The organism is Arthrobacter sp. ISL-48 (assembly GCF_018613805.1).
In the GTDB taxonomy this organism is placed as follows: domain Bacteria; phylum Actinomycetota; class Actinomycetes; order Actinomycetales; family Micrococcaceae; genus Arthrobacter.
In genome coordinates, this window is the sequence record NZ_JAGGPL010000011.1 from 1 (window position 1) to 57184 (window position 57184).

The 57184-nt window shown below is 64.3% G+C and carries 54 protein-coding genes and 1 pseudogene (1 of these 55 cut by a window edge); 18 read left to right on the forward strand and 37 right to left on the reverse strand.

Features of this window, described 5'->3' with window-relative positions; all coding sequences use genetic code 11:
- The 3 genes and pseudogenes from J7E83_RS21175 to J7E83_RS11870 form a co-directional block, all read left to right on the forward strand.
- Positions 1–103: pseudogene (locus tag J7E83_RS21175) on the forward strand (lipoyl synthase); the annotation flags it as partial.
- Between the two features lie 85 nt (positions 104–188).
- A complete protein-coding gene (locus J7E83_RS11865) occupies positions 189–941 on the forward strand; it encodes a DUF4191 domain-containing protein (protein WP_214962303.1) in 753 nt (250 codons plus the stop codon).
- Between the two features lie 104 nt (positions 942–1045).
- Positions 1046–1396: a DUF3817 domain-containing protein gene (locus J7E83_RS11870; protein WP_214962305.1), complete on the forward strand. Its 351-nt coding sequence runs from the start codon at positions 1046–1048 to the stop codon at positions 1394–1396.
- A gap of 51 nt (positions 1397–1447) precedes the next feature.
- Here J7E83_RS11870 and J7E83_RS11875 read toward each other — a convergent pair whose 3' ends face one another.
- Positions 1448–1885: an RDD family protein gene (locus J7E83_RS11875; RefSeq protein ID WP_214962307.1), complete on the reverse strand. Its 438-nt coding sequence runs from the start codon at positions 1883–1885 to the stop codon at positions 1448–1450.
- 260 nt (positions 1886–2145) lie between these two features.
- Here J7E83_RS11875 and glnA (J7E83_RS11880) point away from each other — a divergent pair, with 260 nt between their 5' ends.
- Positions 2146–3570, forward strand: coding sequence for a type I glutamate--ammonia ligase (gene glnA, locus J7E83_RS11880; RefSeq protein ID WP_214962309.1), 1425 nt, complete (start codon positions 2146–2148; stop codon positions 3568–3570).
- Positions 3571–3815: 245 nt separating this feature from the next.
- Entirely contained in the window at positions 3816–4397 is a 582-nt protein-coding gene (locus tag J7E83_RS11885; protein WP_311379653.1) for a MepB family protein, read from the forward strand.
- Between the two features lie 293 nt (positions 4398–4690).
- Here J7E83_RS11885 and J7E83_RS11890 read toward each other — a convergent pair whose 3' ends face one another.
- The 4 genes from J7E83_RS11890 to glnA (J7E83_RS11905) are packed head-to-tail and all read right to left on the reverse strand — an operon-like array spanning position 4691 to position 10079.
- Positions 4691–5212, reverse strand: coding sequence for a GNAT family N-acetyltransferase (locus tag J7E83_RS11890; protein ID WP_214962311.1), 522 nt, complete (start codon positions 5210–5212; stop codon positions 4691–4693).
- Between the two features lie 5 nt (positions 5213–5217).
- A complete protein-coding gene (locus J7E83_RS11895; protein WP_214962313.1) occupies positions 5218–5661 on the reverse strand; it encodes a VOC family protein in 444 nt (147 codons plus the stop codon).
- Positions 5662–5717: 56 nt separating this feature from the next.
- Positions 5718–8729 (reverse strand): bifunctional [glutamine synthetase] adenylyltransferase/[glutamine synthetase]-adenylyl-L-tyrosine phosphorylase, encoded by a 3012-nt coding sequence (locus tag J7E83_RS11900; RefSeq protein ID WP_214962321.1) that lies wholly within the window; start codon positions 8727–8729, stop codon positions 5718–5720.
- Between the two features lie 9 nt (positions 8730–8738).
- The gene (gene glnA, locus J7E83_RS11905) at positions 8739–10079 is read right to left on the reverse strand and encodes a type I glutamate--ammonia ligase (RefSeq protein WP_214962323.1); all 1341 of its coding nucleotides are present in this window, start codon (positions 10077–10079) and stop codon (positions 8739–8741) included.
- A 273-nt stretch (positions 10080–10352) separates the two neighbouring features.
- On the opposite strand from glnA (J7E83_RS11905), the gene panB reads away from it, so the two are divergent.
- A complete protein-coding gene (gene panB / locus J7E83_RS11910; protein WP_214962325.1) occupies positions 10353–11258 on the forward strand; it encodes a 3-methyl-2-oxobutanoate hydroxymethyltransferase in 906 nt (301 codons plus the stop codon).
- A 19-nt stretch (positions 11259–11277) separates the two neighbouring features.
- Here the strand turns inward: panB and J7E83_RS11915 are convergent, their stop codons facing one another.
- The gene (locus J7E83_RS11915) at positions 11278–11442 is read right to left on the reverse strand and encodes an SPOR domain-containing protein (protein WP_214962327.1); all 165 of its coding nucleotides are present in this window, start codon (positions 11440–11442) and stop codon (positions 11278–11280) included.
- A 133-nt stretch (positions 11443–11575) separates the two neighbouring features.
- On the opposite strand from J7E83_RS11915, the gene map reads away from it, so the two are divergent.
- From map to J7E83_RS11930, 3 genes are all read left to right on the forward strand, one after another.
- A complete protein-coding gene (gene map / locus J7E83_RS11920; RefSeq protein WP_214962328.1) occupies positions 11576–12454 on the forward strand; it encodes a type I methionyl aminopeptidase in 879 nt (292 codons plus the stop codon).
- Positions 12455–12519: 65 nt separating this feature from the next.
- Positions 12520–13323 carry a polyphosphate--glucose phosphotransferase gene (gene ppgK / locus J7E83_RS11925; protein WP_214962330.1) on the forward strand — a complete coding sequence of 268 codons (804 nt, stop codon included), beginning with the start codon at positions 12520–12522 and terminating at the stop codon, positions 13321–13323.
- A gap of 36 nt (positions 13324–13359) precedes the next feature.
- Positions 13360–14094, forward strand: coding sequence for an SDR family oxidoreductase (locus J7E83_RS11930; protein WP_214962463.1), 735 nt, complete (start codon positions 13360–13362; stop codon positions 14092–14094).
- A 70-nt stretch (positions 14095–14164) separates the two neighbouring features.
- On the opposite strand, the gene nrdR is transcribed toward J7E83_RS11930, so the two are convergent.
- From nrdR to J7E83_RS11945, 3 genes are all read right to left on the reverse strand, one after another.
- The gene (gene nrdR, locus J7E83_RS11935; protein WP_214962332.1) at positions 14165–14689 is read right to left on the reverse strand and encodes a transcriptional regulator NrdR; all 525 of its coding nucleotides are present in this window, start codon (positions 14687–14689) and stop codon (positions 14165–14167) included.
- 117 nt (positions 14690–14806) lie between these two features.
- On the reverse strand, positions 14807–16198 hold the full coding sequence (gene hisD, locus J7E83_RS11940; RefSeq protein ID WP_214962334.1) for a histidinol dehydrogenase: 1392 nt from the start codon (positions 16196–16198) through the stop codon (positions 14807–14809).
- Entirely contained in the window at positions 16195–16755 is a 561-nt protein-coding gene (locus J7E83_RS11945) for a hypothetical protein (protein ID WP_214962336.1), read from the reverse strand. Before J7E83_RS11945 ends, hisD begins: the two co-directional genes overlap by 4 nt.
- A 177-nt stretch (positions 16756–16932) precedes the next feature.
- On the opposite strand from J7E83_RS11945, the gene J7E83_RS11950 reads away from it, so the two are divergent.
- On the forward strand, positions 16933–17391 hold the full coding sequence (locus J7E83_RS11950) for a flavin reductase family protein (protein ID WP_251043808.1): 459 nt from the start codon (positions 16933–16935) through the stop codon (positions 17389–17391).
- Between the two features lie 19 nt (positions 17392–17410).
- Here J7E83_RS11950 and dnaE read toward each other — a convergent pair whose 3' ends face one another.
- The 23 genes from dnaE to dinB all read right to left on the reverse strand — a co-directional run bounded on the left by dnaE (position 17411) and on the right by dinB (position 44384).
- Entirely contained in the window at positions 17411–20941 is a 3531-nt protein-coding gene (gene dnaE / locus J7E83_RS11955; RefSeq protein WP_214962338.1) for a DNA polymerase III subunit alpha, read from the reverse strand.
- Between the two features lie 50 nt (positions 20942–20991).
- Positions 20992–21918 carry an RluA family pseudouridine synthase gene (locus tag J7E83_RS11960; protein ID WP_214962340.1) on the reverse strand — a complete coding sequence of 309 codons (927 nt, stop codon included), beginning with the start codon at positions 21916–21918 and terminating at the stop codon, positions 20992–20994.
- A complete protein-coding gene (gene lspA / locus J7E83_RS11965) occupies positions 21911–22483 on the reverse strand; it encodes a signal peptidase II (RefSeq protein ID WP_214962342.1) in 573 nt (190 codons plus the stop codon). The genes J7E83_RS11960 and lspA overlap by 8 nt, the downstream gene beginning before the upstream one ends.
- 90 nt (positions 22484–22573) lie before the next feature.
- On the reverse strand, positions 22574–23269 hold the full coding sequence (locus J7E83_RS11970) for a DivIVA domain-containing protein (protein WP_214962344.1): 696 nt from the start codon (positions 23267–23269) through the stop codon (positions 22574–22576).
- Between the two features lie 177 nt (positions 23270–23446).
- A complete protein-coding gene (locus J7E83_RS11975; protein ID WP_214962346.1) occupies positions 23447–23734 on the reverse strand; it encodes a YggT family protein in 288 nt (95 codons plus the stop codon).
- Positions 23735–23855: 121 nt separating this feature from the next.
- Complete coding sequence (locus J7E83_RS11980; RefSeq protein ID WP_214962347.1) at positions 23856–24386, reverse strand: cell division protein SepF; 531 nt, start codon at positions 24384–24386, stop codon at positions 23856–23858.
- Between the two features lie 88 nt (positions 24387–24474).
- Complete coding sequence (locus J7E83_RS11985; protein ID WP_214962348.1) at positions 24475–25215, reverse strand: YggS family pyridoxal phosphate-dependent enzyme; 741 nt, start codon at positions 25213–25215, stop codon at positions 24475–24477.
- Positions 25184–25897, reverse strand: a complete 714-nt coding sequence (locus J7E83_RS11990) for a polyphenol oxidase family protein (RefSeq protein WP_214962349.1) — start codon at positions 25895–25897, stop codon at positions 25184–25186. The genes J7E83_RS11985 and J7E83_RS11990 overlap by 32 nt, the downstream gene beginning before the upstream one ends.
- An 8-nt stretch (positions 25898–25905) precedes the next feature.
- Positions 25906–27141, reverse strand: coding sequence for a cell division protein FtsZ (gene ftsZ / locus J7E83_RS11995; protein ID WP_214962351.1), 1236 nt, complete (start codon positions 27139–27141; stop codon positions 25906–25908).
- A 188-nt stretch (positions 27142–27329) separates the two neighbouring features.
- Positions 27330–28277 carry a cell division protein FtsQ/DivIB gene (locus J7E83_RS12000; RefSeq protein WP_214962353.1) on the reverse strand — a complete coding sequence of 316 codons (948 nt, stop codon included), beginning with the start codon at positions 28275–28277 and terminating at the stop codon, positions 27330–27332.
- Entirely contained in the window at positions 28270–29646 is a 1377-nt protein-coding gene (gene murC / locus J7E83_RS12005) for a UDP-N-acetylmuramate--L-alanine ligase (RefSeq protein WP_214962355.1), read from the reverse strand. Before murC ends, J7E83_RS12000 begins: the two co-directional genes overlap by 8 nt.
- Positions 29643–30743 carry an undecaprenyldiphospho-muramoylpentapeptide beta-N-acetylglucosaminyltransferase gene (gene murG / locus J7E83_RS12010; RefSeq protein ID WP_214962357.1) on the reverse strand — a complete coding sequence of 367 codons (1101 nt, stop codon included), beginning with the start codon at positions 30741–30743 and terminating at the stop codon, positions 29643–29645. Before murG ends, murC begins: the two co-directional genes overlap by 4 nt.
- Positions 30744–30749: 6 nt before the next feature.
- Positions 30750–32093 carry a putative lipid II flippase FtsW gene (ftsW, locus tag J7E83_RS12015; RefSeq protein WP_214962359.1) on the reverse strand — a complete coding sequence of 448 codons (1344 nt, stop codon included), beginning with the start codon at positions 32091–32093 and terminating at the stop codon, positions 30750–30752.
- 2 nt (positions 32094–32095) lie between these two features.
- Complete coding sequence (gene murD, locus J7E83_RS12020) at positions 32096–33673, reverse strand: UDP-N-acetylmuramoyl-L-alanine--D-glutamate ligase (RefSeq protein ID WP_214962361.1); 1578 nt, start codon at positions 33671–33673, stop codon at positions 32096–32098.
- Positions 33655–34764, reverse strand: coding sequence for a phospho-N-acetylmuramoyl-pentapeptide-transferase (mraY, locus tag J7E83_RS12025; RefSeq protein WP_214962363.1), 1110 nt, complete (start codon positions 34762–34764; stop codon positions 33655–33657). The genes murD and mraY overlap by 19 nt, the downstream gene beginning before the upstream one ends.
- Positions 34761–36224: a UDP-N-acetylmuramoyl-tripeptide--D-alanyl-D-alanine ligase gene (murF, locus tag J7E83_RS12030; RefSeq protein WP_214962365.1), complete on the reverse strand. Its 1464-nt coding sequence runs from the start codon at positions 36222–36224 to the stop codon at positions 34761–34763. Before murF ends, mraY begins: the two co-directional genes overlap by 4 nt.
- Positions 36225–36230: 6 nt before the next feature.
- The gene (locus J7E83_RS12035) at positions 36231–37871 is read right to left on the reverse strand and encodes a UDP-N-acetylmuramoyl-L-alanyl-D-glutamate--2,6-diaminopimelate ligase (RefSeq protein ID WP_214962367.1); all 1641 of its coding nucleotides are present in this window, start codon (positions 37869–37871) and stop codon (positions 36231–36233) included.
- Between the two features lie 73 nt (positions 37872–37944).
- A complete protein-coding gene (locus J7E83_RS12040; protein ID WP_251043813.1) occupies positions 37945–39663 on the reverse strand; it encodes a penicillin-binding protein 2 in 1719 nt (572 codons plus the stop codon).
- A gap of 183 nt (positions 39664–39846) precedes the next feature.
- Positions 39847–40563 (reverse strand): hypothetical protein, encoded by a 717-nt coding sequence (locus J7E83_RS12045; protein WP_214962371.1) that lies wholly within the window; start codon positions 40561–40563, stop codon positions 39847–39849.
- On the reverse strand, positions 40560–41552 hold the full coding sequence (gene rsmH / locus J7E83_RS12050) for a 16S rRNA (cytosine(1402)-N(4))-methyltransferase RsmH (RefSeq protein ID WP_214962373.1): 993 nt from the start codon (positions 41550–41552) through the stop codon (positions 40560–40562). The genes J7E83_RS12045 and rsmH overlap by 4 nt, the downstream gene beginning before the upstream one ends.
- A 170-nt stretch (positions 41553–41722) precedes the next feature.
- Positions 41723–42151: a division/cell wall cluster transcriptional repressor MraZ gene (mraZ, locus tag J7E83_RS12055; protein ID WP_214962375.1), complete on the reverse strand. Its 429-nt coding sequence runs from the start codon at positions 42149–42151 to the stop codon at positions 41723–41725.
- Between the two features lie 435 nt (positions 42152–42586).
- Positions 42587–42961: a DUF3040 domain-containing protein gene (locus J7E83_RS12060; RefSeq protein WP_214962376.1), complete on the reverse strand. Its 375-nt coding sequence runs from the start codon at positions 42959–42961 to the stop codon at positions 42587–42589.
- A 262-nt stretch (positions 42962–43223) separates the two neighbouring features.
- On the reverse strand, positions 43224–44384 hold the full coding sequence (gene dinB / locus J7E83_RS12065) for a DNA polymerase IV (protein WP_214962467.1): 1161 nt from the start codon (positions 44382–44384) through the stop codon (positions 43224–43226).
- 140 nt (positions 44385–44524) lie between these two features.
- On the opposite strand from dinB, the gene J7E83_RS12070 reads away from it, so the two are divergent.
- Both J7E83_RS12070 and J7E83_RS12075 read left to right on the forward strand, forming a co-directional pair.
- Positions 44525–45052 carry a hypothetical protein gene (locus J7E83_RS12070; RefSeq protein WP_214962377.1) on the forward strand — a complete coding sequence of 176 codons (528 nt, stop codon included), beginning with the start codon at positions 44525–44527 and terminating at the stop codon, positions 45050–45052.
- A complete protein-coding gene (locus tag J7E83_RS12075; RefSeq protein WP_214962378.1) occupies positions 45049–46143 on the forward strand; it encodes a polyprenyl synthetase family protein in 1095 nt (364 codons plus the stop codon). The genes J7E83_RS12070 and J7E83_RS12075 overlap by 4 nt, the downstream gene beginning before the upstream one ends.
- A gap of 19 nt (positions 46144–46162) precedes the next feature.
- Here the strand turns inward: J7E83_RS12075 and J7E83_RS12080 are convergent, their stop codons facing one another.
- Together J7E83_RS12080 and J7E83_RS12085 are read right to left on the reverse strand one after the other, a co-directional pair.
- Positions 46163–46516 (reverse strand): Rv2175c family DNA-binding protein, encoded by a 354-nt coding sequence (locus J7E83_RS12080; protein WP_214962380.1) that lies wholly within the window; start codon positions 46514–46516, stop codon positions 46163–46165.
- A 151-nt stretch (positions 46517–46667) separates the two neighbouring features.
- Positions 46668–46850, reverse strand: a complete 183-nt coding sequence (locus J7E83_RS12085; RefSeq protein WP_214962477.1) for a hypothetical protein — start codon at positions 46848–46850, stop codon at positions 46668–46670.
- On the opposite strand from J7E83_RS12085, the gene J7E83_RS12090 reads away from it, so the two are divergent.
- Positions 46792–48171, forward strand: a complete 1380-nt coding sequence (locus J7E83_RS12090; protein WP_214962382.1) for a lytic transglycosylase domain-containing protein — start codon at positions 46792–46794, stop codon at positions 48169–48171. The genes J7E83_RS12085 and J7E83_RS12090 overlap by 59 nt on opposite strands.
- A 126-nt stretch (positions 48172–48297) precedes the next feature.
- On the forward strand, positions 48298–50367 hold the full coding sequence (pknB, locus tag J7E83_RS12095; protein WP_214962384.1) for a Stk1 family PASTA domain-containing Ser/Thr kinase: 2070 nt from the start codon (positions 48298–48300) through the stop codon (positions 50365–50367).
- 80 nt (positions 50368–50447) lie between these two features.
- Here pknB and J7E83_RS12100 read toward each other — a convergent pair whose 3' ends face one another.
- A complete protein-coding gene (locus J7E83_RS12100) occupies positions 50448–51839 on the reverse strand; it encodes a class II 3-deoxy-7-phosphoheptulonate synthase (RefSeq protein ID WP_214962385.1) in 1392 nt (463 codons plus the stop codon).
- 71 nt (positions 51840–51910) lie between these two features.
- A complete protein-coding gene (locus J7E83_RS12105) occupies positions 51911–52678 on the reverse strand; it encodes a lysophospholipid acyltransferase family protein (RefSeq protein WP_311379658.1) in 768 nt (255 codons plus the stop codon).
- Between the two features lie 112 nt (positions 52679–52790).
- On the opposite strand from J7E83_RS12105, the gene J7E83_RS12110 reads away from it, so the two are divergent.
- From J7E83_RS12110 to J7E83_RS12120, 3 genes are read left to right on the forward strand one after another with little or no spacing between them, the layout of a single operon-like run.
- A complete protein-coding gene (locus J7E83_RS12110; RefSeq protein ID WP_214962388.1) occupies positions 52791–53594 on the forward strand; it encodes a carboxylesterase in 804 nt (267 codons plus the stop codon).
- Positions 53591–54424, forward strand: a complete 834-nt coding sequence (locus J7E83_RS12115; RefSeq protein WP_214962389.1) for a carboxylesterase — start codon at positions 53591–53593, stop codon at positions 54422–54424. The genes J7E83_RS12110 and J7E83_RS12115 overlap by 4 nt, the downstream gene beginning before the upstream one ends.
- Complete coding sequence (locus J7E83_RS12120; protein WP_214962391.1) at positions 54417–55034, forward strand: hypothetical protein; 618 nt, start codon at positions 54417–54419, stop codon at positions 55032–55034. Before J7E83_RS12115 ends, J7E83_RS12120 begins: the two co-directional genes overlap by 8 nt.
- A gap of 46 nt (positions 55035–55080) precedes the next feature.
- Here J7E83_RS12120 and J7E83_RS12125 read toward each other — a convergent pair whose 3' ends face one another.
- Positions 55081–56172 carry an ROK family glucokinase gene (locus J7E83_RS12125; protein WP_214962399.1) on the reverse strand — a complete coding sequence of 364 codons (1092 nt, stop codon included), beginning with the start codon at positions 56170–56172 and terminating at the stop codon, positions 55081–55083.
- 175 nt (positions 56173–56347) lie between these two features.
- Between J7E83_RS12125 and J7E83_RS12130 the strand changes: the two genes are divergently transcribed.
- Positions 56348–57184, forward strand: the start of a protein-coding gene (locus tag J7E83_RS12130; RefSeq protein WP_214962401.1) for a long-chain fatty acid--CoA ligase. The gene runs 981 nt beyond the window's last position; the window shows 837 of its 1818 coding nt (coding positions 1–837); its start codon is at positions 56348–56350; its stop codon lies off the right edge, out of view.

Below are 57184 nucleotides of genomic sequence, written 5' to 3' on the forward strand. Positions count from 1 at the left end.
CATGCGCAAGAAAGGCTGGGAAATCCCCGCCCACCTCGCCCACATCGAGTCCTCCGGCAGCACCCGCCAGGAAGCCAGCTCACTCCTCGCGGCGCATTCCTGACCCCACATTTTCTATGCCTGAGGGCCGGCGCCGGAGTATCTCCGGCGTCCGGCCCTCGGCATTAGTCACGTAGAATTAAGGCACTATGGCGAATTCCCCTGATTCCAGCAACAACGCTTCCGCGGCCACTGACGCCCCGAAGCGCGGCTTCTTCTCGCGCAAGCCGAAAGAAGCAAAGGACAAGAAGCCCAACCGGCTCAAGCAGATCGGCGAGGTTTTCAACATGACCCGCCGGCACGATCCCATGGTCCCGTGGCTGATGCTGCTGGTATTCCTGGGCGTCGTGGCCGTCAGCTTCCTGGTGGGGTACTGGCTGGAGAACTGGATCACAGGTCTGATCATTGGCATCCCGCTGGGACTGCTCGGCGCCACCCTGATCCTTTCCCGTCGGGCTGAACGTGCCGCCTTCGCCCAAATCGAGAACCAGCCCGGCGCCTCGGGTGCAGCCCTGGGCACGCTCAAGCGCGGATGGATCACCGAGGACCAGCCCGTGGCGGTGAACCCGCGTACCCAGGACGCCGTGTTCCGCGCCATCGGCCGCCCCGGCGTCGTCCTGGTCAGCGAAGGCCCCACACATCGGGTCAAGCCCCTGGTTGACGCCGAGCGCAAGCGCCTCGCCAGGATCCTCCCCAACGTCACGGTCCACGTGATCGAAAGCGGCCGGGGCGAGGGCCAGGTCCCCATCAGCCAGGTGGCGAAGAAGATGGGGAAGCTGAAGAATGAACTCACCAAGATGGAGGTCAGCGCTGTGTCCAAGCGGATCTCCTCGCTCGGCACCCGCCTCCCCATCCCCAAGGGCATCGACCCGTACAAGGCCCGTCCCAACCGCGGACGCTAAGAATAATTTGAACCGCCCCGGTTCCGGCTCCAGCCGGGCACCGGGGCGTTTTCGTCTGGGCAGCACTTGCCAGCAGACTTTGAGATCGGAGAACACACATGAAAATGCCCGTGAAAACAGCTGTGATCCGCGCGTTCCGCGTTCTGGCCGTGGGCGAGGCGTTCAGCTGGGCCGCGCTCCTGGCAGGCATGTATTTCAAGTGGATCGCCGGAACGGGTGAGCTCGGAGTGCAGGTCGCCGGTCCCATCCATGGCGCCCTCTCCATCGGCTATGGGACCGCAGCCCTGGCCCTGTGGCGGCTCCAGCGCTGGCCCTTTGCCGTGGCACTGTTCGCGGGCCTGTCAGCGGTGTTCCCGTTTGCGACCATAGCTTTTGAACGCTGGGCCGGGAACCGCGGACATCTCAACGACGAACAGGTACTTCCGGCCCGGGCCCGCGCAACCGCCGGCGTGTAGCACCCCGCCGGTGGCGTTCTGCCGCCGCCGGGAGCGTTGCTGAGGGTTTGGCTACATCCGGATGAGGACGGTGTTCATCGCCTTGTCATGCAGGCCACGCTGGTCCGGATCGAAAATCACTGCAGGAATCACGAGGCACAGCAGCAGCGCCCTCACCAGGCCTGCCACCGGCCCCGGCGTACCGCCGCCGAGCCGCACCACGTGGATGCCCGCCACGCGGTGTCCGATGCTGTAACCCAGGGTTCCCACCAACAGGACCTGCTCCGCAGCGAAGATGCCCAACGTGGCCCAGGAATCACCGGCGAACGCGAAGTTGCTGATCAGCAGGGCGATGCCCCAGTCGATAATGATGGCAACGAGGCGCCGTCCAGCCCTGGCGATCGAGCCCGGGCCCGACTCGGGCAGCCCCAAACGCTCCCCCGGGTATTTGGAGATGCCGGAGGTGTCCGGTCCGCTGAGCCAGGAGCCAATGTCTTTGCGATCTACCACTGTCCAAGCTTAGCGACTCACCACGTTCACAGTGTGGAACCTGTTAGACCACAGTATGGACACCGGATAGCGTTGCCATATCAGGGCATCCTGTAACCTGCCCGAAACAATACGGACACGGACGGGAAATGCCGCGTCCATAGGCTGGTAGCAGTTTCAAGCAATACCTCCAAGCAGGGGAACGCTGTTTCCCTGCCCTTCGGATTGCGCTGGATCAGACGGCTTGCCAGCCAGATATTACATATGCGTAAGGAGCATAGATGTTCAAGACTGCGGACGAAGTCCTCAAGTTCATCAAGGACGAAGATATTAAATTCGTCGATATCCGCTTCACCGACCTTCCCGGCGTTCAGCAGCACTTCAACGTGCCCGCCAAAAGTGTTGACGCGGACTTCTTCGTCAACGGCCAGCTCTTCGACGGATCTTCCATCCGCGGCTTCCAGGGCATCGCCGAATCGGACATGCAGCTGATCCCGGACGTCACCACCGCATTCCTGGACACCTTCCGCATGGAGAAGACCCTTGCGCTGAACTTCTCCATCGTGAACCCCCGCACGGGTGACCCTTACCACCGCGACCCCCGTGGCGTCGCCGAAAAGGCTGAGGCATACCTGGCCTCCACCGGCATTGCGGACACCGCGTTCTTCGCTCCCGAAGCCGAGTTCTTCGTCTTCGACAACGTCCAGTACCAGTCCTCCCCGCAGGGCAGCTTCTACAAGATCGATTCCGAAGAAGCACACTGGAACACCGGCCGCGAAGAAGAAGGTGGAAACCTCGGCTACAAGACCCCCGTCAAGGGCGGTTACTTCCCGGTTTCCCCCACCGACAAGCAGGCCGACCTCCGCGACGCCATGTGTGTCGCCCTGGACGAGGCCGGCCTTGAGGTCGAGCGCAGCCACCACGAGGTCGGTTCCGCCGGCCAGGCTGAAATCAACTACAAGTTCACCACGCTGACCCACGCGGCTGATGACCTGCAGAAGTTCAAGTACGTCGTCAAGAACACCGCAGACGCATGGGGCAAGTCCGTGACCTTCATGCCGAAGCCGATCTTCGCTGACAACGGCTCGGGCATGCACTGCCACCAGTCGCTGTGGAACGGTGGAGAGCCGCTGTTCTACGACGAAAAGGGTTACGCCGGCTTGTCCGACACCGCCCGCTGGTACATCGGCGGCCTGCTCAAGCACGCCTCCGCGGTGCTGGCCTTCACCAACCCGACGGTGAACTCCTACCGCCGCCTGGTCAAGGGCTTCGAAGCCCCGGTCAACATGGTTTACTCGCAGGGCAACCGCTCGGCCGGTATCCGTATCCCCATCACGGGCACCAACCCGAAGGCCAAGCGCATCGAGTTCCGCGCTCCGGACCCCTCCTCCAACCCGTACCTGGCGTTCGCTGCCCAGCTGATGGCCGGCATCGACGGCATCCGCAACCGCATCGAACCCCCCGCTCCGATCGACAAGGACCTCTACGAGCTCCCGGCCGAAGAAGCGAAGGACATCCCCAAGGCTCCGGGCAGCCTGGAGGAAGCGCTGACCGCACTGGAAGAGGACAACGAGTTCCTGCAGGCCGGCGGCGTCTTCACGCAGGACCTGATCGACACCTGGATCGAGTACAAGTACGAGAACGAGATCCGTCCGCTCTCCCTGCGTCCGAACCCGTACGAGTTCGAGCTCTACTACGGCGTCTAGCCGGATCACGCGGCTAGAACGGGCATAGTCCGCACACAGTCCGCAAGAATCCAGATACAGCAAAGGCCGGTCCCAGGTTTCACCACCCGGGACCGGCCTTTTGCTGTGCCGGGCTTCTCTTAGCCGTGCTGCTTAGTCCGCGAGCTCAGCCGCTCTGCTTTGTGCCATGTAATCCAATCCCCTGATGTTAAGACGACTTCCCGCACGCCTGTGAATAATGCACGAAGTCCACTTCGCACGAGTGGGTGTTGTTTGATCAACAATCTAGGCTGAAACCACTGTGGGGAGATGACTTCCCCAGGGTCGTGCTGATCGGAGTTGTTGTGGTGTCTGTTGTTCTTCATCCGGATGTGGCTGTTGCGATTGAGGTGTGTGATCGACTCCGCGCGGGGGGTCTGGCCGTGGTGCCGGAGCCCGACAACGCCGAGTACGGCGCTGTGGTCTCAGCCACCGGTGAGACGCGGTTTCGGGCGGGCAAGCTGACACCGACGAAAGTGGGATTGTTCGTCACGGTGTGGCGGCGGGCCAACGACGGGTCAACCGAACCATTGCCGGCCGAAGACAGTTCGCAGTCGTTGGTGATCGCCGTTCGAGAGGCCGACAATTTGGGGCTCTTTGTTTTCCCGAAGAGCGCACTCGTTGAGCGCGGGATCGTTTCTATTGGTGGCGTTGGCGGCAAGCGTGGGTTTCGGGTGTATCCACCGTGGTCTGCGACGGAAAACCCCCAGGCGAAGCGGTCCCAGAAGTGGCAATGCAGATTCTTCCTTGATCTGGGCAATGGGGACGTCGACTCGCAACGGGCGCGCCGTCTCTTTGACGCGACCTAGGCGTTGCTCAGAAATTGCGCATTAAGGGGTCGGAAAACGATCACCGACACCCCGGCACCGAAGTCCGCCCGGGCCGTTTGCAACCGCAGACGGCCCGGGCGGACTTTTTGGTTCCGGGGAACGTACAAAGGTGGAGGCTGGCTCCAGACGTGCTGAAACCGGGAGCCAGCCCCCTGACAGGTGCTCCCCGAGACGAAGACTGTTCAAGCCTTCCCCCCAACAAGGTTTGAAGAACACTGCCAATCCACATAATCGGGCAATGTGGAGCGCTAGGCAATGCCTCGGCCAGGACATTAGGGCAAAAAGCTCCGGAACATGGTCCGCTGCGGGCCGGAACTGCCGCCCAGGTATGCTCCGTAGTCCGCAAAACCGGCACGGCGGTAGGCGGACAGTCCCGCGGGATTACGCTCGTTGACCGAAAGTACGACGCCGGCCTCGCCGCCCGCGTGCCTCGCGGTCAGTTTTGCGGCGGCGTCCACTGCTGCTGCTGCAGCAAGGGGCCCGAGCCCCTTGCCCTGCTGCCGCCGGTCGATCAGGAATCCTCGCAGCAGCCATGCCGACTCGTCGTCCGGCCACCCCGCCAGCCGCGCCGCACCGGATTGGAGTGTCAGCACGCCCACCGCTTCCCCACCAGCCTCGATGACATACGGACGCCTTGCCTGCTCGGCAAGACCCACCAAGGCCATGCGCAGCGGGTCGCCCACAAAGTCGTCCTGGCCGGGGGCGAGTTCCAGAGCGGCAACAGCACCAAGCTGGATGGCGCAGGCATCTGGATCGAGGTCATCCAGGGGAATCAGCCAGACGGAGGTCTCCATGCCGTTCAGCTGGTGGACGTTCCGGAGTCCGCCGGAGCTGCCCCGTCCGCAGGCGGGCCTGCCGGATCCATCCACATGACCTCCCATAGATGGCCGTCCGGGTCCTGGAAGCTGTGGTTGTACATGAAGCCGTAGTCCTGGACTTCCTGGGAGGGCGTCCCCCCGGCGGCCAGGGCCTTCCGGACCGTTTCGTCCACGGCTTCCCTGCTGTCAGCCGAGAACGCCATGATGGCCTCCGTGGAGCCGGTGGCATCTGCAACGTTCTTGGAAGTGAAGGTTTTGAAGAAACCCTCCACGAGGAGCATGACAAAAGCGTTGTCATTGATGATCATGCAGGTGGCGTTTTCGTCCGTGAAGTCCGGGTTGAAGGAGAAGCCAAGGGCGGTAAAAAAGTCCACGGACCGCTTAAGGTCCTTGACGGGCAGGTTCAGGTAGATTTGCGTAGCCATGGGCTCAACGTAGCATCGGCCCGCAGCCGCTGTCAGCCGCACATCCCTGCCAGGCGCTAGTGACCGTAGAAGACCTTTTCAAATACGGCGCGGGCACGCCGGCTGATTCGGAGGTAGTCCTCTTCCAGTGCAGCCGCGTGGCCCGGCTCGTAGCCGCACCAGCGGGCCACGGCCTCCAGGTCCCGCCGGGAGGAAGGAAGCAGGTCCGAAGCCCTGCCGCTCCAGATGACGTTGGCTGACCTGATCCTGCTGGCAAGCCGCCACGCGTCTGCCAACAGCTGCGCGTCGTCCCTGGTTAGCAGGTTCAGGGAGGCGGCCGCCTCAAGCGCCTCCACGGTCGATGTGGTCCGCAGTTCAGCGTGCTTGCCTGCATGCTGCAGCTGGAAGAGCTGCACCAGCCACTCGACGTCGCTGAGGCCCCCGCGTCCCAACTTTAGGTGGCGGGCGGGATCGGCTCCACGGGGCAGGCGTTCCGCTTCAACCCGGGCCTTCACGCGCCGGATCTCACGCACGTCCTGGTCCGAAATCGACTCGGGGTACCTGATGGGGTTGATGAGTTCGAGGAAGTCGTGGGCAAGCTGGTCGTCTCCGGCCATGGGGCGGGCCCGCAAGAGTGCCTGCGCCTCCCAGATGAGGGACCACCGCCGGTAGTATTCCGCGAACGAATCAAGCGAGCGGACCATCGCGCCGCTCTTTCCTTCCGGGCGGAGGTCTGCATCCACTTGGAGGACACGTTCGGCCTTGATCGCCGGCTTCAGCGGCTGGGTAAGCAGGCTGGAGACCTTGGCAACAATCCGGGCGGCCTGTTCCTGTGCTTCTTCTTCCGCATATCCAGGCAGCGCACGGTGAACGTACATCACGTCAGCGTCCGAGCCGTAGCCGATCTCCCGGCCGCCCTGGCGGCCCATGGCCACCACCAGCACGGCAGTTTTGAGAGGGCCCCTGGCCGAGACAATGCCCTCAGCCACGCGCAGGGCGCCCAGCACGGCCGCCCTGTCGTTGTCAGCCAGTGCGGCGCCCACCTGGTCCTGGCCCAGGAGTCCCGCCGAATCGGCGACGGCGATCCTGAGGATCTCCCGCCGGCGGATGAGCCGGATCAGCCGCATGGCGCTCTCCGGATCGGCGTGGCGGGACATCTTGGAGGTGATCTCCTGCCACTGGGCCTCGAAGCTCAGCGGCAAGAGATCCCTGTCCTGTCCAAGCCACGCCACCGACTCGGGCGAGACTTCCAGCAGGTCCGAGATGAGCCGCGAGTTGGAGAGGACATGGCACAGCCGCTCGGCCGCGGCCTTGGAATCCCTGAGCATGCCGAGGTACCAGTGAGTAGTCCCCAGAGTCTCGCTGACGCGGCGGAAGGCGAGCAGGCCGGCGTCGGGATCGACGCCTTCGGCGAGCCAGTCCAGCAGGATGGGCAACAGCTGGCGCTGCAGGGCCGCGCGCCGGCTGACACCTGCGGTGAGCGCCTCGATATGGCGCATGGCGCCCTGCGGATCGCCGTAACCGAGCGCCGCGAGGCGGCCTTGGGCGGCCTCGGGCGTGAGCCTGGCGTCCTCGCTGCTGAGCTTGGCGGCAGTGTTGAGCAGGGGCCTGTAAAAGATGCGCTCATGCAGCTCGCGCACGGAACGCTTGGTCTTGTGCCAGGCGGCCAGCAAGGCGTCAGGGTGCGGACGTTCATTGGAAAACGGCCCCAGCACTGCCTTGGCCAGGGCACGGAGCGCCGGTTCGCCAACCGGCATCAGGTGGGTCCGGCGGAGCTGGAACAACTGGATCCGGTGCTCCAGAAGCCGCAGGTACCGGTAGGCATGGTCGAATCCGGCGGCGTCGGCCCGGCCGATGTAGCCACCTGCCGATAAAGCCGCAATGGCCGAGGTGGTGTCGCGGTGCCGGAGTGATTCGTCGGATTTACCGTGGACCAGCTGCAGCAGTTGGACGGTGAACTCAACATCCCGGAGGCCGCCGCGGCCAAGTTTGATCTGCCGCTGTTCCTCCGCGGCCGGGATGTGTTCCGTCACTCGCCGCCGCATGGCCTGGACCGATTCGACAAACCCGTCCCTGCCGGCGGAGCTCCAGATCAGCGGTGCCACCGCATTCTCGTAGCGTTGGCCCAGTCCGGTGTCCCCGGCGATGGTCCGCGCCTTCAGGAGCGCCTGGAACTCCCAGCTCTCGGCCCAGCGTGCATAGTACGTTTCATGGGAGGCCAGGGTGCGGACCAGCGGGCCGGATTTACCCTCAGGCCGCAGGTTGGCGTCGACTTCCCAGAGGCCGGGCTCCCTCGCGATGGATGAAATTGCCCGCGAGATCCCGGTGGCCAGCGCGTTTCCTATGGTGCTGGCCCGGGCATCGTCCAGTTCGCCGGACTCGATGACGTAGATGACGTCGACGTCGGAAATATAGTTAAGCTCCCGCGCGCCGCATTTGCCCATGCCGATGACGGCAAGACCTACATCTGCCACGTCCGCCGCACCGAACTGATCGGCGGCCTCGGCGCGTGAAACTGCCAGCGCGGCCTCGATGGCCGCGCCGGCAAGGTCTGCGAGTTCGGCCCCGACGGCCGGCATGAAGTCCAGCGGGTCGGCGGCACACAGGTCCTTGACGGCGAGGTCCACTACTCCTCGCCGGTATGCCGTCCGCAGCGCCGCGTACGCCTCGGTTCCGGAGATTCCGGCAACAGGCCTGGCGGACCGTGGATCGGCCCGGACGGACTTCAGAAGGGCGGTGCGGAGCTGTTCCGGTTCTGCTTGCAGGGGTTCAGGGCTTGCGGTGACCTCGAAGGCGTCAAGGTGCTCCGGATGCCGGATGAGGAACTCCCCCAAGGCCTCCGAGGCCCCCAGTACCCGGTACAGCGGCTCGCTGGTTTCCGGGTCCGCCGCCGCGAGCTTCCGCAGGTCCGGGTGTTTTTCAATCAGCCTGACAAGCGACTGGAGGGCGGTGTCGGGGCTGGCCGCCATCTGGAGGCCCGCGAAGAGCCTGTCCTGGTCCAGGCCGTCCAGTTCGGGGGCGGCAAGGAAGCGCTCGCCCTTTTCCAGGTCACTGAAACCGGCCGAGATGAGGCGGCGGGCAAGGCTCATCGCCGCACGCTACAGAATGCCCAGGTTGCGCTGCAGTTCGTAGGGCGTCACCTGGAGCCTGTAGTCCTGCCACTCCGCGCGCTTATTGCGCAAGAAGTGCTCGAAGACCTGCTCGCCAAGGATCTGGGGCAGGAGTTCCGATTCCTCCATGGACCGGATGGCGTCGTGGAGGCTGGCCGGCAGGGGGTCGTGGCCCATGGCGCGGCGCTCAGCAGAGCTCAACGACCAGACGTCGTCCTCTGCGGCGGCTGGCAATTCATAGCCCTCCTCGATTCCCTTCAGGCCAGCGCCCAGGAGGACTGCGAAGGCGAGGTACGGGTTGGCAGCTGAATCAATGCCGCGGTATTCGATGCGCGCGGACTGTCCCTTGCCGGGCTTATACAGCGGCACCCGGACCAGCGCGGAGCGGTTGTTGTGTCCCCAGCTGAGGTAGCTGGGGGCCTCCCCGCCGCCCCACAGCCGCTTGTAGGAGTTGACGAACTGGTTGGTCACCGCTGTGAACTCAGGCGCATGCTTGAGGATGCCGGCGATGAACTGCCGGGCCGTCTTTGACAGCTGGAACTCCGCGCCAGCCTCGTAGAAAGCATTCGTGTCGCCCTCGAACAGGGAGAAATGCGTATGCATCCCTGAGCCGGGGTGGGCCGTGAAGGGCTTGGGCATGAACGTCGCGTACGTGCCCTGCTGCAGGGCAACTTCCTTGATGACCGTACGGAACGTCATAATGTTGTCCGCAGTCTGCAGGGCGTCCGCGTAACGGAGGTCGATCTCGTTCTGGCCCGGGCCTGCCTCGTGGTGGCTGAACTCGACCGATATACCCACGGATTCCAGCATGGTCACGGCCGTGCGGCGGAAGTCCTGGGCCACGCCCCCGGGCACATGGTCAAAGTAGCCGCCCTCGTCCACCGGGACGGGCGAACCGTCAGGGCCGGGTTCCTGGGACTTGAGGAGGTAGAACTCGATTTCAGGATGCGTGTAGCACGTGAATCCCATGTCCGCGGCCTTCGCCAGCGTGCGCTTGAGGACATTGCGGGGGTCTGCGGCGGACGGCTCGCCGTCCGGTGTCAGGATGTCGCAGAACATCCGCGACGTCTGCTCGGTCTCGCCACGCCACGGCAGGATCTGGAAGGTGGAGGGATCCGGCTGGGCGAGCATGTCGGATTCAAAGACCCGGGCCAGGCCTTCAATGGCGGAGCCGTCAAAGCCGAGGCCCTCCTCAAAAGCACCCTCAACCTCGGCCGGGGCAAGCGCCACGGACTTGAGGGACCCTACGACGTCGGTGAACCACAGGCGTACAAACCGTACGTCGCGCTCTTCGATTGTGCGCAGGACAAACTCTTGCTGGCGGTCCATGAAGCCTCTTCTCCGGTCAACGTCCATGCTCCGGTCCGCAAGGGAGGAAGCCGGCAGCAGTTCACAAACACTTTACTAAGCAATTGCCGCCAATGCGGGAGCCGGCCTCCCACGTAACACAGCGTTTACACGGCAATGACGCCAAGAAGCCTCCCGCAACCCCGGACTGACTGCGTGATGGCGCCTGCACAGCCTCGGAATATGACGCGAATCACCCACGTCGGCGTCTGCAGGCTGTAGCTCGGACCCCGGGTACCGCATTACGCTCTAGCCATGGCCTCAAGCAACAGTTCTGACTCACGCGCGTCCGCTGAAGTACCCGCACCCTACGGCAACGGACCGGGGCAGGCACAGTCGCCGTCGTCGGAACCGGCCCCCAAGCCGGCGCCCAAGGTCCGTATCCACCACCTCCAGCAGGCCAAGAACGACGGCACGCATTTCGCGATGCTCACCGCCTACGAGCAGTACACCGCGGAGATCTTCGACCAGGCCGGCATCGAGGTGCTGCTGATCGGCGATTCAGCGTCCAACAACGTCTTCGGCAACGAAACCAGCCTGCCGGTCACGGTGGACGAGCTGCTTCCGCTGTGCCGGGCCGTGGCCCGGTCCGCCAAGCGCTCCCTGGTGGTGGCCGACCTGCCATTCGGCAGCTACGAAGTATCGGCCCAACAGGGCGTTGCCACCGGCGTCCGTTTCCTCAAAGAGGGGCTGGTCCACGCCGTCAAGATCGAGGGCGGCAAGTTCTACGCGGAGACAGTCCGTGCCATGGTCCAGGCCGGCATCCCCGTGATGGCGCACATCGGCTTCACTCCGCAGAGCGAACACGCGCTGGGGGGCTACCGTGTGCAGGGCCGCGGCGACGACGCGCAGCGCCTGATTGACGACGCTGTCGCGCTTGCAGAGGCCGGCGCGTTCTGCGTGCTGATGGAAATGGTTCCGGCGGACACCGCCGCCGCCGTTGACGCTGCGGTCAGCGTTCCGACCATCGGCATCGGTGCGGGCAACTCCACCACCGGGCAGGTGCTGGTCTGGCAGGACATGGCTGGCCTGCGGGGCGGCCGGATGGCGAAGTTTGTCAAGCAATACGCCGACCTCCGCACCACGCTCAGCGATGCAGCGAAAGCCTACGGCGACGACGTCCGGTCAGGCCAGTTCCCCGGTCCCGAGCACTCCTTCTAGAGCAGGAGCGGGGAGCGTCCTAGTCGTCGTCGCCCTTGTCCCAGGCTTCGTTGCGGGCCCGGACCTTCTCCAGAGCGTGCTCAGCCTCTTCCCGGGTCTTGTACGGGCCAATGAGCTGACTCCAGTCCGAAAGGGCATCCTCTTCTACCTCGTGGGTGTTCACGTTGTACCAGTACTCAGTCATCGTTGTTCCTCGTTCCGCTGGTAGGTGCCGGCTGCGGAGTGCCACGGCGTGATCCACGTAACGTAAACCCCTACGCGGACCAGTTGCGCCCTCCGGTTACTTGGCGATCTGCGGTGCCTTATATGATCAATCTATGCCTTCCCACGCCTCGACTGCACCCACCGGCACCCTCACGCCGGGAACCGTCAGCCCGCAGCTCCCAGTTCCGGCGTCCATACCGCGACCCGAATATGTTGGCAAGCCCGGCCCTGCCAAATTCACCGGCTCCGAGGTCAAACCGGCCGAGACCATCGAGAAGATCAGGATCGCCAGCAGGATCGCCGCCCAGGCCATCGTTGAGGTGGGCAATCACATCAGGCCGGGCGTCACCACCGACCAGCTGGACAAGGTAGGCCACGAATTCCTCCTCGACCACAAGGCCTACCCGTCCACGCTCGGCTACCGTGGATTTCCCAAGTCCCTGTGTTCTTCCCTGAATGAAGTCATCTGCCACGGCATCCCGGACAGCACGCTGGTCCAGGAGGGCGACATCATCAATATCGACATCACTGCCTTCATTGACGGAGTGCATGGCGACACCAACTACACCTTCCTGGTGGGCGACGTCGACGAAGAATCCCGTCTGCTCGTCGAACGCACTCAGGAATCGCTCAACAGGGCCATCAAAGCAGTGGCGCCCGGCCGCGAAATCAACGTGATCGGCCGCGCCATCCAGTCCTATGCCAAGCGTTTCGGCTACGGTGTGGTGCGGGACTTCACCGGCCACGGGGTGGGCGAAGCCTTCCACACCGGGCTCATCATCCCGCACTACGATGCGGCCCCGGCCTACAACACCGTGATCGAAGCAGGAATGGTTTTCACGATCGAGCCCATGCTGACGCTTGGCACCGTGGAATGGGACATGTGGCCCGACGACTGGACCGTGGTCACCCGCGACCGCAAGCGGACCGCCCAGTTCGAACACACACTGCTGGTGACCGAAGCCGGCGCCGAAATCCTGACCCTGCCCTGATCATTGCCTGAAATCGGTCAGCCGTCCGGCTGCCCTGCCCGCCCACTGCCACGAACGGAACCACATTGGCCAAGAAGGACGAGAAGTCGCACAAGCACGCTCCGCTGATCGGCATCGACATCGGCGGCACGGGAATCAAGGGCGGCATTGTCGACCTGAAGAAGGGCAAGCTCGTGGGCGAACGGTTCCGTGTGCCCACCCCGCAGCCTGCCACTCCGGCCGCTGTGGCGGAAGTCGTGGCGCAGGTCGTGGCGGAGCTTTCCGCCCGCCCGGAGGCTCCGGAAGCAGGCTCGCCGATTGGCGTCACCTTTCCCGGCATCATCCAGCACGGGGTGGTCCACTCGGCGGCCAACGTGGACAAGAGCTGGCTGGACACCGACATCGATGGCCTGCTCACCGCGCGGCTGGGACGGCCGGTTGAGGTCATCAATGACGCCGACGCTGCCGGTCTTGCCGAAGCCCGCTACGGTGCCGGCGAGGGCGTCGATGGCACGGTCCTGGTGATCACGCTGGGCACCGGAATCGGGTCCGCATTCATCTTCAACGGCCACCTGGTCCCCAACGCGGAACTGGGCCACCTGGAGATCGACGGCTTTGACGCCGAAACCAAGGCCTCGGCCGTGGCACGCGAGCGTGACGGCCTGAGCTGGGAGGAGTACAGCGTGCTGCTGCAGCGCTACTTCTCCCACGTCGAATTCCTGTTCTCCCCCGAACTCTTTATCGTGGGCGGCGGCATCTCAAAGCGCGCCGACGAGTACCTGCCCAACCTCAAGCTCCGCACGCCCATCGTGCCGGCCGAGCTGAAGAACGAGGCCGGGATCGTGGGCGCAGCCCTTGAAATCGCCGTGAAGCACAAGCTGCACAAATAAGCGGTGACTTCTTCGAAGGGGGCTTCGTCCGGGGTCATGATCGTCACCGGGGCCAGCCGTGGCATCGGCGCTGCCATCGCACTTCGCGCCACACGGGCCGGGTACGCCGTCGTCGTGAATTATTCAGCGGATGCCGACGGCGCCAGGTCAGTGGTGCAGGAGATTACGGCCGACGGCGGCACCGCCGCCGCTGTCCAGGCTGACGTCAGCGATCCCGCCGCAGTCAAGGGGATGTTCGACGCCGCGGCCCGGTTGGGGAGGCTCTCCGCGGTGGTCAACAACGCCGGAATCACCGGAAACCTGATCGGCAAACTCGCCGATGTCCCTGCTGACACGGTGCGACGGGTCATGGAAGTCAACGTGTCCGGCCTGATCTATGTCTGCCAAGAAGCCGTCCGCAGGCTCGGCGAAGACGGGCACGGCGCTGGCGGCTCCATCGTCAATATCTCCTCCACGGCCACCAAGGCCGGTTCACCCGGTACCTGGGCGCATTACGCGGCGTCCAAGGGCGCCGTCGATGTCCTCACTGTGGGGCTGGCGGCTGAGGTGGCTGCCCAGGGCATCCGGGTCAACTGCGTGGCTCCGGGCAGCACCAATACGGGGCTGCATGCAGCGGCGGGAATGCCCGATCGCGTGCAGCGGCTGAATCCAACCATTCCGATGGGGCGCGGTGCGGAGCCGGACGAGGTCGCGGCAGCGGTGATGTGGCTCATGTCCGCTGAGGCCGGGTACATTACCGGCGCCGTGTTGCCTGTCTCGGGTGGCCGGTAGGCGGACCCATCGTCTAAACGTGGTGGTGCCGGTGGTGGCTGCGGCTTCCCCTCCGCTGCCACCACCGGAGTTACAGGGGGCTCTTTTCGGAGCCCTTTAGGCTCTTTGATGCCCCTTCGCCCAGAGCCGTGAGTTCCTTGGCTTCCTCTTCGGACTCGTGGCGGAGGAGCGAAATTGCCGTCTCGAAGTCCTCAAGGGATTCGAAGGCCTGGTACACACTGGCGAAGCGCAGGTAGGCCACTTTGTCCAGCTTCTGCAATGGCCCCAGGATCGCCAGGCCCACTTCGTGGGCGTCGATTTCGGCGGCACCCGACGCCCGGATCTGTTCCTCGACCTCCTGGGCGAGGAGCGCGAGATCGTCCTCGCTGACGGGACGGCCCTGGCATGCCTTGCGTACGCCGTTAATGACCTTGCTGCGACTGAAGGGCTCTCCCACTCCGGAGCGCTTGATCACCGATAGGCTGGTGGTTTCCACGGTGGTGAAGCGACGGCCACATTCGGGGCACTGCCTGCGGCGCCTGATGGCTGAGCCGTCGTCGGCCATGCGGCTGTCCACGACGCGGGAGTCGGGATTGCGGCAGAACGGACAGTACATGGAATCCCCTCTCCCAAGCCGATGGCGCCCTGCGGGCCGGTCTTCGGCTACCAGTCTACGACTAGATGTAGCAGAATAACAATCCTGTAATTACTACATGTAGTGGTTGCGGCCAGATCACTTCCTACGGCTGGCGGCCTCTGCGAAGCGTGCAGTGACGGCCTCGCCGTGGGCCGGAAGGTCCTCCGCGCCGGATAGGCTCACGATGTGTCCGCTGACCTCCTGGAGCGCGGCCCTGCTGTAGTTGATTACCTGGATGGCACGCAGAAAGGTGGTCACATTCAGCCCTGAGGAGAACGCCGCCGTTCCGCTGGTCGGCAGTACGTGATTCGACCCCGCGCAGTAGTCCCCCAGGCTGACCGGGCTGTAATCCCCCACGAAGATGGCGCCGGCGTTTCGTATCCGGCTCGCCACGCCGGCCGCGTCCTCTGTCATGATCTCCAAGTGCTCGGCGGCGTAGGCATCGCAGGCCGCGATGCCCTGCTCGAGGTCCTCCACCAGGACCACCCCGGACTGCGGGCCGGAGAGCGCCTCAACAACGCGCTGGGAGTGCTTGGTCGCGGCGGCCTGGACGTCCAGCTCTGCCCTAACAGCGGCGGCGAGCTCCTCGGAGTCCGTGACGAGCACGGAGGCCGCCTGGGGGTCGTGCTCGGCCTGGCTGATCAGATCCGCGGCAACCAGGGCCGGCTTCGCCGAGGAGTCGGCCAGGATGGCGATCTCCGTGGTGCCCGCCTCGGAATCGATTCCCACGACGCCTTTGACCAGGCGCTTCGCTGTTGCCACGAAGATGTTTCCCGGCCCCGTGACAACGTCAACGGGCTCCAGGGCCGGTCCGGCGTCGGTGGCGTCCGCTCCGTAGGCAAAGGCGGCGATGGCCTGGGCGCCACCAATTGCGTACACCTCATCGATGCCCAGGAGGGCAGCGGCCGCGAGGATGGTGGGGTGGGGCAATCCCCCGAAATCCTTCTGCGGCGGCGAGGCCAGGGCGATGGACTCCACTCCTGCCGCGAGTGCAGGAACAACATTCATGATCACCGATGACGGGTAAACGGCCAGGCCGCCGGGGACATACAGTCCCACCCGGGCAACAGGGACCCAGTTCTGGCTCACGAAGGCGCCATCGCCGAGTTCGACGTCGATGTTCCGGGGGCGCTGCCCGTCCGCGAAGCGCCGGGCACGGCTGATGGACTCTTCGAGGGCACCGCGCACTGCCGGGTCGAGTTCATCCAGTGCCCGGGCCAGGGCTTCAGCCGGGACCCGCGGGTGCTCCTGATCAACGCCGTCGAAGCGGACGGCAAGGTCGCTGAGGGCGGCGAAGCCGCGCTGGCGGACGTCGGCAATGATGTCCAGGACCCGCTGCTCAGCATCTGCCACAGTCTGGTGCCGCGCGCGGGGAACAGCCGCACGCAGCCCGGCAAGAGCCAGGCCCTTGCCCCGGAGATCGACCGTACGGAAACTGACGGCATCGGCAGGAGGGGTAGTAGCAGGGAACTCAGGAGATATGGTCACCGGTCCATTTTACGCATCGGCGCTGTGCTTCCCGTGAAGGGGGCACTGCCGGTGTGACCGTCTGTCCGGTCCTGCCCCTGCTTTGACAGGTTAAGCAGGCTGATGATGAAGACGGCAGCGGCCGTGGCTCCCGGCCACAGAAGCACCACGGCAACCGATCGGAGCGAAAAGGCGACGCTGGCGTTGGCCGAGGTATCTGCGGGGGCACCAAACCAGCGGGCCGCAAGGATGCCTGTCTGCCACGCCAGCAGGGCACCCACCAGGGCGCCGGCAAGACCAAGCATCAGGTCCCGTTGCGGAAACCCGCGGGTTTTGTCCGTCAGAAACACCGCCAGCAGGCAGCCGGAAAAAATGAACAGGCCCGCGAGGGTGAGGTCGCGGGGCAGCCAGACCTGCGGATTCGTTCCGACCGCCAGCGAGGGATCCCTGGTGAGGAGGTTCAAGCCGCCAGGAGCGAGCAGCCACCAGAGCAGCCCCACCGGAAGTCCCGCCGCCGCAGCGGTAACAAACACTGTCCGTGGCATGGGAAAGGAACGACGGCGGGTGCGTAGTGTCATGAAACAAACCTTAACAAATGTTCAGGCACCTCAATCAAAGGACGTGGCGGGTAAACGGACTCCCCTGCACGGCCAGCGACCCATACCCTTGAAGTAAGTCCAGTGTCATCCAATTACATCAGGGAGTCCGTGCCAGTGACCGCCGACCAGGCGCCGTATGAACTGACGTTCAAGGAAATGTTCCGCCGCCATGCGGCAGGCGTCGCCATCATCACCGTGAACTACCAAGGCGAGCCCTATGGCTTTACAGCGACATCCGTGGCGTCCCTGTCGGCGCAGCCGCCCCGCTTCACTTTCAACATGGCACGCAGCTCCAGCTCCTGGCCCGCGGTGGCCAACACGACCCATATCGGAGTACACATGCTGGGACTGGAAAACCAGGAGCTTGCAGAGCGTTTCGCCCGGACCAAGAACCGCTTCGGCGGGGACCACTGGGAGCTCGGCCCGCACGATGTGCCAATCCTCAAGGATGTGGCCGGCTGGCTGATTGGCAAGATCCAGATGCGTCTGTCGTTCGAGAACAACGCCGTGGTGGTCGTTGAGGTGGTGGACGGACAGGTGGGCGAGGACGGTTCGCCGCTCCTCTACCACGCGGGGGGCTATGGCAGGCCCGTACCGCTGGACTACGAAATCTAGCTCCCGGAGATCTCAGCCCTTAGCTGTCCAGGCACGTGGGGCCCAGGAGCACCTTGAGGTCGCCGAACAGCGACGGGCTTGGGTTGACCCTGAGGTGGACGGGGAGGCCCATGACCTCCATCCGGGTGTCGCCCTGGAGCTGCAGCCGGACCTCGGAGGTGCCGCGGTGGGTCCGCAGCACGTCGCCCAGCTCGGTCACCACCGCTTCGGTGGCTTTATGCGTCTGCATGGTGATCACGACTGGACCGTTGAGGCTGTCGCTGAGGTCGGGGACGGAAAGCTCCATGCAGTTCAGGGTGATGGCGCCGTCGTCGCGCTTTTGCAGGCGGCCCTTGACCACAACGATCAGGTCCTCCGCCAGCACCGAGGCGATCGGTCCGTAGACCTGGCCGAAGAACATCACCTCCATGGAGCCACCCAGGTCCTCCACTTCGGCCCGGGCATAGGCGTTTCCGCTTGCCTTGGCGATGCGGCGGCTCAGCGAGGTGATCATGCCGGCGATGGTGATGATGGCACCATCGTTCGGGCCGTCCTCACCGATCACGGAGGTGATGGTCTGGTCGGCATGTTGGCTGAGCAGCCCCTCCAGGCCCTGGAGGGGATGGTCGGAGACATACAGGCCCAGCATGTCCCGCTCGAAGGACAGTTTGTCCTTTTTCTCCCATTCCGGCAGGTCCGGGATCTCCGTGGTCAGCGACGCTTCCGGCTCCTGGTCCTCGAAGCCCGCGAAGAGGTCGAACTGCCCGATGGCCTCGTTGCGCTTGAGCGTGATGACCGAATCGATGGCCTCTTCATGGATCATGGCCAGTGCACGCCGCGGATGTCCCAGCGAATCAAAGGCGCCGGCCTTGATAAGGGATTCGATGGTCCGCTTGTTGCAAACCACCGCCGGCACTTTCAGGAGGTAGTCCTTGAAAGAGGTGAAGGCGCCCTGGCTTTCCCTCGCGCTGACCATGGCCTCCACCACGTTCACGCCCACATTGCGGATGGCGGCCATGCCGAAGCGGATATCCGTGCCCACAGGGGTGAAGTTGACACTGGATTCGTTGACGTCCGGCGGAAGCACAGTGATGCCCATCTTGCGGCATTCGTTGAGGTAGAGGGCCAGCTTGTCCTTGTCATCGCCGACACTGGTGAGGAGCGCCGCCATGTACTCGGCGGGATAGTGAGCCTTGAGGTAGGCGGTCCAGTACGACACGAGCCCGTAGGCCGCAGAATGCGCCTTGTTGAAAGCGTAGTCGGAGAACGGCAGCAGAATGTCCCAGAGCATTTTGATGGCCGCGGCGGAATAGCCGTTGTCCATCATGCCCTTTTCAAAACCGGCGTACTGCTTGTCCAGCTCGGACTTCTTTTTCTTGCCCATGGCCCGACGCAGAATGTCGGCCTGGCCGAGCGTGAACCCGGCGACCTTCTGCGCGATGGCCATCACCTGCTCCTGGTACACGATCAGGCCGTATGTTCCGCCCAGGATCTCGGCGAGCGGTTCCTCGAGCTCGGCGTGGATCGGGACAATCTCCTGCAGCCCAGTCTTGCGCAGCGCGTAGTTCGTGTGCGAGTTTGCGCCCATGGGGCCCGGCCGGTACAGCGCGATCACGGCCGAAATGTCTTCGAAGTTGTCGGGGCGCATCTGCTTGAGCAGAGAGCGCATCGGCCCTCCGTCGAGCTGGAACACGCCCAAGGTGTCGCCACGGGCGAGGAGTTCGTAGGCGCCGACGTCGTCCAGGCCCAGATCCTCAAGGACCAGGTCGATGCCCTTGTTGAGCTTGATGTTCTCCACGGCGTCGGTGATGATCGTCAGGTTCCGCAGCCCCAGGAAGTCCATCTTGATCAGGCCCAGGCCTTCACACGTGGGGTAGTCGAACTGGGTGATCACCTGGCCGTCCTGCTCGCGGCGCATGATCGGAATGATGTCGATCAGCGGGTCCGAGGACATGATGACGCCGGCGGCGTGCACGCCCCACTGGCGCTTGAGGCCTTCCAGCCCCAGCGCCATCTCGAAGACCTTCTGGGAATCGGCGTCTGATTTGAGCAGCTCGCGGAGCTCGTCGGCCTCCGAGTACCGTTTGGCCTCCGGATTGTGGACATCGGCCAGCGCGATGCCCTTGCCCATCACGTCCGGCGGCATGGCCTTGGTCAGCCGCTCACCCGTGGAGAACGGGTAGCCCAGGACGCGCGAGGAGTCCTTAAGCGCCTGCTTGGCCTTGATGGTGCCATACGTGACAATCATGGCCACGCGCTCGTCGCCGTACTTCTCGGTCACGTATCTAATGACTTCCGAGCGGCGCCGGTCATCGAAGTCGACGTCGAAGTCGGGCATGGACACGCGTTCCGGGTTGAGGAACCGCTCGAAGATCAGCCCGTGGACCAGCGGATCCAGGTCCGTAATGCGCATAGCGTAGGCCACCATGGAACCGGCACCGGAGCCACGGCCGGGGCCCACCCGGATGCCGTTGTTCTTGGCCCAGTTGATGAAGTCGGCCACCACCAGGAAGTAGCCGGGGAAGCCCATCTGGACGATGACGCCGACCTCGAAGTCCGCCTGCTTGCGGACGTCATCGGGGATGCCCTTCGGATAGCGGTAGTGGAGGCCCTTTTCTACTTCCTTGACGAACCAGGACTGCTCGTCTTCGCCGTCCGGCACCGGGAAGCGCGGCATGTAGCTGGCGCTCTCGTTGAACTCCACGTCGCAACGTTCGGCGATGAGCAACGTGTTGTCGCAGGCTTCCGGGTGGTCGCTGAAGATGGCCCTCATCTCGGCCGGGGACTTGAGGTAGAACTCGTCGGCGTCGAACTTGAAGCGCTTGGGGTCGGCCATCGTGGAGCCGGACTGGACGCACAGGAGGGCAGCGTGGCTCGCGGAGTCCTCGGCGTGGGTGTAGTGGAGGTCGTTGGTGGCCACCATGGGCAGCCCGAGTTCCTTGGCGAGCTTGATGAGGTCGCCCTGGATGTTCCGCTCGATGTCCAGGCCGTGGTCCATCAGCTCGCAGAAGAAGTTCTCCGCTCCGAAGATGTCCCGGAAATCGGAGGCCGCCTGCTTGGCCTCCTGGTAGAGGCCCAGCCGGAGTTTGGTCTGAACCTCTCCGGAGGGGCAGCCCGTGGTGGCAATGAGCCCTTTGCCGTAGGTCTGCAGCAGGTCACGGTCCATGCGTGGCTTGTAGAGATAACCCTCGAGGGAAGCAAGCGAGGACATCCGGAAGAGGTTGTGCATGCCGGCGGTCGTCTCCGCCCACATGGTCATGTGCGTATAGGACCCGGCGCCCGAGACGTCGTTTCGGCCGCCATCGCCCCAGCGGACACGGGTCTTGTCCTGGCGGGCTGTACCGGGAGTCAGGTAGGCCTCGACACCGACAATCGGTTTGACCCCTGCGTTGCGCGCCTTGTTCCAGAAATCAAAGGCCCCAAAGACGAAACCGTGGTCCGTGGTGGCCAGCGAGGCCATGCCCAGTTCCTTGGTGTGGCTGAAGAGGTCGCCCAGCCTCGCGGCACCGTCCAGCATGGAGTATTCGGTGTGGTTGTGAAGGTGGACGAACGAATCATTGCTGGAAGTCACCGCACTATTCTATGCTCTGGCTCCCTGCCGCAGGCTCTGCGACGCAGTGGCTATGCCTGCCCCGACTCGAGGACTTCCAGGGCAAAGGCCAGATCCTGCGGGTAGTCGCTGGTGACGGTCACTCGCTCCCCCGTGACCGGGTGGTCGAAGCCCAACTGCCGGGCATGCAGCCACTGGCGCGTCAGGCCCAGGGTTGCCGCAAGCCGCGGGTCCGCCCCGTAAGTCAGGTCGCCGGCACAAGGGTGCCGCAGTGCGGAGAAGTGCACGCGGATCTGGTGCGTGCGTCCAGTCTCAAGGTGGACTTCAACGAGGGTCGCCTTGCCGAAGGCTTCCAGGACCTCATAGTGCGTGATGGAGGGCCGGCCGTCCTCGATGACTGCAAAGCGCCAGTCATGCCCCGGATGCCGTCCGATGGGCGCGTCGATGGTGCCTTCCAGCGGGTCGGGCAGCCCCTGGACCACGGCATGGTAGACCTTGTCCACGCTGCGCTCCTTGAAGGCCCGCTTCAAGGCTGTGTAGGCCCGCTCGGTTTTGGCCACCACCATCACACCTGACGTGCCGACGTCGAGCCTGTGCACAATTCCTGCCCGCTCAGGCGAGCCGGAGGTCGAAATACGGTACCCGGCTCCAGCGAGGCCGCCTACTACGGTGGGTCCCACCCAGCCTGGTGACGGATGCGCGGCGACCCCCACAGGTTTGTCCACGACTACAAAGTCGTCATCGTCCAGCAGGATCTTCAGGCCTTCCACAACTTCCTCCACCACTTCGAGCGGGTCCCGCCGCTCAGGCACCGTGACGTGCAGGACGTCACCAGCTACCAGGCGCGCGGACTTGCCCACTTTCTTTCCCCGGTTTACGACGTTGCCTTCGGCGATGAGCGTCGCCGCGAGCGAACGGGAGATCCCCATTAGTGCGGCCAGCCCGGCGTCCGCCCGCACGCCGCCGAGATCGTCCGCGACCACAACCCGCTCAGGCATCGCCGGGCTTCTCCGTCTGGGCGCCCCCGTGCCGGGATCCGTCGAGGGAAACACCACGCAGCGTCAGGATGCAGATGATGGCTACCGCCGAAACCACGGCGGAATCGGCGATATTGAAGATGGCGAAGTTGGGCAACTGGATGAAATCCACTACGTGGCCCATGCCGAACGACGGCTCGCGGAACAACCGGTCTGTCAGGTTTCCCAAGGCTCCTCCCAGCAGCAGGCCAAGTGCCAGCGACCACCAGGCGGAACCCAGCTTGCGCACCTGGAACAGGATGGCAAGGGAGACGCCGGCCATGATGATGGAGAACACCCACGTCACGTTCTCCCCGATCGAGAATGCGGCGCCGGAGTTGCGGATGAAGTACCAGTGCAGGAGGGGCGGCAGGACGGGGATACGTTCGCCTTCCACCATGCTGGAGGTGACCCAGAGCTTGGTGAGCTGGTCCAAGGCATAGGCGAACATCGCAAAACCTGCGAAAAGGGACAACAGCACGGCCCGTCGGGGTCGCGGCGATGATGGAACAGGGAGTGCAGCGTCAGCGGCAAGTTCGTCAGTCATGGTGCTTTCATTCGGAAACCAATGTCAATCACAAAAGCCGGCGGCTGAGGAATCCTCAGCCACCGGCTTTCAGAATACTTGCTTGACGGACTAGTTGGCTTCACTGACTTCCGGCGCAGCCACTGAACCGCGGGCATCGAGGTCACGCAGCTGGCCCTCGATGTAGGCCTTCAGGCGTGAACGGTAGTCGCGCTCGAAGCCGCGCAGCTGCTCCACCTTGCGTTCCAGGACGGATCGCTGCTGCTCGAGGGCACCCAGGATCTTGCGGGACTTCTCCTGGGCATCGTTGACCAGGCTGCTGGCTTCAATCTGGGCCTCGGCGATGATCTTGTCCTTCTGCGCCTGGCCCTCGGCAACGTGGCGGTCATGCATCTGCTGCGCCATGGCCAGCAGGCCGGCGGCGGACTCAGCGGAAACACTGCCTCCGGCAGCCTGGGCAGGGGCAGCAGGAATGGTTGCGACAGGCGCTGCCTGCTCTGCTTCCTGCTTCTTGCTTGCTTCGGCTGCCTTGGCATCGGCCTCGGCCTTGGCGCGGGCATCGTCCTTCTCCGCCTTGGCCGGCGCGGGAACCTTCTCGACCACTGGGGCAGATGCGGCGGAGCTGGCGGGCACGGCCGAACCGGCTTCCGCGAGCTTCTTGCGGAGCTCGTCGTTCTCCTGGTTCAGGCGCCGGAGTTCAACGACGATTTCGTCCAGGAAGTCATCTACTTCATCCTGGTCGTAGCCTTCGCGGAACTTGGTCGGCTGAAAGCGCTTGTTGACAACGTCTTCTGGCGTCAAAGCCATCTGGTCACCTCACTGGTCTAGTTAGTCAGTAGGCCTTCCGGCCGTCCAAACTACCGTACCTAAATATGGACTGGTTCCTCTAATTCAACACTGTGGTGTCAACCAGAGATTTCTTCGCCTTGCAGGCTGCCAGTTCCGTCCGGATCTGCGGCCTGCGCTGCTAGGTCTAATCGAAAATTACGCGAAACTCCTGGTAAACGCCATCGCCACGCTGACGGCGATGAACAAAATCAGGAAACCCAGGTCCAGCGAGATGCCGCCAAGCCTCAACGGCGGGATCAGCCTCCGCAGGACCTTGAGCGGTGGATCGGTGATGGAGTACACGGTGTGGGCCGTCACCAAGGCAGCGCCGCGTGGACGCCATTCCCTGGCAAACATCTGGACCCAGTCAAAGACGAGGCGGACGATCAGCGACACGAAGAACAGTAAGAGGGCGAGATAGACAAGTCCGAAAACAATTCCCATGACTTAACTCATATCTCCATGCTCATTCCGGATACCGCAGTGTCCTGCCAACGTTTCTTATCTATTTCAGCACAGATGCCAGACAGGTGTACCTGCCTGGCATCCGCGGTAAGCCTTGTGACTAGCTTTGGTTGAAGAAGCTGGCCTGTGTCTCGCTGACCTTCTTGTCATCGCCGATGACTTCAATGTACGACGGTGACAGGAGGAAAACCTTGTTCGTGACGCGCTCGATGCTTCCCCGGAGCCCGAACACAAGCCCGGCTGAGAAATCCACCAGGCGCTTGGCGTCGCCTTCACCCATGTCGGTGACGTTCATGATCACGGGGATGCCATCGCGGAAGCTTTCACCGATAAGTTTTGCGTCGTTGTAGGACCGCGGATGGATCGTGGTGATCTGCCGGAGCCCGCTGGTTTCTTCGCGGCTTGATGCCGCACGCTTGATGGGGGTCACTGGTGCGCGGTATTCCTCTTCAGGGGCGTACGAGGTGTCGCGGCCGACATCGCGGACGGGTGCTGGTGCACGGCGTTCGTCGCGGTCAACTTCCATTGAATCGTCCTCGTCCTTACGTGTGGTGTGATGCTCGGACTCGTAGTGTTCATCGCCATCGGCGAGCCCAAGATAGATCATTGTCTTGCGCAGAGCGCCGGCCATGGTCGACTCCTAATCGTGTCCATAGGCGGGCCACGCTGTGACTTGACAGCACTGGAAGTCCCCGCCATTCACTTCCAATAGTTCGACGCTACCCCACCGCAGGACGCGATCCGAGAATATCCGAACCGATTCGCAGGTGTGTCGCCCCAAACCGGATGGCCGCTTCGAGGTCCTGGCTCATGCCCGCCGAAATGGCCGTGGCGGAAGGATGCTCGGCGGCGAGCCGGGCGGAGATGGCCGCCAGTCTTTCGAAGGATTCCTCAGGCCCGGCCCCAAGCGGAGCGACGGCCATCACGCCCGCCAGCACCAGCCCCTCGGCGTCAGCCAGCCGCTCGGCCAGGACAGGCACCTCTGACGGTGATGCGCCGCCCCGGTGGGCCCCGGCGTCGTCGTCGAGACTGACCTGGATGAAGCAGTCCAGCGGGGTGCGGCCGGAAGCATCCTGCTCTGTGGCTACCGCACGGGCCAGACTGTCAACAAGTTGCAGGCGGTCCACCGAATGGACCGCGTGGGCGTAGCGCGCCACGGACTTGGCCTTCTTGGTTTGGAGCTGGCCTACGAAATGCCAGTGCAGCCCGAGCTCCGCCAGCTCCGCCGACTTCGCCGAGGCCTCCTGATCCCGGTTCTCGCCGACATCCCGGACCCCCAGCGCCGCCAGGCGACGGATGTCCTCAGCCGGATGGAACTTCGTGACCACGATCAGCGTGGGTAGATCCCCGCCCCGGCCGGAAGCATCCGCGGCGGATTCGATCCTGCTCCGGACCGCAGCGAGGCGCTCTGACAGCTCGGCAAACCGCTCAGCGTCCTTCACCACACGGCTTCCCTTCATGCTGCCATACGACCCCGGCGAACCGGCCGGTACGGCTGTTCCGGCGGTAGGAATAAAGTGCATCGTTCTCAAGGGTGCACGCTCCCGCATACTCGACGACGACGTCCGCGGCCTCCAGCTGGCTCCGCGCCCCCGCCGGAAGATCGAGCGCCGGAGTCCCCCACGACGTCGTCGACCAGGTGGCCGGAACCGCGCTGGCGACTGCGGCTTGCAGGGCTGCCGGGACTTCGTAGCAGGCGCCGCAGATCGATGGTCCGAGCCACGCCCTGATTCCGGACGCACCGAGCGACCGCATCCGGTCCACCGCTGACGGAATGATGCCATTGGCTATCCCCGGGCGGCCGGCATGCACGGCGGCCAGGACCGGACCAGACGGAGCTTTGCCCACCAGCAGTACCGGAATGCAGTCCGCGACCATGACGGCCAGCGGCAATCCCTGCGAAACCATGGCGTCCGCCTCGGGTGCAGGTGTGCCGGCCTCCATCAGGGCTACGGAGGTGCCGTGCACCTGGTCCATGAACCGGAGGGAGCCGGGAGACGCACCCATGGCCCGCTCCAACCCCTCCCGGCGCCGGATCACATCAGCAGGGTTGTCCCCCACGTGCAACGCCAGGTTCCCGGCGCTGGTGTCGGTGAATGCCACAGACACCCCGGGGAGGACTTCCGACCGCGAGAAAAACAATCCGTGCCCTACTTCAGGAAGTCGGGGACATCCAGGTCATCGGCTTGGTGACCGGTGAGATCGGGCTCCACAACTGACGGCAGGTCGACGTCGAATCCTGAGTCTGCGGGGACGGCGGAAGAACGCTGCTGCCCCCAGTTGCTGAGTCCGGACGCGCCGACCCCGGCGTGGACGGGCTGGACATTCATCTGGTGGCTGCCGCCTGACGACGGGGCCTGGGCAGGGGCAGCCGACGGGGCGGCTGGCCTCTGCGGCGCCACCTGGGGCTGTGACTGGTCCATGGACGGCGAGGTGGCCTTGACGTCGTCGAAGCCTGCGGCGATGACCGTTACGCGGGCCTCATCTCCGAGCGCGTCGTCAATAACGGCGCCGAAGATGATGTTGGCCTCGGGGTGGGCAACTTCCTGCACCAGGCGGGCGGCCTCGTTGATCTCGAACAGGCCGAGGTCGGACCCGCCCTGGATGGACAGCAGCACGCCGTGGGCGCCGTCGATGGAGGCTTCCAGCAGTGGGGACGCGATGGCCAGCTCCGCAGCCTTGACCGCCCGGTCTTCTCCACGCGCCGAACCGATACCCATCAGCGCCGAGCCTGCGCCCTGCATGACGGATTTCACGTCGGCGAAGTCAAGGTTGATCAGGCCGGGAGTGGTGATGAGGTCTGTGATGCCCTGGACACCGGACAGCAGGACCTGGTCAGCGGAACGGAAAGCGTCCAGGACGGAGACGTTGCGGTCGCTGATGGAAAGGAGCCTGTCGTTGGGGATGACGATCAGGGTGTCAACTTCGTCGCGGAGGGCGTCAATGCCCGCCTCGGCGGAGCCGGCACGGCGGCGGCCTTCAAAGGTGAAGGGCCGGGTGACCACACCGATTGTCAGCGCACCCAGGGAGCGGGCGATGCGCGCCACCACGGGAGCGCCGCCGGTGCCAGTGCCGCCGCCTTCGCCGGCCGTCACGAACACCATGTCTGCACCGCGGATGACCTCTTCGATCTCGTCGGCGTGGTCCTCTGCAGCCTGCTTGCCCACCTCGGGGTTGGCTCCGGCACCAAGTCCGCGGGTCAGCTCGCGGCCGACGTCGAGCTTGACGTCGGCATCACTCATCAGCAGGGCCTGGGCGTCGGTATTGATGGCGATAAATTCAACACCTCGGAGGCCGACCTCGATCATGCGGTTGACTGCGTTCACGCCACCGCCGCCGATGCCGACGACCTTGATGACGGCCAAGTAATTCTGCGGAGCTGCCACGTTACGTGTCCCTTGTTCGTGTCTTATTGCGAAAACTGATGGAGTCGGGCTTGAAGCTTCGAACCTTAACCTTCGAGTTGAAGGTTATAGTTATGTCAAGTAACTCATGTTGTGACGCTATTTCCTCTGCTTCGGACATTCAATAACCGCCGCCGCGTGTCGTGGGAATACCGGGCAAATAAAGCATTTCAGCGCGTTACGGGGTGCCGGGGCGCGCTGACGTCGTAAACCCGCACGGGGTTCTTCGGGTCGGCAGGAACCTTCAGGAGCGCTTCAAGCACCTTCGCCTTCAGTTCCTTCTCCCCTGCGTTGCCCCAAACGACGGTTTGGCCGTCAGTGAGTTTGAGTTCGACGGCGTCAACCGACTGGGCGGAAGCGTTGGACAGCTTCGCAAGGACTTCCGGCGGAAGAGCGCCGAGGACCGCTGCGGTGGCCTGGAACAGGTCCTTGCCGATTGCTCCGGCTCCGCCGTCGATCACGGGCAGCGCTACAGACCTCGGATCCGCCGTGGTGGCCAGTTGTACGCCGTCCACGTCCACCAGCTGGTACTGCGCGCCCTGCTTGACCAGGGCGACCGGAACCCGTTCCCGGATCTTGACCGCCAGCTCAGATGGCGGCCGCGCTTCGATGGATACCGATTTGATCTGGACCAGCGGCCCCAGGAGCCGGGACACGTCGCCGTCGCTGACCTGGGGCAGGGGTTTGCCCCGCAGCGGCTCCAGCGCGGTCTGCACCTGCTCGGGGGTGAGGAGCTTCGTACCCGAGACGGAAATGGTGGCAACAGCCAGAAGGGGCGAAAAAACAGCGGCGGCCAGGAGCCCCGCGATCACCACCACGGTTAAACCCGCGGCGATGAGGATGTTCCTTTTGACTCGGCGGCCCTTCGGCTCAGGAAAGGCCAGCACATTGTCATCCGCCGCCAAATCCCGGTCTCCGGAATGCGTGCCGAAGCCCTTCGCCTTTATCCGCGCCTCTTTTCCTGTCTTTTTCCCCGTCTTCTTCCCGTTGGAAGATGGTGCCGGAGCGGCGTCAGGTGCGCTCTTGGAGGCGGAGATGACCTCAGGCTCCTTCACGGGGACGCCGCCGCGTCCCGACCCGCCGCGCGAGGCGTACGTGGGGCGCCGCGGGCTAGCCACCCAGTGCCTCCACGATCAGCGGACCGAAGTCGGTCACGTCGCCGGCGCCAACGGTCAGGACGACGTCGCCGACGCCGGCGGCCGCCGCCAGTTCAGCCACAGCCTCCCCACTTGTGACCAGACGGCCACCCGCGTTGAGGTGCTCTGCGATCAGCTGGCTCGTGACGCCCGGAATGGGATCTTCACGGGCAGGATAGATGTCCAGCACAAGGGCCGTATCGGCCAGGTTCAGCGCCTCGGCGAACTGCCGGGAAAACTCCCTGGTGCGTGAGAAGAGGTGCGGCTGGAACAGGACGTGGACCTTGTGCTCCCCCGCAACGGAGCGCGCCGCCGCCAGGGCGGCGCGGACCTCGGTGGGATGGTGGGCGTAGTCGTCAAAGACCCGCACGCCGCGCGCTGCGCCCTTCAGTTCGAATCGCCTCGACGCCCCGGAGAAGTGCGCCAGAGACCGCGCGGCGGTGTCCGCATCGACCCCCAGCTCAAGGGCGACGGCGAACGCGGCCGTGGCGTTCAGGGCATTGTGCCGGCCCGGCACCTGAAGCTCCAGGCCGAACCGTCCCGCCGGTGACCTGACGGACACATCTCCTGGTCCGCCGTCGTGCAGCACCAGGTCCGACCGGGCAGAGGTGCCATACAGGACCACCCTGGTGTTGCCGCGGGCACGAGTGCGTTCGGCGAGGGCGAGGGCGCCGGCGTCGTCCGCGCAGGCGATCAGTACACCGTCTGACGGAAGCAGTCCGGTGAACCGGTCAAAGGATTCGTAAACGGCTTCGGCTGTGCCGTAATAGTCCAGGTGGTCAGGTTCCACGTTCGTGACCACGGCCATTTTGGGCCGGTAGTTCAGGAACGACCCGTCCGATTCATCCGCCTCGGCAATAAACACCCCGGAAGTGCCGTTGGCCGCGTTGACGCCGAGGGCCGGTACGTTGGCCCCGATGGCAAAGGAGGGGTCCAGTCCGGCGCCCTGGAGCAGGACGGTAATCATGGACGTGGTGGTGGACTTGCCATGTGTACCTGCCACCGTCACCACCAGGTCCCCGCCCATCGTGGCAGCCAGGGCCTCCGAACGGTGCAGCACGGGGAGCCCGGCAACGCGTGCGGCCGCGAGCTCGGGGTTGTCAGCCCGGATGGCCGAGCCCGCCACGACCGTCTGCGCGTCGCCAAGGTTCCCGGCGCTGTACCCGACGGCGATCCTGGCGCCCGCGTCCGCCAGGTCCGCCATGACCGGCAAGTCCTTTGCGTCTGACCCGCTGACGGGAATCCCCCGCGCCACCATGATCCGGGCCACGGCGGACATGCCCACCCCGCCGATTCCGATGAAGTGGACGCGGCCAAGGGATTCCTGGCTGGGGACGGGGGCGGGGGTCATGCGGATACCGCTTCCAAGACAAGACCAGCCATGCGCTGATCGGCGTTTCTGATTCCAAGGCGGTGTGAGCTGGCTCCCATTGCGGCCAGTCGGCGGTGGTCGGTGACCAGCGGGATGAGTTCGCTGCGAACCCAACCGGGAGTGAAATCGCGGTCTTGGACGAGGAGCGCCCCGCCCGCATCCACGAGCCCCGCAGCGTTGAGCGCCTGTTCGCCGTTGCCAACTGGCAGCGGGACAAACACCGCCGGAACGCCCACGGCGGCGACTTCACAGACGGTGGCGGCACCCGACCGTGCGAGCAGCACGTCCGCGGCGGCGTAGACCAGCTCCATGCCGTCGACATATTCAAGCTGCCGGTATCCAGGCACCGCCAGTGTGCCGCCGTCGGGGGCCAGCACCGCCTTTCCGCGGCCGGTGATATGGAGCGTCTGGATCCCTGCGGCGGCGAGGTCCTCCACAACGGCGGCCACCGTGCGGTTGATGCTCTGCGCGCCGGAGGATCCGCCGGTGACGATCAGTGTTGGCTTGCCGGCATCCAGGCCCAGCGCTTCGCGGGCAGCGGCGCGGGCGGCGGTTCTGTCCAGGCCGGAAATTTCCGTGCGCATGGGCATTCCCACGTGGCGGGCATGACGGAGCTTGGTGGTCTCGAAGGCCACCGCGACGTGCCGGGTCAGCAGTGACCCCACCCTGTTGGCCAGGCCGGGCCGGGTGTTGGCTTCATGGATCACGATGGGAATGCGGCGGCGCCGGGCAGCCAGGTACATGGGCGTACATACGTAGCCGCCTACCCCGACCAGAACATCGGCGTCGGCGTCATCCAGGATTTTGCCGGCCTGGCTTACTGCCCCGGCGAGCCGGGAAGGCAGCCGCAACAGGTCCACGGAGGGCTTCCGGGGAAACGGGACGCGGTCGATCGTGGCAAGTTCCACTCCGGCAGCGGGAACCAGCCTGGTCTCCATGCCCGACGGAGTACCCACCGCAAGGAGGTTGGCCTCCGGCGCGGACACGCGCAGCGCGGCCGCGATGGCCAGGAGCGGGCTGATGTGGCCGGCGGTTCCGCCGCCCGCCAGGACAATGGAGAGCTTTTTCGAAGTCATGTGGTGCTAGGTACGCTTTCTGGCAGTCTTGGTGCGGCCGGTGGTTCCCCGGCCCTTGCCGGCGCCGAATTTCAACATCCGCTTGGGCCTGATGGCAGGGGCCATCTGCTCCCGGGCGAGCGATAAGACCACGCCGATGGCGCACAGGGACATGAGGAGTGCGGACCCGCCGTAGGAAATGAAGGGCAAAGGCACGCCGATGACGGGCATCAGGCCCGTCACCACGGACATGTTGACGGTGGCCTGTCCGAGCAGCCATACCATGATGGTGCCGGCCAGGACCCGGTGGAACATGGCCTCCTGGGCCACTACCACACGGTAGATGGCCGCACCCAGGATGGCGAAGAGGATGAGGACGACGACGGTGCCCACCAGACCCAGTTCCTCGCCGATGATGGCGAAAATGAAGTCGTTGTGGGCTTCCGGGATCCAGCTGTACTTCTGCCGGCTCTGGCCAAGGCCCACACCGAACCAACCGCCGGAAGCGAGTCCGTAGAGCCCGTTAGTTGCCTGGTAGTTGGCGTCGACGCCGTCGGCGCAAGACTGTCCGGTCCACCATGACGTGATACGGCACACCCGGTTTGAGCTGGTAACGGCCATGACGGCCGTTCCCGCCGCGGCCACCAAACCGGCGAAAGCGAACAGGTAGAGCCGCACGCCGGCAAAGAAGAGTGCTGCGGCAGTGATCATCATGATGATCATGGCAGTGCCGAGGTCGTTTCCGAGCAGCACCAATCCGATCACGGCCCCGGCCAGGGGCACAGCGGGGATCAGTACGTGCTGCCATCGCCGGAGCAGCTTCCCCTTCATTGCCAGGACGGTGGCCATCCACAGCGCCAGTGCCAGCTTGGATGCCTCTGACGGCTGGAAGGTGATGCCGCCGAGGTCGATCCAGTTCTTATTGCCGTTGACTTCGGTGCCGACCACCTGGACCAGGACCAGCAGGACCAGCGCGATGCCCAGAACGGGCCAGGCAAGGCGCTTGAGCCAGACCACGTTGATGCGGGACAGGACAAACATGGTGAAGATACCGATGGCGGCGAAGATCCCCTGCTTCAGGGCGTCGCCGTAGGGTGATTTTCCTGCCGCGATGGATTCCACGCTCGAGGCCGAAAGCACCATCATGATGCCGATGGCGGTAAGCGCGAGCGTGGAGCCGAGGATGAGGTAATAGGTGGAACCGTTCCGGGAGGTGCCGTTTCCTTCCAGCGCGGACCAGAAGCCGCGGTACCAGCCCCGGACGCGCGGTGGCACTGTAGGTTTCGCCGCCATGGGCCTTGGCCGAGGGGGTGAAGCTGGTTTTCCGGTGCGCGGATGGGAATCCGGCGGACGGGTGGGCGTGCTGACCATTGTTACTCCTCGCCGGTCTGGGCCTGCCCTTCCACCAGCTCGCGGACAGCTTCGATGAAGGCGTCGCCACGGTGAGCATAGGAAGAGAACTGATCCATGGAAGCAGCAGCCGGCGCCATCAGCACAGTGTCCCCTGAAGCGGCCAGCTGCGCGGCCGACGCAACGGCCCGGGACATCACGGCCCCACCGGAAACCGGAGAGCTGCCCGCGATGGCTCCGCCCGTTACGGCAGTCTGCATATTTTCAGTGTCGCCCGCCGGCGGTGCGATCACTGGTACATCCGGCGCGTGTCGCCGGAGGGCCTCGGCCAGCGGCGCGGTGTCGCTCCCGATCAGCACCACTGCCTTCAGCCGGGCCGCATGGTCCCGGACCAGTTCGTCATAGCTGACACCCTTGGACAGGCCGCCGGCAATCCAGATCACGTTTTGAAAGGTGGCCAGGGAAGCGGACGCGGCGTGCGGGTTGGTGGCCTTGGAGTCATTGACCCAGAGCACCCCGTTCTGGCGTGCGACGGGCTGGATGCGGTGGTTTCCCGGTACGTAGTCCTGGATGCCTTGGCGCACCGCCCTGGGCTCCACGCCGTACGCGCGCACCAGGCCTGCGGCGGCAAGGGCGTTCGCCACCATGTGCCGCGGGGCAAACGGCCCCAGGTCCGCCATCGAGGCAAGCTCGGCTGCGCTGTCCTTGCGTTCCTCGATGAAGGCTCGGTCCACCAGGAGGCCCTCGACCACGCCCAGCATGCTGATGGCCGGGGTAAGCGTGGTGAAGCCCACGGCACGGCAGCCCTCCATCACATCGGCGTTCTCCACCATGCGCTCGGTTTCGATCTGCTCCGCGTTATAGATGCACGCCTTCTGCGTCCGCTCGAAGATTTTGGCCTTGTCCGCCAGGTAGGACGCGTAGGAGCCGTGCCAGTCCACATGGTCCTCGGCCACGTTGAGGCAGACACTGGCAACCGGCGACAGCGAATGGGACCAGTGCAGCTGGAAACTGGACAGCTCCACGGCAAAGACGTCGTAATCGACTGGATCACGGAGGGCATCAAGAATGGGTGTGCCAACGTTGCCGACAGCAATGGCCTTGAGGCCAGCCGCCTGCAGCATTGCTTCGGTAAGGCCGACCGTGGTCGTTTTTCCGTTCGTCCCCGTGATGGTCAGCCAGTCGGCCGTCTTGCGCCCCGCGCGCTCCCGGAGGCGCCAGGCGAGTTCGACGTCGCCCCAGACCGGAATGTGCGCACGTGCGGCGGCTGCCAGCAGGGCCTGGTCCGGTCGCCAGCCGGGCGATGTCACGATCAGCTCGGGGAAGGCGCCGTCGATTTTGGGAACCTGGATCACGGCGTCGGGTCCCAAGAGGACGTCTTCGGCTCCGACGATCTTCAAGGTGTCGGCCTGGGCCTTGGCAGTATCGCTGGTGGCGGCGTCAACCACCACCACCCGGGCACCCAGTTCGATGAGGGTGTCCGCCGCGGCGAAGCCGGAAACCCCGATGCCCGTGACAACGACGCGTAATCCGGCCCAGTCGGAATCCCAGCTCACGAGGCCGTCGAGACGGGGGGAAACAGTCACAGCAGCACAACCCATTCAGCGTAGAAGATACCGAGGCCCACGGCCACAAAGAGCCCGCCCAGGATCCAGAACCTGACCACCACCGTGACTTCTGCCCAGCCCTTGAGTTCGAAGTGATGCTGCAAGGGTGCCATTTTGAAGAAGCGTTTACCCCCGGTGGCTTTGAAATAACCCACCTGGATGATGACTGACAGCGTAATCAGCACAAAGAGGCCGCCAATGATGCCGAGGAGCAGTTCGGTCCTGGAAAGGATCGCAAAGCCCGCGATGGCGCCGCCGATCGCCAATGAACCCGTGTCACCCATGAAGAGCTTGGCGGGTGAAGTGTTCCACCAGAGGAAGCCGACAAGGGCGGCGCTCATGATGGCTGCCAGAAGTGCCAGGTCCAGGGGGTCGCGGACCGAATAGCACCCGCTGCCGGCTTCGCGCGGCGACCCGCAGGCCTGGTTGCTCTGCCAGATACCCATCAGCGTGTAGGCACCGAATACCATGATCGAAGCTCCCGCGGCCAGGCCGTCCAGTCCGTCCGTGAGGTTCACCCCGTTGGTGGCGGCGGTAACGATCAAGTTAGACCACACGACAAATAGGATGGCGCCCACGATGGTCCCGGCGAACGCCAGGTCCAGCCACGGAAGATCGCGGACCAGGGAGATCTTGGTGGACGCTGGCGTGACGCCGTCGGCGTCGGGAAAATTGAGGGCAAGGACAGCGAAGATGACGCCAACGGCGCCCTGCAGGATGAGCTTGGCCTTGGCGTCCAGGCCCAGGCTTCGCTGACGGGAAATCTTGATGAAGTCATCCAGGAAGCCCACCGTGCCCATGCCCACCATGAGGAACAGCAGGATGAGCGCGGAAGCCGAGGGACCCGGCGAATCGGGATTCATCATCCACATGATCAAGTGGGTCAGGCCGTAGCTCAGGAGGACCGCGCAAACCACCACGGCTCCACCCATAGTGGGTGTGCCGCGCTTGGTGTGGTGCGACGTCGGTCCGTCATCCCGGATGAACTGGCCGTAGCTCCTGTGGACGAGCAACCGGATGAACAGCGGGGTCCCAACCAGGGCGCACAACAGGGCAAGGCCAGCGCCGATGAGCAGTGCAATCACAGCAGCTCGCTCCCTTCAGTGGCGGGTACCTGGGCTGGGGGTAATGCTATCCGATCGCCCAAATGCCGCAGCCCTACGCTGTTGGAGGACTTGAACAGCACAAGGTCGCCTGGTTCAAGCTCGGCATTTAGGAGTTCGTAGGCCTCATCCGGGGTTTCCGCAAAGACGCATTCGTCTCCCCAGGAGCCTTCCTGCACCGCGGATACGTACAGGGCACGTGCTTCGCGGCCCACAACCACGAGGCGGGAGATGTTCAGCCGCACCACCTGGGTGCCTACGGCAGCGTGTTCCCGGATCGAGTCAGGACCCAGCTCCAGCATGGCGCCCAGGACGGCCCAGGTACGGCGGCCGCGGCCCAGGTCCGCCAGGGTGCGAAGGGCCGCACGCATGGATTCCGGGTTGGCGTTGTAGGCGTCGTTGATAATGGTGACGCCGTCCGCCCGCTCGGTTCGTTCCATGCGCCAACGGCTGGCGGCTGTTTGGCTGCTAAGGGAGGCTGCGATGTCAGGTCCCGGAATTCCTGCGGCGAAAGCGGCGGCAGCTGCGGCCAGCAGGTTGCCTATGTGGTGTGCGCCGATAAGCCTGCTGCTCACGTGCAGGTCCGGTTCGTCTCCCGGGAGAACAAGGTCGAACTCAGGATTCCCCAGGACGTTCGTGTCAGGCCGCTCAGCCCGCACTGCGGCTTCCTTGTGGCCGTTGGCGGTAAAGCCCAGCACGGCGGCGTGCGTTCGTGCCCGCATGGCGGCAACCCGGTCGTCGTCGAGGTTAATGATGGCGGTCCCGGTGGCCGGGAGGGCTTCCAGAAGTTCACCCTTGGCCCTTGCGATGTTGTCCACGCCGCCGAACTCGCCGGCGTGGGCCGTACCCACGCCGAGAACCACACCGATGTCCGGCACCACCATGTCGGCCAGGTAGCGGATGTGGCCGATTCCCGTAGCTCCCATTTCGATCACGAGGTATCGCGTATCCGTGTCGGCACGGAATACGGTGAGTGGCACGCCGACCTCACCGTTATACGAACCCTGCGGAGCCACAGTGGTTCCTTGCTTGGCCAGGATCCCGGCCAGGAGGTCCTTGGTGGTGGTCTTTCCGGCCGAACCGGTGATTCCTATCACGGTCAGGGCCTCGCCCGCGGCCTCCCGGGCTGCACGGATCCGACGCACAGCTTCGGCCGCCAGCTTGCCCATCGCCACGACGGCATCCTGAACCAGCACGGCGGGATACGTGGCGCCGTCCGGTCCGGCCACGGATCGTTCCGCGAGGACCAGCGTTGCACCCCTGTCAAAGGCGGCGGCAACGAAGTCGTGGCCGTCTGCGTGCTCCCCCGGCTTCGCAACGTAAAGCGATCCGGCGGTGGCCTCCCGGGAATCCGTGACTACGGAGACAGGGGTGACCCCGGCGTCGGCATCCAGGCGGCCGTCTGTGATTTCGGCGATCTCCGCCGCAGTAAATGCAATCATCTCGGTCTAGGACTCTATCCGGTCGTCTTGGAGAACGGTGAATCCCCCTGCTGTCAAGGCGTTCCGCAGTTCCACCCTGTCATCGAGCGCGAGGTTGACCCCCTTGACTTCCTGCCAGACCTCGTGGCCGCGGCCTGCCACCAGGATGGCGTCTCGAGGTCCGGCCAGCTCAACAGCCTGCCGGATCGCGGCGTCCCGGGGGAATACCTCCAGGATGTCGCAGTCCAGCGAGTCCTGCTGCTTAGCGGTACGGGCGCCGGCGAGAACGTCTGCCCGGATGGCTGCGGCGTCTTCATCATGGGGATCGTCATCCGTGACGATGACCGTATCTGCGAGGCGGGCCGCGACAGCTCCCATGGCCGGGCGCTTGCCCTGGTCCCGCTGGCCGGTGGCACCGAAAACCACGATCAGCCTTGAACCCGGAAGCGGCGGTCGGACTGCTTCCAGGGCACGGGCCAGGGCGTCGGTGTTGTGGGCAAAGTCGACCACAGCGGCCGGTTCCTCAGCGACCAGTTGCATACGTCCCGGGACCGCGACGGTGAACGGGTCATGGCGGTCCAGTGCACTCTGGACCGCGGCGACCTCGACCCCGCTGGTGATAACCATCACTGCCGCCAGCGCGGCGTTGGCCACGTTGAAGCTGCCGGGCAGCCCGGTGTGGACCTGCAGTGAAGCCCCGCCGGGGCCACGCAGGGTAAAGTCCGTTCCCAGGCCGCGTGCAGCGGTGTCCGTGACCGTCCAGTCGGCCGGCGCCCCGGCGGGAGTTACAGCGAGCGAGGTGACAGGAATCTCAGCTGTAGACGCAAGCCGGCGACCCCAGCCGTCGTCGACTGTCACAACAGCAGCGCGGGCACGCCGTGGCGTAAAAAGCTCGGCCTTGGTGCTGAAGTATTCGTCCATGGTCCCATGCAGGTCGAGATGGTCCTGGGTGAGGTTCGTGAAGCCGGCAACGTCAAAGACCACACCGTCCACGCGTTGGAACGAAACCGCGTGTGAGGATACTTCCATTGATGCGGCTTCCAGACCCCTTTCCCGCATGAGCGCCAGCAGTCCGTGGAGGTCAGTGGATTCCGGCGTCGTGAGCAGGCTGGGAATCGGTTCGCCGCCCGCCAGGATTTCGATCGTTCCCACCAGGCCCGTCTTCTGGCCCAGGGAGCGCAGCAGCGCGTTGATGAAATAGGTGGTGGTGGTCTTGCCGTTGGTACCGGTAACCCCGAACAGCCGGAGTGCACCCCCCGCGGAAGGCTGGCTGCGGTAGATCATGGCGGAGAGCGGACCCACGACATTCCTTGGTTCATCCACCACCAGCACGGGGACGGACGTGTCCGCCGACAACGCCAGCTGGCGTGCCCCGGCGTCGTCGGTAAGGATGGCTGCCGCCCCGGCTGCCAGGGCCTGCGGAACGAAGTCCGCCCCGTGGCGTACGGCGCCGGGCAAGGCCACGTACAGATCCCCGGGTTCCACCGTGCGTGAGTTGAGGGTAATCCCGGTGACGCTGACGGCGGCGGAAGGACCCGGCACGGCAACTCCGATGGATTCGCCGATGCTGTCCAGGCGGACCGCGGCAACCGCCATCGGCCGGAAGCGGCCATTGGCGGATCCCCCGGTCGGGGCAGTGGCGTTGCCGGGTGCATTGTGCTCTGACAAGGGGATCTCCGATGGTGCTAGTGGATCGGGCCCGCACGAAAATGCTTCAGTGCGGGCGCTGCTGGGAACGCTGCTACTGGGCGTACTGCGGCAGCCTGGCCGGTTCCCCGGTGGACGGCTTGACGTTGTAGGTCCGCAACACCTGGCTCATGACCGAGCGAAAGATCGGGCCATTAGTGATGCCGTAGATGCTGCCCTGAGGCCGCTGCAGTATCACCTCCACAATAAACCGGGGATCGTCCATCGGCGCCATGCCCACGATGGAGGCAGTGTAGCCGCAGTAGCCCGGCTTTCCGTCGTCGCACGGCGATTCCGAGGTACCGGTTTTGGCGCCGACGCGGTACCCGTCAATGGCCGCGTCCTTGATTTCGCCCTCAGTCACAGCACTTTCCAGGATGTCGCGCATCTGCTGCGCAGTGTTCTTTGAAACCACCTGCCGCGGGTCCTTTGCAGGTACCTTCTCCTCGGTCCCGTCGGGGTTAATATAGCCGTCTATCAGCCGCGGCTGGACCATGACGCCGTCATTGGCGATGCTTTGGTAGGCCCGGACTGTCTGCACGGTCGATTGCGACACGCCCTGGCCGAAGAGCACGGTGTACTGCTGGCGACTGTCCCACTGATCCGCGGGGGTGAGGATGCCCGCAGCCTCGGCGGGAAGGCCAATGTCCGGGGCCTCCCCGATTCCGAACTTCTGCAGCCAGTCGTGGCGCTTCTCCTTGCTCAGCCGCTGGCCGACCATCACCGTGCCGGTATTCATGGAGTAGCCGATAATGCCGGCAAGGGTGCGTTGCTCTGTACCGTGGGTAAAGGCGTCGCTGAACGTCTGGTTGTCCACGGTGTAGGTTGGCGGGATGGTGAACCGGTCCAGGGGGCTGGACGTCCCCTCTTCGATCGCGGAGGCGGCGGTAATCATCTTTTCCACTGATCCGGGCTCGTAGGCCGCGGTCACCGCCCGGACGCCGCGGTCTTTAGCGGCCACCTTGCCGGGATCGTTGGGGTCCGGCGAATCGGTGTCAGCCATCGCGATGAGGTTTCCGGTCTTAATATCCGTCACCACGATGGTGCCCCATTCGGCGCTCAGCTTGTCTTTCTGGCTCTGGATGGCCTGCTGGGCGAAGTACTGAATGTCCGAATTGATGGTGAGTTTCACGTCCTTGCCGTTCTCCGGCGGCGTCAGTTGATCCACACCAACAGGAATCCTCAGACCATCGGCGCCGGTCTCGAAAAGCCTCTTGCCGTCAGTTCCCTTCAGGACACCATCCTGGGTCTGCTCAATGCCCGCCTGGCCAGTGGTGCCGTCCTGGAGGAAGCCGACGATCCCGCCTGCGACCGAACCGTTGGGATAGACGCGCTTGCTCACGCCTTCGGTATGCACGCCGGGGATCAATAGCTTCGTGACGCGGTCCTCAACATCCGGCTTCAGATCCTTTGCCACGATGTAGTATTTCTGGTCGCCGGTCACCGCCTTCCTGACGTCGTCCTCGGTCATTCCCAGGGCAGAGGTGAGTTCGCTAATGCCCTGGTCCCTGCTGATATCGACCACCTTCTCCGTCCCGTCCACCAGGCGAGGAAACTTGTCGGTTTTGGTGTTAACGGTCTGGTCCACCACCACGTTGTACCGGATCACGCTGTTGGCCAGGACCGTTCCGTTGGAGTCGAGGATGCTTCCACGTTCTGCAGGCAGGAGCGTCTGTGTCATCCGTTTGTTGAGCGCAGCTTCGGCCATGCCGCCGACGTCCAGGCCCTGCACCAGGAAGAGTTTCCCGCCCACCACCAGGAGGAGCGTCAGCATGATCCCCAGGCCCAGGCGCAAGCGCTTCGTGGGGTTAGGCACCTTCCCGTTTTTTGCCCTGTCGGTCCTCTGCGCCACCGTGATTCCCTTGCTGCTCGCCTTTTGTTTCCCTGCTTTGTTGCCCGTTACGCTGCCGCTTTGTTACGTGGTTTGTTGCGTGGTTTGCGTGAGGGCAACTGTCAATTACTGGCCAGGTACCTTCTGCTCAGGTACCGGAACAGAACCGCCGTGGAGCTCCACAGCCGGCGCTGGTGCTGGCGGTGCCGGCGCTGGTGCTGGCGGTGCCGGCGCTGGTGGTGCCGGTGCGGCGGCCGGAGCCTGTGCCGGTCCGCCCGCCGGCGGTTCAGCACGATCGCTGCTATCCGGCTTCCGGCTGGCCGGCGGCCCTCCAGTGCTGACCGGCGGCATCGCGGTCAGCATCCCGGCAACTGCAGGCGCCGGGATAACGGCACCGGTAGCGCCACCCTTCACGGCCGGGGTCGCCTTGCCAGTGACGGTGAGGGTCGAAAGGTCGATCTGGCCTTTGACCGTGGAAGCTACCATTCCCAAGTCCGTGGCCCTCGCGGCCAGGTTCTGGGGAGCTTCGAAGTTTTGGACCTGCTGTGTCAAATCCTGGTTTTGCTTGGTCAACGTGCTCTGCTTGCCGCGGAGTTCGACGAGTTGGTATTGGGCGGTGGAGACCGAGATGTTCAAGACCAGCACCGTGACCAGGGCCACGGCCAGCAAGGCGAAGCACAGGACAACGAATGGGGCGCGGCGCTTCGCAGGGGCGGAGCGCACCACGGAGAGCGGCGTGCGTACCTTCCGGCCATCACCGGGCGCGCCTGCCGGACTGGTCCTGATGGCCGGTGCGGTGCTGCCAGAGACGACCGGAAAGTTCTTGACGGCGGCGGTGCTCATGCGGCTCTCCTGGCTCTGATTCGTTCCACGGCGCGCAGCCTTGCGGAAGCGGCGCGGGGGTTTTCTGCGATTTCGACGGCGGTGGGCACTTCTGTGCCTTTAGTCAGGGTCTTGAGTTCGGCCTTGTGTTCCTCAAGCTCCACTGGGAATCCGAGCGGAGCCGAGGATTTAGAGCGTGCCTGGAAGACGCTCTTGACGATCTTGTCTTCAAGAGAGTGGTAGGACATGACCACGATGCGCCCGCCCAGGGCGGTGGCCTCCACAGCAGCAGGCACGGCCCGCTCCAGTACTTCGAGTTCCTCGTTGACCTCGATCCGCAGTGCCTGGAACGTCCGCTTTGCGGGGTGGCCGCCTGACTTGGCGGCGGCGGCCGGAACCACCGACCGGATCTGCTCGACGAGCTCGCCGGTGGTGGCGAAAGGCTTCACAGAGCGGGCTGCCACAATTCTGTTGGCGATCCGGCCGGCAAACTTCTCCTCGCCCCATTTCCGGATAATCCTGACCAGCTCGTCTTCGCTGTAGTTGTTCACCACATCAGCGGCGGTCTGGCCCCGGCTGGTGTCCATACGCATGTCCAATGGAGCATCAAATGAGTAGGCAAAACCGCGCTCACGTTCATCCAGCTGGAGTGAGGAGACGCCCAGGTCCATCAGGATGCCGTTAACCTCCGGGACGCCCAGGTCAGCGAGCACATCACTGATCTCGTCATAGACGGCATGGACCAGATCGATCCGTGACGCGAAGGGGGCTAGCCGCTCCCCGGCAAGGGCCAAGGCCTCTTCGTCCCGGTCAATGCCGATCAGGTGCAAGTCGGGGAAACGCTTCAGCATGGCCTCGGAGTGGCCACCCATGCCCAGCGTTGCGTCAATGGCCACAGGAGTTTCACCCTTGCGGCGGGCGGCTTCGAACCCTGGCGCCAACAAGTTGATGCACCGGTCCCTCAGGACCGGCACATGGCGTTCGGACGTCGGCTTCGGTTGATCGTTCATGCCTTCGTCCTTTCCTGGCCTGAGCTGCTTGGTTGTGGCTTCTTGAGCCAGATCCCCATCCGCGCCTATCGTTCATGCCCGCCTGGCTCCGGGGAAGTGAGCCAGGTTGGCCGTCCGATGGGCGGCTGGAGATCTCGTTCAAGAAGCGGTCCGGCGTCCGTTCCCGGTGATCACAGGATCCCCGGAATGGCGTCGTCGGTTTCAGAGAATGCGGTCTCCTTCTCTGCCAGGTACTCGTTCCAGGCTTGGGCATCCCAGATCTCGGCGCGGGTCCCTGCCCCTATAACGGCCAGTTCCCTGCCGAGGCCTGCGTACTCCCGGAGCGCCGGTGGAATGGTCACACGCCCCTGCTTGTCAGGTACCTCGTCCGAGGCTCCAGAGAGAAAGACGCGAATGTAGTCCCGCGCCTGCTTGGAGGAAATAGGCGCCTCCCGCATTTGCTCGTGGACCCGTCCGAATTCCTGCTCACTGAAGACGTAGATGCAGCGCTCCTGGCCCCTTGTGAGAACCAGGCCGCTGGCGAGTTCCTCACGGAACTTAGCGGGGAGGATGATCCGGCCCTTTTCATCCAGACGCGGTGAGTGTGTGCCCAGGAACACTGGCCCACCACCTGTCTGCCGTCAGGAACTGCACATCCCCCGTATTGCAACTACCCTCTTATATCCTCCACATTACTCCACTTTCCCCCACAGTCAACGCAAGATGAGCCACCGTTCCCCCATTTGGACGAACTCTGCCCTGTTAAACCGGGTGAAGTGGCCGTGGTGGAAAGTGGAGGGGTTGAACGCGGCGCTGGGCTTCAACGCAACGTCGCTCACTTAAGGCACGCCGACTTTGACGCAACAGACGTCGCTTAAACGCAAAAGACCCGCCATAGCGGGTCTTTTTGCTGCGGCCCCGGGGCCGGCTGGAGGAAAGTGGAGGACCGATGCAGCTGCATCGGTCAGCTTGGCGGTACCTGCACATCAGGGAGGATTGCCGCATCGTGAATGGGCAACTCAGGAGAGATTGGTGCCTTAGAAAGAGTTAACGCCTCAGGATTCGCCGCGGCGCCGTTCGTCCCAGCGCTCTTCCAGGCTACTCATGAAGGAACTGCGGGATTTGCCCGACTTCCCGGCACTGCCAGCGGGACGAGGCTTACCGCCTGCGGAGTTACGCATCGTGGCAAAGTAGACGCCGCCTCCCATAACGACGAACCCCAGAACGCCAACGAAAATGTTTTGGAGCGTGACGCCCACCAGGAGGAGGAAGATCCCTGCCAACGCGCAAAGGACGCCGATCACCACATGCCGGGTGGACCATGAGCGGCCCGGGTCCGAGCCCATTGAATTAGCGAACTTTGGATCGTCCTCGTGCAGCTGCTTCTCCAACTGCTCAAGCAGCTTCTGTTCGTGCTCCGAGAGGGGCATCACGACCTCCTTAAGTAGGCCAACGTCCGGGCTGGTCCCAGCCAGTGCTTCTGCTCGGATAACGACCGGCACACCGTAGAGGTTCCCGGTCCGCCGGCGGTGGCGGAACTGGAGTCCACGGCATGTGGCCGCGTGAGCGACAGCATGTTCAGGAGGTCCGGCAGTATCTGAAACTATGTACCTCTAAGGATAGTTTGTTGGAGGCCGTTCTGAAAGACGGCACTGACTTTCCGGATCCGCTCCTTCGGGCCTGAAATCGGGGCTATCCTTGACCGTTTCCTGAATCCAGCAACCGGGCAGGCAGGACTGATTTGCTCCCGAATTTCCGGCTCACCCTGTCGAGCGCTTGCTCAGCTGCACGCCAGTTATCGTCCCTGCGGTCAAGGCTCAGCTGAAGGGACGTCTGAGCCGTGTCTTCCAACTGCTCTGCCCGGATGCCGACAAGCCGCACCGTCATGGTCCTGTCTCCCAGCGACTCGAGAAGCTGGAGCGCAACAGCATAGATCAGCTGGGCACTGTCCACCGGCGTATGAACGGTGCGGCTACGCGTGATGGTGGAAAAATCGGCGTAGCGCAGTTTCAATGCCACGGTCCTGGCCACCAGCCCGGAACCGCGCAGCCGTTCCGCTGTCCGGTGGGAGAGTCGAAGCAGTTCGCGGTGGAGAATGGCGTCGTCGCCGGTGTCCACGGCAAAGGTTTCCTCCGCCCCGATACTCTTTTCCACCCTCAGCGGAGTCACGGGCCGCGGATCTATCCCCCATGACAGCCGGTAGACATGCTCTCCGGTGACGCCCAGCACCTTCTTGAGTGAAGGCAAAGGAGTGGCTGCCACGTCAGCTACGGTCCTGATGCCCATGCGGGCAAGAACGTCTGCGGTTTTGGCTCCGACTCCCCACAACGCCCCCACCGGCAGGCTATGCAGGTAAGGCACGGTCTCCTCGGGTCCGATCAGCAGGAGCCCGTCCGGCTTGCAGCGGGTGGAGGCAATCTTGGCCACGAACTTGCTTGCCGCGATACCCACGGAAGCTGTGATGCCCAGCTCGTCGGCCACCCGGCGCCGGATCAGTTCCCCGATTTCGCGCGGTGGCCCCAACCGGCGGATGGCGCCACCGACGTCCAGGAAGGCTTCGTCAACGCTGAGAGGCTCCACGAGTTCGGTGATCGACTCAAAAATACCCATGATCTGGGCGGAGACCTCATAGTACAGTTTGTGCCGCGGTTCGATAATGACGGCATTGGGACACATACGCGCCGCGATGACCATGGGCATGGCGGATTTCAGTCCGAACGCACGGGCCTCGTACGACGCCGAGAGGACCACCGAGCGGTCCGCCGGGTAGCCGACGATCACAGGCTTGCCGCGGAGCTCCGGCCTGGTGCGCAATTCCACTGACACAAAGAATGCGTCCATGTCCACGTGCATGATGCAGCTGCGCCTGAGCTCCCGAAGACGTGCTTCGGTTTGCTGGTTGATCGGCTCGGGCCCCACAACTGCAATCCTAGCCTTTGGTACTGACTAAACTGGAGGCTGAATCCGGCATCAACACCAGGAGGAATGTCCCTGTGACGGTCATTGGAAATCTTAAACCAGCACGTTTGGCCGCTCTCGCGGCCGGTGCCGTACTGGTGCTCGCCGCTTGCAGTCCGGCGGCTCCTGGAGTGACCGCCTCCTCCACAAGCACTCCGTTGCAGGCCACAACCCAGTCCACCGCCACAGCTTCTGCCAGTCCGTCCGCTTCGCCAGGGACCTCGGCTACCGTGGGGGCGCTCGTTGCAGGCTTCCCGCAAAAGCTCCTGCCCCTGATGCCCGGCGCCACAGTGATTTCCAGCAGCTTTGACAAGGGTGCGACGCCGGCAACCGTAGCACTGGTGGCCAGCGTCACGTCCCCCACTGCCGCCGTCGTCGACTTTTACACCAAGGAGCTGGAGGCCCAGGGCTTCAAGGCCGTGCCGGGTGAGGCTGTCGGCTCGGTAGCTTCCAAGGACTTTGTGCGGGGCGACAACGAAACGGTTAATCTCGCGGTGGTGGAAGCGGCCGGCGTTTCCACCTTCACTGTGGGCGCCAACGTGGCAGCTGAGTCAGCAAAGTGACGGTAGCTGAGCAGCTGCGGCTTGAACAGACGGCATTTGTGGCGGCTGTCGCAGGCGAGCTTACAGACTTTCTCGCTACCCGACAGTCGGTGATGGCAGGCATTTCCCCCGACATCGACCCCATCATGGGCTCCATTTCCAACCTCGTGACGGGCGGCAAGAGGCTCCGTGCCCTGATGTGCTACTGGGGCTGGCGCGGTGCAGGCGGGGATCCGGAGGCACGTCAGATAGTGACGGCAGGATCAGCGCTTGAGCTTTTCCAGGCCGCGGCACTGATCCATGACGACATCATCGACCGATCGGACACCAGGCGCGGCGGTCCCAGCGTCCACCGCCGCTTCAGCCAGCTGCACGATGCCCAGGGGTGGGCCCTGGACAGTGAACGCTTCGGGCACGCCGCCGCCATCCTGACCGGTGACTTGTGCCTGTCCTTCAGTGAAGAAGCCTTCACTGATATCGGCGAACAGGCCGCGGCCGGGAGCCGGGCACGGCTCATCTTTAACCTGATGCGTGCCGAGGTCATGGCAGGACAATATCTGGACATCCTGGAGGAAGTGGCCGGGCCGGTCAGGGACCGGGCCGGGGCCGTCACCCGCGCCCAGTCCATCATCAGGTTCAAGTCGGCCAAGTACTCCACTGAGCACCCGCTGGCCCTGGGCGGCGCTCTGGCAGGAGCGCCGGATGTGTTACTCAGGGGTTATTCAGCCTTTGCCCTGCCGCTGGGCGAGGCATTCCAGCTCCGCGACGATGTCCTGGGCGTCTTTGGCGATCCGGTCACCACCGGAAAACCTGCCGGCGATGATCTCCGTGAAGGCAAAAGGACGGTGCTCGTGGCCTTGGCACTGGACCAAGCATCCGCCGACGAATCCGCGTTTATCGACGCCAAACTCGGCAGCCCGGATCTTGGTGATGAAGACGTAGCTGAAATCCGGCGCATCATAGAGGAGTCCGGAGCCCTCCAGGCCACCGAAGTGCTTATTGGCGAATTCGGCACCGCGGCATTTGAGGCTTTGGAAATCCTGCCCCTGGACGAGTTGCCGAAGACGGCGCTTCGCAGGCTCGCCGAAGCAACGGTCAGCCGCGCATCCTGAGCCCGGGAATTACCGGCAGTTACCAGGCCAGGGTTTGTGCCCTGCGCCGGATTTCCGTTTTGCGGCCTTCACGCAGCGCATCAATGGGACGCCCCCGCAATGATTCGTCCGCAGTGAACAGCCAGACAATCAGTTCCTCATCGGAGTAACCTGCATCGGACAGGACAACGATGGTGCCCTTAAGGCTGTCGACAACTTCCCCATCTTGGATAAAGGCGGCAGGCACCGACCTTATCCGGCGTTCCCCCACCCGTAGAGCGGCCAACGCGCGCTCATCAATGAGGCCGTGGACTTTCGTGATGGAAACGTCCAACAACTGCGCGACATCGGGCAAGGGCAACCACTCGCCAACAAGGATTTCTACATTACTCACGCATCAAGGTTGCCATGGCGGGCACCCGGGAGCCTAGTCCGTGCAATTTCAGGATGGGACGCTGGAACGCGGCCAGCTTGAAGGCAAGAAGACGACACCCCAAAAAACTCTCATTGCCGGCATTGACCGAATTGTTGTGCTAAATGGGATTTCATGAGAGATTCACATAGATCACATCTGTAACAGCAATAACTTCAGTAACACTAGTATCAATAATCAAGCCGCACCGCCGCATCCGCATCACCGCACCCGCAGTTGAGAAGAGGATTCCTTCCATGACGACGTCCCGCTCGCCCCAGCCACCCAGGCCGAGTCTGCCCTTGATCGCCGCCACTACGGCAGCCTTGCCCGCAGTGGTCCTGTCGTCACTCGCCCTCGCCCAGCCTGCTACCGCGGAGCCACGTCCACGGGCTATCCCCGCCACCCTCGCTGCCGCCATGCAAGCGCAGGCCGCGAACACCGCAGCACCCTCCCGCATCGCGGCGGCTTCGGTCTCCACCACCATTCCCGCGGCCTTCCGTCCCGCCCAGCCGTCAGCTCCTGCGGAATACATGATTGCCCGCGGAGACACCATCAGCAGCATCGCGGACAAGTACGGACTCGACACCTACGAGGTCCTCAAGCTCAATAACCTCCAGCCGAACACCATCATTTATCCCGGCCAGAAGATCAAACTGTCCGCTTCCGGGGCCGATACTGCAGCTGCACCGGCAGCCCCTGCCCCTGCCGCCGCGGCTGGAGCCGGTGGCAGCTACACAGTGAAGGCTGGCGACACCCTCAGCGCCATCGCGGCAGGCCATGGCGTGAAGCTTTCCGACGTATTGAGCTGGAACGGCCTGAACATGCGCTCCATCATCCACCCCGGGCAGAAGATCAAGGTCGGCGCTGGCGAAGCCGCTCCTGCGGCCGCCCCGGCTACCTCAGTCCAGCCTGCCGCAGCCCCAGCCGCCCCGGCACCAACTCCCGCCGCTGCACCGGCAGGTTCCTACACGGTCAAGGCAGGCGACACTCTGTCCGCGATCGCTTCCAGGCACGGCGTCAAGCTTTCCGACCTCCTGTCAGCCAACAGGCTCAGCATGACATCGGTCATTTACCCCGGCAACAAACTGGCCATCCCAGGCGCTTCGGTGCAGCCTGCCTCAAGCCAGCCGGCCGCCAGCGTCACCCCGCTCGTGCCGAGTTCCTTCCTCGGGTTCAGTTACCCCGCGGCCGTGGTCAACTCGGCGAACGAAAACAAGGCACTGCTCAATGCGTCCCCAGTCCCATCCAGGGAGGAGATGCGGTCTATCGCCTCGGACACGGCGCGCCAGATGGGCGTTGAACCATCCCTGGCCCTGGCATTCGCTTATCAGGAATCAGGGTTCGACCAGCGGGCTGTATCCCCCGCCAACGCCATCGGAGCGATGCAGGTAATCCCGACGTCCGGCCAGTGGGCCTCGGACTTGGTGGGCCGCAAGCTCAATCTGCTCAATCCCTATGACAACGCAACCGCCGGAGTGGCCATCATCCGTCAGCTGATTGCCACCAGCAAGGACCTGGACAACGCGATTGCAGGCTACTATCAGGGCCAGTATTCCGTGAGCAAGAACGGCATGTACGACGACACGAAGGCCTATGTGGAAGCCATCAAGGCCCACCAGAAAAATTTCCGCTGAGCCCTCCAGAAACTGAGCCATCCAGAAAAGAACGCCCGCACCGCACGTCAGAGACGAGCGATAACGATACGGGTCCGGATCGCATGTCGATTCGGACCCATTTCTTTGCGGCATTAGGATCGAAGGGTGCAGGAACATGTGTCTGACCGACTAGTCGGGACGCTGGTGGATGACCGCTACGCCGTCCGGTCGAAGCTGGCGCGCGGCGGCATGTCAACGGTGTACCTTGCCACGGACCAGCGGCTGGAACGGGATGTGGCACTCAAAGTGCTGCACCCACACCTGGCTACTGACGACACGTTCCTGGGCAGGCTTGGGCGCGAAGCGAAGTCGGCAGCAAGGCTCTCCCATGCCCACGTTGTGGGTGTGCTGGACCAGGGCAACGACGGACAGACCGCCTACCTGGTGATGGAATACATCAAGGGGCACACGCTCCGGGATGTCATCAATGCCAAGGGAGCCCTGCCTCCCAGGCTTGCGCTTGCACTCATCGACCCGGTGGTGGAGGGGCTTGGCGCGGCCCATGCGGCCGGTTTGATTCATCGCGACGTCAAACCTGAGAACGTCCTTATTGCGGACGACGGCCGCATCAAGATCGGTGACTTCGGCCTGGCCCGTGCCGTCACCACTTCCACCAGCACCGGTGCGCTCATCGGCACGGTGGCCTACCTCTCCCCTGAGCTTGTCCTGGGCAGGCAGGCCGATGCCCGCAGCGACATCTACTCGGTGGGGATCATGCTGTACGAGATGATCACGGGCCAGCAGCCATTCGGCGGCGACGTCCCCATCCAAGTCGCCTACCAGCATGTCAACGGTACCGTTGGTCCGCCGTCCGCCCTGGTACCCGGGCTGGCGGCGGAAGTCGACGAACTGGTGCAGTGGTGCACGGCCAACGATCCCGAGAAGCGGCCGGTAGACGGCAACGCATTGCTTCAGGAGCTGCGCCATATCCGCACCAACCTCACAGACTCCGAGCTGGATCTTCAGCCACCGGCGGCCTTGGCGGCGGGCGCCCATAACCCCACCGAGATCATCGCGCGCACCAGCAACCCCACCGCGGTCATGTCGCCCCTCGCCCGTCCCGGCCAGCAACCACCTATGGGGATGCAGCCCCCACAGGGCCCGCAGGCCACGTCCGTCCTCCCTGCCACGCCTGATGCGGGGCACCAGCGATCTGCGGACTATGGCGCTTTCATTCCACCCACGCCGGTCCTAAGCAAGCGGGCCCAGCGCAAAGCCGATGTGGAAGACGAGAAAGCCAGGTCAAGGGCCGCTGCGACCCCCTTGCGGAGCCTGCGGGAAGGCAACCCACGCCGGCGTGGTGCCCTGTGGGCGCTGATCCTCATCATCGCCGCCCTCCTGGCCACTGGGGCAGGCTGGTTCTTCGGCCTGGGGCCAGGGTCACCGGGAACCATTCCATCGGTCGCCAACAAGACTGTGGCCCAGGCCCAGCAACTATTGACGGACGCGGGCTTCCAGTCCCGCACCAGCGATGTTTTCGACGACGACGTCCCGTCAGGGCTTGTGGTGGGTTCCCAGCCAGAAGCCGGGACCGAAATCAGGAAATTCCAGTCCGTGTCGCTGTTTGTCTCCAAGGGACCGGAACTTTTTGGCCTTCCTGAGTTGACGGGCAAGACACTCGATCAAGCCAAGGACGCCCTCAACAAGGCGGAAATGGCGCTGGGAAACATCACGGAAAAGTTCGATGAGGGGACCGCCGCCGGTGTTGTGCTGGCTCAGGACCCGGCGTCCGGAACGCCTTCAAGGCACGGAACGCCCGTGAACCTCACCGTCTCCAAGGGGCCACAGCCAATCCCAGTGCCCTCGGTCGTCGGCCGTGGCCAGGACGATGCCGTAAAAGCCATCGAAGCGGCAGGTCTCAAGGCTGTCATCTCGCCGGAAAAGGTCAAGGACAAGAAGATCCCCAAGGGCTCAGTAGCCAGCCAGTCGCCGCCATCCGGGACGCTGACCAAGGGCGGCACGGTGACGCTTACCATATCGGATGGCCCCAAACTCGTGGATGTTCCCAGCTACATCGGCAAGCAGGCCTCGGACGCCCGCAAAGCACTGGAGAAGCTCGGCTTTGAAGTCCGCGTGAACAATATCCTGGGCGGCTTCTTCGGGACGGTCCGCGACCAGGATCCCGTGGACACAGCCGTGCCCGAAGGCTCGGTCATCACCCTGACAGTCGTGTAGCCGGTTCCGCCCGGCCACACGACCGTCCGCGCCGGTTCTTCCCGGCGCTCAGTTCTTCCCGGCTCAGTTCTTCAGGGCGCTCAGTTCTTGGCCAGGGCGCCGGCCACCAGGAAGGCCATTTCGAGCGACTGCATGTGGTTCAGGCGGGGGTCGCAGACCGACTCATAGCGGTCAAGGAAGGCCTCCTGGTCCACGGGGTCGGCGCCGCCGAGGCACTCCGCGACGTCGTCGCCGGTCATCTCGACGTGCAGGCCGCCCGGCACGGTACCTAGGGCCTGATGCACCTCGAAGAATCCGCGCACCTCGTCGATGACGTCATCGAAATTCCGGGTCTTGTAGCCATTCGGTGAGGTGACGGTGTTGCCGTGCATCGGATCGGTAACCCAGAGGACCTGCGCGCCAGAGGCTGTGACCTTCTCCACCACGGCGGGCAGTTTCTCCCGGATGTTTCCGGCGCCCATCCGGGTGATGAAGGTGAGGCGGCCCGGTTCCCGTGCCGGATCCAGCTTGTCGATGAGGCGCAGGGCGTCGTCGCCGGTGGTGGAAGGGCCAAGCTTGACGCCGATAGGGTTTCGCACCCTCGACAGGAAGTCGATGTGTGCGTGGTCAAGCCCGCGGGTGCGCTCCCCGATCCACAGGAAGTGTGCCGACGTGTCGTAAGGGAACCCGGTGCGGGAGTCGATCCGGGTCAGCGCGCGCTCGTAGTCCAGCAGCAGCGCCTCGTGGCTGGCGAAGAACTCCACGCGCTTGAGCGCTTCGAAGTCGGCGCCGCAGGACGCCATGAACTGGATCGCGCGGTCGATGTCCCGGGCAAGGGACTCGTAACGGGCGTGGGCCGGGTTTTCGGTGAAGCCCTTGTTCCACTGGTGCACCGAGCGCAGGTCCGCGAACCCGCCCTGCGTGAACGCCCTGATGAGGTTCAGGGTGGAAGCGGAGGTGTGATAGGCCTTGAGCATCCGGGCGGCGTCGTGGCCTCGGGACTCAGGGGTGAAGTCGTAGCCGTTGACGATGTCCCCACGGTAAGCCGGAAGGGTTACGCCGTCGCGGGTCTCGTTATTGGATGAGCGTGGCTTGGCAAACTGGCCGGCCATGCGGCCCATCTTGATCACCGGCATTGCCGCACCATAGGTGAGCACCACTGCCATCTGGAGGATGGTCTTGACCCGCGCACTGATCTTGTCCGCGGTGGCGGCGTCGAATGTCTCGGCGCAATCGCCGCCCTGCAGCAGGAATGCCTTGCCCTGGGCCGCGGCGGCGAGCCGCTCGCGGAGGATGTCCACCTCGCCGGCGAAAACCAGCGGCGGCAGGATGGACAGTTCCTTGACCGAGGCGTCAAACACGTCCTTGTCCTGCCAGCTGGGCTGCTGGGAGATGGGAAGGTCTCTCCAGTCGTCAAGGCCAGGATAATGGGCGGCTCCGCTCTGGGCGGTGCTGGACAGCGAGAAGGCGGGTCTTGCGGATAGCTCAGTCACCCTCTAAGACTAATGTGCCCCGGGGGCATCGGGACACCCGGCCGTCACGCGTCTGGAGTGGACCGTCACAGTCAACCAGCCGCGGAGGCCTCGTCTTCACCGTCACCTTCCGGCTCGGGTGCTGTTGTTCCGGCGGCTTCAGTGAACGGCTCCTTCTGCTTTCCCGCAAGCCGCAGCTTCACCACCGCGGCATATTCGTCCACGTATTTTTGGCCGGAAAGGCGCATCAGCTCGAACATTATTTCATCGGTCACTTTGCGCTGCACGAGCCGGTCCTCGGCCTGCCCCTGGTACCTGCTGAAATCCAGCGGCTCCCCGAAGATCATGCCAATCCGGCGGATGTTAGGCAGCCGTTTGCCGATGGGCTGGACCTTGTCCGTCCCGATCATGGCCACTGGAACGACAGGAACACCGGCTTGGAGCGCCAGCCGGGCGACTCCCACTTTGCCCCGGTAAAGGCGCCCGTCAGGGCTGCGCGTGCCTTCGGGATAAATCCCCAGCAGTCCGCCACCCCTTAGGACCTCCATGCCCGCATCGAGTGAAACTGCCGAAGCTGCCCCGCCGGACCTGTCCATGGGCAACTGGTTGGTGAGGCGAAAGAAGAGGGCCGTGAGGCGTCCCTTGAGCCCGGTCCCCGTGAAGTACTCGGCTTTGGCCAGGAAAACCACCGGCCTGGACACCATGAGCGGCATGAAAATCGAATCGGAAAAGGACAGATGGTTGGAGGCGATAATCGCAGGGCCCTCGGCTGGAACGTTGTCCAGGCCCTTGACCCAGGGGCGGAAAAGAAGCCCCAAGACCGGACCCAGGAAGATCCTTTTCATGACCCAATAAAACACGTGACGAACCTCTCCCCGACGGCGCCTGGCGGGCCCCGCATCGGGCCTGACCAGCACTCGAATGCAACCCTACTCTAGTGAGATTTGTCCCGAACAGTGACACGATGGTGTCATGACAGAAAGCAGCATTCCGCCCCGGCCTGCCGCTTTCAGCTACCCCGGCCATGGATCCAACGCGAGGATCGGAATTGCCATCTGCCATGGCTTTACCGGCAGCCCGCTCAGTGTGCTGCCTTGGGCTGAGCATCTTGCCTCCCAGGGGTTTGCCGTCTCCGTGCCGCTCCTGCCCGGCCACGGAACGGATTGGAGGCAGCTTGCGCTCTCGAGCTGGCGTGGCTGGCAGGGAACCTTTGAAGCGGCATACCTGGAGCTCGCAGCCCGAACGGATGAGTGTTTCGTGGCCGGCCTGTCGATGGGCGGCGCCATTGCCTTACTCACGGCCTCGCGGCATCCAGTGGCCGGCGTGTCGGTAGTGAACCCGGGCCTCAGCTTCTATGACCGCCGGGTGCGGGTGATCGGAGTCCTCAAGTACTTCCAGCACACCACCCTGCCCATCCAGGAAGAGCAGCCGACGGCGCCGGCCACCCAGGACGGCGACTACTCTCGGACGCCGCTGGCGGCCGTGCACCAGCTCAAGAAACTCTTCGGCGCCGCCATCCGGGGGCTCCCCCGTGTGACGGCACCGGTGCAAGTGTTCAAGTCCCGCGCCGACGCTGTTGTGCCTCCTACGTCACTGGTGCTGCTGACGCGGCGCCTCGGCCCGCGGCTGGCGGAAGTGGTGGACCTCCCGGCCAGCGGCCATGTGGCTACCCTGGATGTTGATGCTCCCGAGATTTTTGCCAGATCCAGCGCGTTCTTCCTCCAGCATGCGTCCCACAACGCCGCATCCCACAACATCAGGTCGGAGACCACATGACCCAGCTTCCGGACCATAGCCCGTTCAGCAGCACTTTCCGTGGTCACGGACCGGGGATCGGGGTGGTCCTTTCGCACGGCTTCACTGGCAGCCCGCACGGCCTCCGCGCGTGGGCGCAGTCATTGGCCGATGCCGGTTTTGCCGTCCGCATGCCATTGCTTCCCGGCCACGGCACCAGCTGGCAGGAACTTGCGAGGACACGCTGGGCGCGGTGGCACGAGGCCCTTGACGACGCGTACCGGGAACTGGACGAACAGTGTGATTCCGTTTTCGTGGCCGGACTGAGCATGGGCGGGGCCCTGGCGCTAAGGATCGCGGCAACAAGGCCGGTCGCCGGCGTTGTCCTGGTGAATCCGGCGCTGGTCATCGACGATCCGCGTGCGCCCCTGGCCGGCATCCTCAAACTGGTGCTCAAAAGCACCCCGGCAATCGCCAACGACATCCTGAAGCCCGGCATGGACGAGGGTGCCTATGCGCGGACTCCGGTGGCGGCCGCCCATGAGATGAACAAGATGTTCAAGGACACCATCAGGCTGCTCCCCCGGGTCACGGCGCCGGTGAGGGTCTTCCGCTCTACCGTGGACCATGTTGTATCTGACTCAAGCATGGCCGCATTGCGCCGCGGCCTGACAAATGCGCCCTTGGAGCTGACGAGCCTGAAAAACAGCTACCATGTGGCAACGTTGGACAACGACGCAGATGAAATTTTCCGGGGATCCTCCGAGTTCATCCGGTCAGTGGTATCCGGCACCGTTCAGGCCGCGGACACCCAGGCCCCTCCCGTGCATAAAGCAGCCGCCACCTCCCAGAAAGGCACCGCCGATGCCTAAGCCAGACTCAGGCTCCCCGGACCAGAGCGCCAACCAGGACGACGCCGTCTGGCTGGATCTGGTGGCGCGCCTCGAAGGCGGTTCACCGGCCGTCGATGGTGCCTCGGATGCAGCAGATACTGCTGGCACAACGCGCCCGTCAGGCCCAAGGGATTCTGGCACTGCGGCGGATTCACCAACCGCCCCCGACGCCCCCGCCAAACAGGCCGGTTTCCGGGACTTTGATCCCCTGGGCCTGGCGGATGCCGCGCCCACTGAGCTGTCCGCGGCCGAGCGGCGGGCTGCTTCACCAGCCGGCTCCGTTCAAGGGAACCAGGGGCTGGATGGGGCCACTACCGAAGGACCAAGGGACTACGCGGTGGAGGATGACGATGGTGCCTTCGTTCCGGAGGAGCCACCGAGCCTGGCGGGCACTGATCCGCTGACCATGCTTGCGTGGCTGGGTGCGGTAGGCGGGCCGGTGGCCTTGCTGTTGTCCGTCATGTTTTGGCGGTCCGCGCCGCTGCTTGCCGTTCTGGGGATTGTGGCGGTTTTTGTCCTCGCTGTCGTCTACCTGATCATGAAGCTTCCGCAGGAAAAGGACGACGACGACGACGGTGCCCGCGTTTGAGTTAGGCCCGTCACGCCGTCTGGGGCTATAGCGGTACAACGCTTGGTCAGCTGCGCAGCCTGCTGCTGACCCGGGAAAGATCCGCGGCCCCGATCAGGCCCGCACTGGGTCCCAGTGCAGCGAGCGCGATGCCTGCGGCCGGGCGGAAGCCGCGGCCAGTCAGGTTCCTGGCGAACGCCTTGCGGGCAGGCTCCACCAGCAGGTCGCCAGCGGAACAAAGACCGCCGCCGATCACAAACAAGCCCGGGTCCAGCGCGGCGGCCAGATTCGCCAGGCCCAGCCCCAGCCATTCGCCAACCTCCTCCAGGAGCTCACGGGAGGCCGCGTCACCAGCCAGGGCAAGCTCAGTCACTATGGCTCCGGTGATCGCTTCCGTGCGTCCATCGACGGCTGCGAGAAGTTCCTGGGCAACCGGAGAATTAGCGCGTGCCAGGATCCTTGCTTCCCGCCCCAGCGCATTGCCCGAGGCGTACTGCTCCCAGCACCCCCTGTTGCCGCACTCGCAGCGGTGGCCGCCAGGCATGATGATCTGATGCCCGAATTCACCGGCAACTCCAAACCGGCCGCGCTCGACGCGCCCGTCCATCACCATGGCGCCGCCGATGCCGGTGCCCAGGGTTATGCAGACGAGGCGGTCCTGGCCCCGCCCGGCTCCAAACCGCCATTCCGCCCATGCTGCAGCGTCGGCGTCGTTCGTCAGAAGCACCGGCCTGCGCAGCAGGCGCTGAAGGTTGGCCCGCAGGGGCTCGTTGCGCCAGGCCAGATGCGGACTGAACAGCACCGTACCGCCGTCAAGGTCCATCCACCCTGCCGCACCGATGCCTACCGACCAGATCCTGTGGCCGGCGCCGAGTTCCTCCACCAGCTCAACGATCACCCGTTCGACGGCGCGGGGATCGCTGCCAGGGGTGGAGCGCCGCGCTTCACTGAGGATCCTGCCGTCCGCATCCACAACACCGGCGCCAACCTTTGTCCCGCCGATATCGATGCCGATAGCCAGGCCTTTCCGGCCGAGCCGGAGGTGCTCGCGGAACCCTTCCCCGTGCCTTGGCCTGGCCTGGAGAGCCGGAGGGCGCCGCCGCCACGGTGCCGGACGTCTCAGGGGACCGGCCTGTTCGCCGGGAGGCAGTGCATACATAGTTCCTCATTCTAGGCGGGCGGCCGACACACCCCGGCAGGCACTCCGGTCAGAGTCCACAGCACTCTTTGACTCCTAAGTTACCGGCCAGTAGCTTTGATACTGCACGGCCTGGAACAGGAGTACTAGTCTTAGACGTACCCTGTGCGGGCCTTCGGATATCAAAGGAGCTATAGTGCGCGAATTCAGTGTTCCGCCGCTGGTTGTTGTCCCACCGGAAACCAACATCACTGACCTTGTACTGCGCCAGGCCGCGAAGCCCAGCAACCCTGCGCTTTTTTCGCGGCTGGATTCCACCGGCACCTGGCAGAACGTCTCAGCCACTGATTTCCTGGCTGACGTGACAGCGCTGGCCAAAGGCCTCATGGCTAGCGGTGTAGGCGCCGGTGACCGGGTGGGAATCATGTCCCGCACACGTTACGAATGGGCACTGATCGACTTCGCCATCTGGTTCGCGGGCGGCATCTCGGTTCCCATCTACGAGACGTCCTCCCCGTCGCAGGTCGCCTGGAACCTCGGGGACTCCGGCGCCGTCGCCGCGTTCGGCGAAGCCGCCCATCACGAGGACATCATCCGCCAGGCAGCGACGTCCGAAGGGCTGACCGCCCTCCAGCACGTCTGGCAGCTCGAAGGCGGAGGGCTGGACGCCCTCCGCGAAGCCGGACGCAACATCAGCGGCGCCGATCTTGAAGCCCGCCGCAGCTCGGCCAACCTGGACGATGTCGCCACCATCATCTACACCTCCGGCACCACTGGACGTCCCAAGGGCTGCGAACTCACCCATGGAAACTTCGTTGAACTCTCGGAGAACGCCCTCGCCATCATCGGCGAGATCGTCCATGAGAACGCGAAGACCATCATGTTCCTGCCGTTGGCCCATGTTTTTGCACGCTTCATCTCCGTTCTGGCAATGGCCGCCGGAACCACGGTGGCCCACACTCCGGACATTAAGAACCTCCTCTCTGACCTGCAGAGCTACGAGCCCACCTTCATTCTTGCCGTGCCCCGCGTG

Excerpts from the sequence above, each read along its gene's own strand:
- J7E83_RS11865 (WP_214962303.1), top strand. The coding sequence starts at position 189 with ATGGCGAATTCCCCTGATTCCAGCAACAACGCTTCCGCGGCCACTGAC.
- J7E83_RS11870 (WP_214962305.1), top strand. The coding sequence starts at position 1,046 with ATGCCCGTGAAAACAGCTGTGATCCGCGCGTTCCGCGTTCTGGCCGTG.
- glnA (WP_214962309.1), top strand. The coding sequence starts at position 2,146 with ATGTTCAAGACTGCGGACGAAGTCCTCAAGTTCATCAAGGACGAAGAT.
- J7E83_RS11890 (WP_214962311.1), bottom strand. The coding sequence starts at position 5,212 with ATGGAGACCTCCGTCTGGCTGATTCCCCTGGATGACCTCGATCCAGAT.
- J7E83_RS11895 (WP_214962313.1), bottom strand. The coding sequence starts at position 5,661 with ATGGCTACGCAAATCTACCTGAACCTGCCCGTCAAGGACCTTAAGCGG.
- J7E83_RS11900 (WP_214962321.1), bottom strand. The coding sequence starts at position 8,729 with ATGAGCCTTGCCCGCCGCCTCATCTCGGCCGGTTTCAGTGACCTGGAA.
- glnA (WP_214962323.1), bottom strand. The coding sequence starts at position 10,079 with ATGGACCGCCAGCAAGAGTTTGTCCTGCGCACAATCGAAGAGCGCGAC.
- panB (WP_214962325.1), top strand. The coding sequence starts at position 10,353 with ATGGCCTCAAGCAACAGTTCTGACTCACGCGCGTCCGCTGAAGTACCC.
- J7E83_RS11915 (WP_214962327.1), bottom strand. The coding sequence starts at position 11,442 with ATGACTGAGTACTGGTACAACGTGAACACCCACGAGGTAGAAGAGGAT.
- map (WP_214962328.1), top strand. The coding sequence starts at position 11,576 with ATGCCTTCCCACGCCTCGACTGCACCCACCGGCACCCTCACGCCGGGA.
- J7E83_RS11930 (WP_214962463.1), top strand. The coding sequence starts at position 13,360 with ATGATCGTCACCGGGGCCAGCCGTGGCATCGGCGCTGCCATCGCACTT.
- nrdR (WP_214962332.1), bottom strand. The coding sequence starts at position 14,689 with ATGTACTGTCCGTTCTGCCGCAATCCCGACTCCCGCGTCGTGGACAGC.
- J7E83_RS11945 (WP_214962336.1), bottom strand. The coding sequence starts at position 16,755 with ATGACACTACGCACCCGCCGTCGTTCCTTTCCCATGCCACGGACAGTG.
- J7E83_RS11950 (WP_251043808.1), top strand. The coding sequence starts at position 16,933 with ATGTTCCGCCGCCATGCGGCAGGCGTCGCCATCATCACCGTGAACTAC.
- J7E83_RS11960 (WP_214962340.1), bottom strand. The coding sequence starts at position 21,918 with ATGCCTGAGCGGGTTGTGGTCGCGGACGATCTCGGCGGCGTGCGGGCG.
- lspA (WP_214962342.1), bottom strand. The coding sequence starts at position 22,483 with ATGACTGACGAACTTGCCGCTGACGCTGCACTCCCTGTTCCATCATCG.
- J7E83_RS11970 (WP_214962344.1), bottom strand. The coding sequence starts at position 23,269 with ATGGCTTTGACGCCAGAAGACGTTGTCAACAAGCGCTTTCAGCCGACC.
- J7E83_RS11975 (WP_214962346.1), bottom strand. The coding sequence starts at position 23,734 with ATGGGAATTGTTTTCGGACTTGTCTATCTCGCCCTCTTACTGTTCTTC.
- J7E83_RS11980 (WP_214962347.1), bottom strand. The coding sequence starts at position 24,386 with ATGGCCGGCGCTCTGCGCAAGACAATGATCTATCTTGGGCTCGCCGAT.
- J7E83_RS11985 (WP_214962348.1), bottom strand. The coding sequence starts at position 25,215 with ATGAAGGGAAGCCGTGTGGTGAAGGACGCTGAGCGGTTTGCCGAGCTG.
- murC (WP_214962355.1), bottom strand. The coding sequence starts at position 29,646 with ATGACCCCCGCCCCCGTCCCCAGCCAGGAATCCCTTGGCCGCGTCCAC.
- murG (WP_214962357.1), bottom strand. The coding sequence starts at position 30,743 with ATGACTTCGAAAAAGCTCTCCATTGTCCTGGCGGGCGGCGGAACCGCC.
- ftsW (WP_214962359.1), bottom strand. The coding sequence starts at position 32,093 with ATGGTCAGCACGCCCACCCGTCCGCCGGATTCCCATCCGCGCACCGGA.
- murD (WP_214962361.1), bottom strand. The coding sequence starts at position 33,673 with ATGGGTTGTGCTGCTGTGACTGTTTCCCCCCGTCTCGACGGCCTCGTG.
- murF (WP_214962365.1), bottom strand. The coding sequence starts at position 36,224 with ATGATTGCATTTACTGCGGCGGAGATCGCCGAAATCACAGACGGCCGC.
- J7E83_RS12040 (WP_251043813.1), bottom strand. The coding sequence starts at position 39,663 with ATGCTGACGCTCCTCCTGGTGGTGGGCGGGAAACTCTTCCTGGTGCAG.
- J7E83_RS12045 (WP_214962371.1), bottom strand. The coding sequence starts at position 40,563 with ATGAGCACCGCCGCCGTCAAGAACTTTCCGGTCGTCTCTGGCAGCACC.
- rsmH (WP_214962373.1), bottom strand. The coding sequence starts at position 41,552 with ATGAACGATCAACCGAAGCCGACGTCCGAACGCCATGTGCCGGTCCTG.
- J7E83_RS12060 (WP_214962376.1), bottom strand. The coding sequence starts at position 42,961 with ATGCCCCTCTCGGAGCACGAACAGAAGCTGCTTGAGCAGTTGGAGAAG.
- dinB (WP_214962467.1), bottom strand. The coding sequence starts at position 44,384 with ATGCACGTGGACATGGACGCATTCTTTGTGTCAGTGGAATTGCGCACC.
- J7E83_RS12090 (WP_214962382.1), top strand. The coding sequence starts at position 46,792 with ATGACGACGTCCCGCTCGCCCCAGCCACCCAGGCCGAGTCTGCCCTTG.
- J7E83_RS12110 (WP_214962388.1), top strand. The coding sequence starts at position 52,791 with ATGACAGAAAGCAGCATTCCGCCCCGGCCTGCCGCTTTCAGCTACCCC.
- J7E83_RS12115 (WP_214962389.1), top strand. The coding sequence starts at position 53,591 with ATGACCCAGCTTCCGGACCATAGCCCGTTCAGCAGCACTTTCCGTGGT.
- J7E83_RS12120 (WP_214962391.1), top strand. The coding sequence starts at position 54,417 with ATGCCTAAGCCAGACTCAGGCTCCCCGGACCAGAGCGCCAACCAGGAC.
- J7E83_RS12125 (WP_214962399.1), bottom strand. The coding sequence starts at position 56,172 with ATGTATGCACTGCCTCCCGGCGAACAGGCCGGTCCCCTGAGACGTCCG.